Here is a 57,671-nt window from a genome sequence, read left to right on the forward strand (position 1 = left end):
GTCTGCATTTCGGACAATAGAGGGGGAATTTTTTTAATTCAGTATCTTCCCTTATCTTTAATCGTGTTTTATTTCCACATACAGGACACAATATCCACTTGTAGTTTATAATAACTATCTCCTCCTTTACACTTTAATTCAAATCTTTATTAAAAAATATTTCATCTTATTTAACAAGAAACCATATTTATATAACAACATAAAATACACTAAGTTATTTTATTGAACATATATCGTACTTTATCTATCCGACTATTTGGACGACGGGGCTGGCAAACAGGTTCACCGGTAGTAACATGGTACCCTTTTAACTCTGTTAAACAAACACTACGTCCATTTGTAAAGAAAGTTAAATCACTACGATATTCTTGAATACACCGAGCAGGGATTTCTCCACTAAGAATGACCTCATTATTTTTCAATTGAGTGTCTACGATGTTCGCACAATATTTAGGAGCATCGTTGTATGCTCGTGAAAGATATTCCTGTGGCGCATAAATTTTAAAACTAAGATATGGCTCTAACAATTCTGTTCCAGCTTTTTTTAAGACTTGTTCCAATACAATAGGAGCAAGCATCCGAAAATCTGCTGGGGTACTAACAGGGCTATAGTATAAGCCATACTTAAAACAGATTTTACAGTCCGTCACATTCCAACCATACAATCCTTGTTCACAGCCATAGCGTATCCCCTCCATAACTGCATTTTGAAACGATTGATTTAAGTATCCAAGAGAAACCGAGCTCTCATACTGTACTCCGCTCCCTAATGGAAGCTGTGCTACAGATAGACCAATGGAAGCCCAGAAAGGATTCGGTGGAACTTCGATGTGAATGGTATACTCTGCTTTTTTTAACGGTCTTTCCATATAAATGACTGTAGGCTCTTTTATTTCTATCTCCACATGATACTTTTCTTGCAGCAGAGCACAAGTCACTTCCATTTGTACTTTCCCTAAGAAAGAAAGTATGATTTCATGTGTCGCAGAATCCACATAATATCGCAGAAGCGGGTCACTGTCGGAGATTTCTAAAAGTGCATCAAGTAACATTTCCCTTTGTTGAGGTTTGCTCGGTTCAACAGTCGTTTGCAGCAGAGGGAGGGGATTTTCAATTCTCTCTCTCTGTGGCAATAGCTTTGTATCTCCAAGAACACTATTTAACTTCAAAAACTCATTCTGCAAAATAACAATTTCCCCGGAATAAGCCTTATCGATTTTACATAATTCACCATTTATTGAAGTATACATTTCTGTAATTTTTATTTTTTCCTTTTCCGATATTCTAACCGAATCTCGCAAATGCAGTACGCCACTATAAAGACGTATATATGCAAGACGCTGTCTTTTTTCCGAATACTCAATTTTGAAAACTTTTCCGCAAAGTTCAGACTGACCTCGATGTGTTGATGAATAAAATTTATTCGTAATCACTTCTATAAGGTTATCAATCCCTATATTGTTTTTTGCACTTCCGTGATAAACAGGGAACAGGGAACAATTATGAAATCTTATGCTTTCCTCTTGTTCGAGTTCTAATGCTTCCAATAATTTCCCAGACGTATATTTCTCCAAAAGGTAATCATTTCCTTCTATTACCATATCCCATTGTTCAGATTCGGTAAAGTTCATTACACGCATATTAGGATGCAGTTCTACCTTCTGTTTGATTACAATTTCCGCAGAAAGTTTCTCTTTAATATCCTGATAAACCGTTGATAAATCAATTCCATTTTGGTCAATCTTATTGATAAAAAAGATTGTGGGAATACCTATTTTCCTAAGTGCATGAAACAATATACGAGTTTGTGCTTGTACGCCATCTTTTGCAGAAATCAGTAGAATTGCCCCATCTAATACTGATAATGAACGATATACTTCTGCTAAAAAATCCATATGTCCTGGCGTGTCTATGATGTTTATCTTAGTATTTTTCCACTGAAAAGAGGTTATCGCCGTCTGAATTGTAATTCCTCTCTGACGTTCTAAAAGCGTATTATCCGTTTTCGTTGTACCTCTGTCCACGCTTCCTAATTCTGTAATCGCTCCACTGTTATATAATAAGCTTTCTGTTAAGGTAGTTTTTCCCGCATCAACATGAGCTAAAACTCCAATATTAATAATTTTCATGTGATTTTCCTCCATTCAAAAGCCCAAAAGGGCATAAAAATCCCAGTGATAAATACTCTTATCACTGGGATTTTTATGCATAACCATAGGCATACAAAGCATACAGATATTCTCCGGATACTTTAGAATCACATGATAAAGGTATTCTTAAACTGGGTACAAAAAACTAAGCCCTCCTAAAAAAGGACATCCAATTATTTGTTCCCACTATCAAATTGACAGTTTATTTAAGAATACCTTGCCGCATATTTATTAACTCCTTTTAAATAGATACTTAAATAATAGCACGTAAGAGCATATTTGTAAAGGAATCTCCAATTTTTTATCAAAGAGAGTACGTGATTACAAAATAGCTGTAATAATGTACCAATATTTGTTATTCTATAATCTTCCAATTACTCCCGTTCTTTTCAAGTACCAAATCAAATTGAGATACCTGCGTTGCTTTGGTCTGCTGGTCGATATACTCCACTGTCAGCGATACCGTGACTTGATTATCCTTACGATTGTGAATAGGATTTACCAGTTCTTGAAAGATGTACTCTTTTCCGATTGGTTTTAATATCCCGTCATTCACATAGTAGGAAAGTTCACTGGCTGTCGCTGTAGGATAGAGCTTGAAGAACGTCGTTAAAAACTCATTGATTTCATTGGTTGTAATGGAATCAACCGTCCCCTCACTTTCAATGGCTTTTGATTTATAACTTGATTTCTTAGGTATGTTGGTAATGGTCGGATTCTTAACCAGTACCATATTTCCAGAACCATCTACATAGACACTCACTATATAAGCAGAGTGGACGGTCTTTGTATTTTCTCCCTCTGTAATGAGCTGGTCTACACTGTAGGTTACATTAAACTCATTGTCGCCAGTTGGCTCTACCGTCCATATCTGAAATCCTCTTACAGAAGACGATACAGGAATATCTTTGCGTACTGTATCAACATTGAGAGCTTGAAGTTCATCTGTCAGATAGCCTTTTAGACTTTCCATTCGATTATCAATGGACTTATCGGATTGCTCCCATGAATAGTAGACTTTCGCAAAGTTCTCTACAAAATTTTCTACATGATGAGTATCAACGTATTCCTTTTCTATGATAGTTGTTTCGTGAATAGTATGAGTATCTATAGCTGTAAAGTGCTTGAATATCGCAAAGCTGAAACTAAGCCCTAAAAGTACCCACAAGGCAATCACAACCTTTTTATGAGGATTGACCTTATAGTAGACACGAGGTTTCTTTTCCTTTGGTATCTGTTTTTCTTTATTCTGATTTTTTCTAAATTTCATCATTAAATCTTCCTTTCTCATTGTTTGATTCGTCCTGCTCCCACTAAATGCTGTTGCCAGTAGGGGCTTGTTAAGTCGGCATAACCGATTGGGTCGCCTGCATGAAACATACGGTTATTGCCAAGGTATATCCCAACATGAGTAATATAAGAGCCAGCGTTATAGGTAGAATGAAAGAAAACCAAATCGCCAGCTTGTGCTTCCGATAGTGGGATATGCTGGGTCACATCATATTGCTGTTGTGCGGTTCGTGGTAAGTTAATTCCAGCTTTTCCATACGTCCATTGTGTCAGTCCGCTACAATCAAAAGAAGTAGTCGGGGAAGCTCCACCGTAAACGTATCGCCAGCCCTCATATTTCAGTGCTTCGTCCATGATGGCTTGTACCGTATCATCATCAAACTCTGTTGTGACAAGATACTGCGTTACCAGTTGCACATAAAACATATTGCCATAGTTGTATCGCCAGCCCCCATTGATAGGTATGGCTATGGGATTGGGGTAAGACACTTTTTCGCCACCTGAATACTCTTTTGAGAAACTTTGAGCCAGTTCAAAGGTATATTTATTTCCACGATTAGCCACATACCCTAAGAAACCACCACCATAATTGTAGGACTGGATAACCGATTCTAAATCTACACTGAGCCTTTCGCTACTGGCTAATAATTCACTGAAATACTTCACACCTTGCTTAATGGATTCTTCTGTACTCAATGAATTAGGTGGAAGACCGAGGGATTCCGAGGACTGCATAACATCTTCCGCAGTACCGCCCGATTCCACCTGTATAATCGCAAGAAGTATGTTGACATATTCTTCAACGCCATATTCTTTGGCATATTTTTCTACCATAGGCTTATGAGCCAGCACTTCTGCGGAAACATTCACACCTCCATAATGAATATTGGAAATTCCGCTGTCCTGTTCATCTGAAAATAAAATGGCAACAAACAGAAGCAGTGAGAAGACCATCAAGAATAATCCAGAACCACCAATCACTAAAGTTTTCAACTTCATGGTTTCTTACCGACTTTCTTAATGGTGGCGGTTTTGATTGGTGGTCTACTTCTTGTATTTTGTAGTGGTACTCTTTGAACAGTAGACGGACGTTCTTTTGTGATTGGACGTTGTGAAGTTCTATCTGCTGTAGTGGTTGAAGTTGCTGGCTTTTGAACGGTTTTTTCTTGAACGGTATTGCCTTGGCGTTCCACTTTTGGACTTGAAAAATCGGACTTAACTGCTGGACGCTCTTGTTTGGCTTGTTGAGATTCCTTATATGAAGTCTGAATATTAGACTGTTTTGAGGTCTGTTCATCATGATATTGTTCTTGTCTTGTAGTCGGTCTTTCATGAACAGAAGAAGCAGGCTGTTTTTTCTGTTTGACCTGTTCCATTTCAGAGCGACGCTTCGCAATGGTTTTTCGCCTTTGTTCCTGCTGTTCCTTGCGTCCACTGGCTCTGTCCGCTTTGGTTTGAGAAATACTACTGGTTAAATCACGGACATTCTCTTTTACTTTGGATTTTCCTTGATATACTGCATATCTTGCATTGGTCGGCAAATCTTTAACCTGTTCTTTCAAACCACTAGCAGTGTCTACCATTCTGTCTTTGGTATCAGCTACTGTACCGATGGTTTGACCGATACGTTTTCCAAGTGTTGATTTTTCCTTTCCGTCTGGTCGGGAGTGATCTGCTTGTGTCCTTGCAGAACTCCCCGAACCCGACTGTCCTTTTTTACCTGTAACAATGGCAGACCCAGCCCCTAGAGTAGTCATGGAACGTCCAAGTTTCCGCTGTAGACGGTGCATGTGAGCGTGCATAAGCATACGAGGTTTTCTCATCACACGACTTCCCACACTTTGAGAATCGTTACTCTGTAGAGAAAACATACTCATTAAATCGCCCAGCTTGAAGTAGATTCCTGCAAAGGTCACAATCTGTAGAAAAGCAATCAAAAAGAACGGATAACCAGCCGATAAGGTATAGAGCATGGTTGAAATACTAAATGCTGTCGTAATAATCAATGTGATTCCAGCTCGTGTCAAAATGGTATTAAAGAGCTTTGTTATGGCTCCTTTTGACATACCATCAAATGATGGAATCATGCTTAAAATAAAGCTCACAGGCAGAAACATAGCATAGATGATAAAAAGTACCTGCGAGAAAATCATGATTCCTGTTAATAGGAATACAAATATGGAAATCCCAATATTGAAGACAAATAGGAAGAAGACTGTACCTAAACGGTTAATGGTCTTTGTAATGGTTAGATTGGTATTGCTTCTGTCTTCAATTTCTTCCGCAACAATTTTTTCTCTGTCTTCGCCATTGTTGGAATCTGGGCTGGTGGTGAGCAGGCTTTCCACACGGTCAATACCGATACTTTCAATGTCTGAACTGTTGTATTGAAGCAGTAGCCACGGTTGCTGAACCTGTATGGAAAACAGGCTATCTCTGATTAAGTCCACGCTGTCCTTGCCTTGACTATCGGAATGGGGCATGACAATCTTCGTGCCAAGTGATAAACTGGCATTACTGATGTCTGATGAAAAGTCATTGATTTTTTTAATGTAGTCGGGAGCGTAGGCAATAAAGGAAGCCGATAGGATAAACACCAGCACAAAATTCATAATGGCATGAATTGCCTTTGTGGTTTCTCTCTTTATCAGTCCCGTATAGGCAACATAAACCCCAAGAACCAAAATCAAGAGTAAGAGGAATCCAACATAGAAACCCTCTGTTGAAAATCCGTTTGCACTCACACCAGCTAAGGTCTGCATATTCTTACCAATGGAATCTGCTGTAGCGGAAATGAAGTCTAAGGAATAGGCTTCCTGTACTAAGTAACCTGTCGCATTGGAAACATACAAACTGATTGTCCAAATAAAATTGGTAATGGCATATAGTCCATACATGACCTGTTTTCCAATCCCGTCCGACCAGTTCCACGGAAGCCAGCCCCAGCTATTATCCACATAAAAATCCAGTTGATAGTTTTCAAGTGGGTATCGGCTGTATTCATTTGCCACATTGACCGTATCATCTACCAAGCCCGCAGCTTGAACCACCGTTCCCAGCATGGCTAAAAGAAAAATGGCAATCACAAGTGTGAAAGCCACTGTCATTGCCACTTTACCTAGACGTTTCAGCGTCCAGTTTGATTTTATTCTGTTTACTATTGATGGTTTCACATTTACACCTCTTTTCGCACAGGTGGTCTGGTATCAAAGGCATGGAGCAGTTCTTCAAATACAGGGTGGAACTGTATCACACCGACACGACCATATAAATCACTGATAAGGCATTGCCCGTTTTCCAAATCACGCAATCGCTTCTGATTGTTTTCGTCCTCTGGGTCTACACCAAAAAAGGCTAAGGTCTTTTTAATCTCGTTAAGGTCAGTGGAACGAAATGCAAATTTTAAGCCGAGGTTATTTTTCAGTTTTTCATCTAAGAGGTCGTCTGTATTTTGGGTCACGAAATATACCCCAGCGTTCATAGCACGACCAGCCCGAACCAGCTTCATAGATAGTGTTTTTCCTTGTGCTACCTGTAAAAAGCTCCATGCTTCGTCTAAATCTACAATCTTGAAAATGCTTCGGTCTGTATGGATAAAGTCTAAAGCAAAGGTACTAATGACAATCAGCATAGCAACGGATAAAAGCTCCATAGTGGTATATTCCTCAAAGGAAGTTTCCTTGTCGGGAAGTACCAAGTCCGCAACCTGTATAATGTTCAGTTGTTTTTCTAAGCTGATAGACTGCTCCACATAACCATTACTGAATAATAAATGTGCAAAGTCATAGTCTGTAAAACTTTCGATATGGTCGGCTATACTGGTACTTAGTGGCGTATTCTCAACCCGTAATTCCTCAATCACTTTCATCAACCCTCGTACTTCACTATTGGTTACTGCACGAATGGCTTTTCTAAGGATTGGGAAGCGTTCCCCATCACGAGAGGAAATCCCCGTAAGGAATGTCAGAATATCAATAGCCAGTGATTCAGAATCTTTGGGATTTTTCATAATCACATAAGGGTCAAGTAAGCCTTTGTTTTTCTCATCAGAAGTCAGAGTGACGATATTGATTTCATGGGAAATCTCTGGCAAGGTTTCTTTCCATCTGCCACGTTCTGCTTTTGGGTCTACAATCACTGCTTGTGCCCCATAAAGCACCGCATAATAGACGATAAGGTTATTCGCAAAGGATTTACCACCACCCAGCGAACCAACAAAAGCCGACGCTAACGCATTGGTTACTGAACCCTTAACCCCTTGACTGGCAAGAGCAGGTTTCAGATAGACATTGCGTCCAGTATCTAAGCTGTAGCCAACATAAATCCCCTCATTTTCCCCCAGCATTTGAGTAGCACCAAAACCTAAACCAGCGAGGAAATCAGAGGTCACGTATTGAATATAATCATTCATATAACGCTTGCTGGCAGGTAAAAATTCTTCATGTAAGCCGAGCATATCCCCAAATGGTCGTACCAGTTTTACGCTTAAATCGTCATAAAAATCTTTCACTTCATTACAACGACGTTTGAGTTCGTCAAGATCATTTGCTGATACCCTTACCACATAAGACAGCTTGTACATAGATTCCTTGCTTTGGTCTAAATTGGTTTCCAGCTCATTCACACTTTCCAGAGCTTCCGCCACATTGGAGCTGGTTTCATTATCACTTTGCCAAGCGTGGTTATCCAAGTCTTTCAGTTCTTTCTTTTTATTGCGGACAGTAGATAGGGCTTTACGATTCGCTACAATTTCCACATTCATTGACGTATCAATCGGGAATGTAAATTGCTGTTGCTGGTAGTAGAAGATTTCAGAGGACGGGAAGTCCAGTTCTCCGACAATGCTGTTAATGGTAAAGTAAGCTACATAGACGGTTTCATCTTCCTGCTGGATTTTCAAATATCGCTGTTTTTCTTCCACCAAACAGCGAGTAGGCTTAATCAAGTCATAGTATTTAATCAGCGTTTCATTATCCAGCTTTTTCTTTGATAGATGGTACTCATACTCTTCATAGGCAGTGCCTGTCTGTCCGTAAAGGTGTTCAATCAGATAGCCGAAGTCGTCCTTATCTAACCTGCGGATTTTGAAACGACGAGAGATTTTATTTTCTAAGAGCTTTTCCATCTTCTGAAAACGCAGGATTTCATCATTACTCATACTAACAAAATCGCCCATCAGCTTATGGTTCACATCATAGACAAAATCAGACAAAGCATTTTTTGCTTCAACGGTAAGACTTTTCATAGAAAACTCCTGATCGTTGAGAAGCAACTTAAAGCCGATAAAGAAACGGTAGTTCACTTGATTTTCGCCAATCATGGATATTAAAGCGTCTGTCTGTTGGTCGATTTTGTCATAGGCAACCGCTTTGAGCTTGCCAGTGACTTCATTTTTGGAACGCTCTTGTGCAGAACGTATGCTGGATTCTGTACTGATTTGTAAAGCATGAATTTTGCCATCACGATTTTGTGCGATAAGCTGTCTGAAAGAATCATGCACTTGTATTTTCTGTTCTGGACTTAGAAATGAGTAATTGTAAGGAACAAGCTCATAGTAAGCATAACATTCCCCGTCTTTATTCCAGACGAGATTGTTTTCAATGTATTTAATTGGATATGCCATAAAATTCACTCCTAACTGCTGTAATGGCTTCTTGTGGCTGGTTTCTGCCAAGCGTTACTTTTTTTCCTGCATAGGTCAGCTTTGGTCGCAGTGCATAAGCAATGACAGACTTCAAAAATCCATAAGGCTTTTTACCATCAAAAGTTTTTGTAGACATAAACCATGTGAAAGCCACAGGAATCCCAAAGTATTTGAGAAATGCTCCCTCTATCATGGAAAGAGGGGGCAAGTTGCCAAGTATCATCACTGCAAAGAGTGACACGACAAACCATGTCATTTGCGTAAAGGTTATGGGAAACGGAAGTCTAAAATCATTGATAGAATACAGTACCTTTTCCACAGACCAGATACTGGTATAGCTTCGTATTTTCTTCATGTAATCAATCCTTTCATAAAAAATAGGGGTAGCTGATTGAGCCACCCCGTAAAATAGAAAATCTGCCAGTAGTAATGTACCGACAGATTTAATAGACGATTTCAAAAATCCCATGATTGGTTGAGATAAACGTTCCTGAAAGGTCTAAATCCCGACCATAGGCTTGATAATCAATATAGTTTTGAAGACTAGCTGGTACTTCGCCTAAAGCACCCGTTTCTTCAATGTAGTAGCGTGCCACGTCATACATATCATCACAATCGGAATGAATGATAATATCCTCTTGATGTTCGCTTAGTTCTTCAATGCTTGAAAAATGAGTGAGCAGAGCAGATAGCTCCGATTGTAATTCTTCGGGTAATTCCGATACCATTTCCCATAGTCGATTGAGTTCGCCAATGGAAGTGTATTCGTCAACCGTAAAGGGTAACTCGTAGTCATGAATGGCGTATTCCTCATATTCATCATTCAAGCCGATTTTCTCTTTGACTTCCTCAAAGTCAATGGGAAAGGTAAACCACGCACCGACCAATTCGCCCTCATTGTATTTGCCTAAATTCGCAATATAGACTTGCATATCGTCCATATATTCACGTCCTTTCTTTGTAGAGATTCAAAAATCCCTACCGCACTTCGTTTGGTGTACCATTCCTTTGCGGAACATAAGAAAACCACTTATATTCCACAAAAGAACGGTTTTATTTAAGCACCAATAATGCGATTGAATAGCTCTAGTAAAATGTCTTTTACTCCAGCAGCGTTGAAGACTAAGCCAACCGCAATAATCGCAATAATTAAAAAGCCAATCAGTTTGCTAAACTCACGCTTGAAGCCAAGATACAAGCCAATCACAACGATTGCTAAAAGCACCAGTGATTGAGCGTTTGATAGAAACCAGTTATAAAGGTTTTGTCCAAAATTCATAAAAATGTTCTCCTCTCTATATTCAATGAATTTGTATTTGAGTTATTTTTTTGTTGTTATCACGTCCTGTTCTTTTACTGACTGTTGCTTCAAAATCTGCTTGTGTCGGTCTGTCAGTTTCGCATGGTCGAGAATGTCTTTTACAACCTGCGTCTGGTTGATTTCATCAAGTTTAATCGCAACCTTTAAGGTCGGGGCAACTTGATGAGATAGCCAGTTCAGCGTCCTTTGGAAGGAGTAAGGCTCTGGTTTTGTGGTTAGTTTTAATCGTTCACGATTGTTCCCAATAAACCAAGCCCATTCTTCATTCAGTTTCCAATCAGAACGAGGTTTGGAATCGTCTTTATCTACAAAACGGATATACCGATTGATAATTTTAAAGGCGGTATGCTCTGGATTGTCATAGACGAGTAAATCACGGACTGCATAATAGGCACGCTCATTTTTCAATCGAATCTCAAAACGGTTTTTTACTTCTGCGTCTTCAATGGGAATATCATTTTTCTTGTACTGCTCGTAGTCCTTTTCATAGATACAGAAATAAACTTCACTTTGTAATGAACCGATATAGAGGGTGTTTCCCATACATTCCTTTTCCTCTTTGCGTACCAGTTCGCCACTGCGATAGCTTTTAAAACTGCGGAAGACGGAGATACATTCTTCCTGTTGGCACTTTTCAGTGAGTACAGGGATATTCAAAATCCCTGTCTTATCGTTAATGGCAAGGTCAAGGCGTTTCATCACACCGCCAGCCACCAAAACGTCCATAAAGAACTCATACCAGCTTCTTTGTTGTGCCAGAAGATAGCTTTCAAATTGTCTGCACCCACGACCTTTCAATTCCACCAGAACTCCTTTGTCCAGTTCATGGGAGCAAAGGACGAATATGTCGCCTAAAGCATAATGCTCTGAATAAGAATAGAAACCATAGTCCTCATGAAGAAAATAGGACAGTTTCAGTTGTAAGATGTTTTCGACCACCTGCTGTACGTCTGTTGTCGGAAAGCGAATCCTTACATAATCAAACAGCATTTCAAGGGGAGCGTCGGGATTGAAGCGTTCCAGAGCTTCCCAAAGGGACTGCTGTAAATCCTCTGATGGCTTGACTTTTCCTGTTTCAATATCGCTTAGATACTGCCTTGTAATACCAGTCGCAACAGCTAAACGGTTTTGAGATAGTCCATAAGCCAAGCGTTTTTCTTTTAAATGCTGTAACCAAGTTTGTTCATTCAGTAAAAATCCCTCCAATCAAAAAGGCGTATGTCAACTTTTAAAGCCCATTTGACATACGCTGAAATTTTGTAAATCCCTTGTAACCAAAGGATTTTCTAATGTTTTTTTGACTGTTTCCTGTCGATTTGTACCCCCCTGTTAGATACGGGGGGTTGAATGGTTGGCGTGGCTGCCGCCACACCAACCGGCAAACCGTCCGCACGGCAAGGCTTACGCTTCGCACGCCTTTTGTGCGTCCTGCCTGCCGTCTGTGAGTTTCCGTATCTCCTCTAAAAAATCATGTCCTTTGGGAACAAGGGGCGTATAAAATTCAGATATGACGCTTGTTCCCACATCAACATAGCCATGCCCTTTGATTTGTTTTGAGAAGAAATCCTTTTGCACATCACTTCCAAACATCATGCCGTATCCCATTTCAGACATACGACCTAAAGCTACTCTGAAATGAAACTGGTCACGGATTCCGTCGCCAAGGTATTTTGCGTCCGGTCTTTGACAGGCTAATATTAGGAAAAATCCTGCCTGACGACCTAACATGACAATCTGCTTTAATTTATTTAAGACGGCAGTATTCTCCTTTGTTCCCAGCATTTCCATAAAAGCGACATATTCATCAAAAATCAGGAAATGAGCCGGAAGCCCCAAGTAGGAATAATTTTCGCCTGTTTTATAGTTTTCCATTTCTTTCATGGCGAGGCTTCGCTTCACCATTTCTTCATAGAATCTGTCAATGCAGGAAAGGATATCTTCCTTTTGAAAATACACCTCTTTCATAACAGAGCCTAAGTCGGCAAGATCGGCATTTTTCGGGTCAAGGATATACAGCTTTGCATTTGTACGGAGCAGGGCTTCAATCAGTGTCAGGATAAAATAGGTTTTACCGCCGCCTGTACCACCGGCAATTAACATATGAGGGAGCTTGTCATATTCCCACCATATATTTTTCATAAGGCGTAGCTTTCCGCTTTTTGCCTGTACCTCGTCAATGGAAATACGATTGGCAATCATGTCATAAAGCAGGGTATATTCCACATAGGAATCTTTCAGCTCCTTTTCGGTCAGCTCACAATATAAGCCGCTCTCCAGCTTTTTCTCCAAATGCAGGAGCTGTTCCTGATACTTGCCCAGCGTAATTTCTACACGTATCTGAATCAGACCGTTTTTCATGCGGTAATAGACTTTCGGGAAGTAGCTTATCTTTTCTCTTGTCCGGCTGGAAGAATCTTTAAAAATCCCCTCTGATTTTACCTGCTTTGCTTCATACCATTTGTTTTCCAGTATCATTCTGGCTAATTTCTGACGATGATAGAGCTGTTTTATCCAGTCATAGCGATAGCGTTTAATCACCAAAACAAGCAGCAGGCAGATAACACCGGAGCTAATACAGCTTATGGAAAGATAGGGAACATTGATTTCACCTGCTTTTGGTAAATGAAAATCCTGCCAGTTTATCTCTGAGATTGTCTTTGCATGAAACAGGGCAACAACAAGAATAAAAACCGGCAGGAATATTGATACGGCTGTATGAAAGACCAAATCCTTATCGCTTGGTCGAATCCGTTTACCGGAAAGAAGCCACTGTTTCATGTGCCTGTTTCTCCTTTCGATTTGCGTTCTTTACCTTACTTTTCAGATATGGGTTCTTTTTTAGGAGCTTCCCTCTTGAAATTTCCTGAATCCTTCGCCGGCACAATATCATCTGCCTTGATATACCAGTCCACCTCTGCTCCCTGAAAGGTTGCGGTCGCTACCGTATCGGCTACCGGATTGATAAGCTCTACATGTGCGTTATAGTCAAATTCTTTCAGCGGAACGCTTGCAGGAATGCTCACCTGAATCATTCGTCCCTGTCCTTTGGATTTGAGGTCATAGGTACGCTCCTTAATTTCTTCCGAAAGCGTGCCATCTTCCTTTTGAATGCGTACCTCACGGCGAAGTGCGGAGAATTTCAACTCTCCAAATGTCGCTTCCTTTTCTAAGACGATACCGTTTGCTAATCTCATTTCTTTTCCTCGCTTTCTATGCCTTTATCATGTCGTCGGCTTCCAGAATGTAATTGGTAAATCCTCGTGTGCCGATTTTATATCCCTCTGCTCTGATACGGGGATGGATGAGTTTTACTTTTTCCTCAAAGGCAAAGTTCTTTTCGCCTGCTTCTGCCGGAAGTATCACGATAATATCGTCTGCTCTCTGCACATCGGAATAGAGGTTGTAGCTTCTTGATAAGACCGTAAGCTGTCCGTTGATTCTTCTTTGTATGACTTTATCCTCACCGGCAAATTCTAAGTTTCCAAAAGTCTTTTCCATGTTGGGAATAACAAATTTTAGTTCCATATTTTTTCGTCCTTTCTGTGATCTATTGATTTTTATGTTTTCAGCGTATCTTTCGTAGGAGAACGACATTTCCTTTCCAAAGTTTTTCTTTCCATCATTATCACGACCTTTCAAATTAAATACAAAAATAGACACCTCATTGTTGAAGTGTCTACCTTTATGAATATTCAATTTGTGCTGGAGGTATCTATTAAATCTTCACCTTTCAAGGAAAATCGTCGTACCAAAGCTCATTCATACGTAGTAAATCAGTAGTAATTTAATTGGTTTTATCCTTGATAAGGTGCAGTGTCTCCAGTGTTTATGCAGATAATTGGGATTTTATGATGTTTTTTGTTAAAAAATTGTGAAATAACGTGTATTTATGGTATAATTGATTGTATTCAATAAATTTTAAGGAGAAATGACAGAATGTCTGTATCATTTGAAAGCAAAGAAACAAATCGCGGAGTTTTGACATTTACAATCAGTCAAGAACAAATCAAGCCAGAATTGGATCGCGTGTTTAACTCAGTTAAGAAAACTCTGAATGTGCCAGGTTTCCGTAAAGGTCATCTTCCTCGTCCGGTGTTTAACCAAAAATTTGGGGAAGAAGCTCTTTACCAAGACACACTGAACGCCCTTCTCCCAGCTGCTTATGAAGCTGCAGTTAAAGAAGCAGAAATTGAAGTTGTTGCCCAACCACAATTTGATGTGGCGTCTATGGAAAAAGGTCAAGATTGGACTATTACCGCTGAAGTGGTTACAAAACCTGAAGTAAAATTAGGTGAATATAAAAATTTAGAAGTGTCTGTTGATGTCTCTAAAGAAGTATCTGACGCAGATGTAGACGCAAGAATTGAACGTGAGCGCAACAATTTAGCAGAGCTTGTATTGAAAGAAGACAAAGCTGCTAATGGCGACACAGTTGTGATTGACTTTGTTGGAACAGTTGACGGCGTTGAATTTGACGGCGGTAAAGGAGATAACTTCTCACTTGAACTTGGAAGCGGTCAATTCATTCCAGGTTTTGAGGATCAATTAGTTGGACATGCTGCTGGTGAAACAGTAGAAGTAAACGTGACATTCCCAGAAGACTATCAAGCAACAGACCTTGCAGGTAAAGATGCTAAATTTGTGACTACGATTCACGAAGTCAAAGAAAAAGAAGTTCCAGAACTAGATGATGAACTAGCGAAAGACATTGATGAAGATGTTGAAACACTTGACGAATTAAAAGAAAAATACCGCAAAGAATTAGCTGAATCAAAAGAAATTGCTTTTGATGACGCAGTCGAATCTGCAGCGCTTGATCTTGCAGTAGAAAATGCAGAAATCGTTGAGTTGCCAGAAGAAATGGTTCACGAAGAAGTTCACCGCTCTGTAAATGAATTCCTTGGAAACATGCAACGTCAAGGTATTTCACCAGATATGTATTTCCAAATTACTGGTACAACGCAAGAAGATCTTCACAAGCAACATGAAGCTGATGCTGAAAAACGTACTAAGACAAACCTTGTGATTGAAGCTGTTGCGAAAGCAGAAGGATTTGAAGCAAGTGATGAAGATATTGAAGCAGAAATTGCTTCTCTTGCCGCTGATTACAATATGGAAGTAGAACGCGTTCGTCAACTTCTTTCAGCAGATATGTTGAAACATGATATTGTGATTAAAAAAGCCGTTGAATTGATTACAAGTACTGCAAAAGTAAAATAATCGAGCGATAACATAAGGCAAGTTCAGTCAGAGAATTGGCTGAATTGCCTTTTTGCTTCTTTTTATATAAAAGCGGAAGTCATTTTGGTAAAAATGGTGATTTTCTTGAATAGAGGATAAAATTCTTTTGACGAAAGAAGATTTTTATCGTACAATAAAAAGTAGCGAAAAATTCAATAAATTAAATATTTGAGAGCCAACAGGGCAGAAGCCCTCAGACTTAAAAGGAGATCGACTTTGGAATTAGAAGTATTTGCTGGACAAGAAAAAAGTGAACTTTCTATGATTGAAGTAGCGCGTGCTATCTTAGAAACGCGTGGTCGTCATCATGAAATGTACTTTAATGATCTTGTCAATGAAATTCAAAATTACCTTGCAAAATCAAATAGTGATATTCGTGAAGCCTTGCCACTTTTTTATACAGAGCTAAATGTAGACGGCAGTTTCATTCCTCTTGGAGATAACAAATGGGGCTTGCGTTCATGGTATGCGATTGACGAGGTGGATGAAGAAATTATCACACTTGAAGAAGACGATGAAGAAACTCCGAAGAAACGAAAGAAAAAACGTGTGAACGCCTTTATGGACGGAGATGAAGATGCTATTGATTACAATGACGATGATCCAGAAGATGAAGACTCATACGAAGCAGACCCTGCCCTTAATTATGGCGAGGACAATCCGGACGACGAGAAGAGTGAAGTTGAAGCGTATGATGCTGAAATCAATGAAATTGCACCTGATGATTTAGGTGAAGAAGTCGAACTCAATGAAGAGGACGAAGATTATTCTGACGATGAAGTAGATGGAGAAGATGAAGAATAGTCAAATTTAATGATGTATTCTTATTTTCTTATTTGACAAAAGTTTTATTCTGCGATATTATAATATCGGGCACTTCTTTTAAGAAGTCGAAGCTCCCTAGCTCTAGGGAGCTATTTTTGTTTTGCTATTCATGAAACACGTCTTAAAAAGCAATGGACGTTGTATTTTAGATAAGGAGTATTTATGGCAACAAAATATATTTTTGTTACAGGTGGTGTAGTTAGTTCGATCGGTAAAGGGATTGTGGCAGCAAGTCTTGGTCGTCTCTTGAAAAACCGTGGTCTTAAGGTAACCATTCAAAAGTTTGACCCATATATCAATATCGACCCAGGAACGATGAGTCCTTACCAACACGGGGAAGTGTTTGTGACGGACGACGGTGCAGAGACAGACTTGGATCTGGGGCACTATGAACGCTTTATTGACATTAACCTAAATAAATATTCAAATGTCACAACGGGTAAGATTTATAGTGAAGTTCTTCGCAAAGAACGTAAAGGTGAGTATCTTGGAGCAACTGTCCAGGTCATTCCACACATTACAGACGCTTTAAAAGAAAAGATTAAACGTGCTGCAACGACAACAGACTCTGATGTGATTATTACAGAAGTGGGAGGGACTGTTGGAGATATCGAAAGCTTGCCATTCTTAGAAGCGCTTCGTCAAATGAAGGCAGATGTCGGAGCAGACAATGTGATGTATATTCACACGACCTTGCTTCCTTATCTGAAAGCAGCTGGGGAAATGAAAACCAAACCAACTCAACACTCTGTAAAAGAATTGCGTGGTCTGGGTATTCAACCGAATATGCTGGTCATTCGCACTGAAAAGCCAGCAGGTCAAAATATTAAAAATAAATTAGCGCAATTTTGTGACGTGGCACCAGAAGCAGTGATTGAGTCGTTAGATGTGGAACATTTGTATCAAATTCCGCTGAATTTGCAAGCACAAAACATGGACCAAATCGTTTGTGATCACTTGAAGTTGGACGTGCCAGAAGCGGATATGACAGATTGGTCTGCTATGGTTGATAAAGTCATGAACTTGAAGAAACAAGTGAAAATTGCGCTTGTTGGGAAATATGTGGAGTTGCCAGATGCGTATATCTCTGTTGTAGAAGCTCTCAAGCACTCTGGTTATGCCAATGATGCAGAAATCAAGCTGAATTGGGTCAATGCGAATGATGTCACAACGGAAAATGTCGCCGAATTGTTGAAAGATGCAGACGGTATTATTGTGCCAGGTGGATTTGGTCATCGCGGAACCGAAGGAAAGATTGCGACCATTCAATATGCGCGTGAAAATGATGTGCCAATGCTTGGAATTTGCCTTGGTATGCAGTTGACTTGTGTTGAGTTTGCTCGCCATGTGTTAGGATTTGAAGATGCTAATTCTTCAGAATTAAATCCTGATACGAAACATCCTGTTATTGATTTGATGCGTGATCAGATTGATGTAGAAGACATGGGAGGAACGCTTCGCTTAGGACTGTATCCATCTAAGTTGAAACGTGGTTCCAAAGCCGCTGCAGCTTATGACAATCAAGAAGTTGTGCAGCGTCGTCACCGCCACCGTTATGAATTTAACAATGAATTCCGTCAACAATTTGAAAACGCAGGATTTGTCTTCTCAGGAGTTTCACCTGATAATCGTCTGGTAGAAATTGTAGAAATTCCAGAAAATAAATTCTTTGTGGCGTGTCAATACCACCCAGAATTATCCAGCCGCCCTAATCGTCCAGAAGGACTTTATACGGCTTTTGTCACAGCTGCGGTTGAAAATAGTGAAAAATAATAGAATGGGACAGGCTTCCATGATTGGTATCACAATCTGGAGCCTATTCCAGTCTTTTTAATATCTTTTATAAATAGAAAGTCTTATCAGTATAACAAATTGGTGCAAGATTTTAAATGAAATCTACAACTAGATTGTCATAAAGAGCAGTGGTTTAGCAATAAAATAAGACTTTTTGCAAAGGATTTAATAGTTAATCAATTCTCTAAATTATTATCCGGAGGTAGATCATGATGAAGTTTATACTTGATGAAAGTCTCGTAGCGCTTGGAATTAAAAATGTGGTAATTGGCATTGCCAAAAATGTAGATCCACATGCGCCTTTATCCGCTTCATTTTTGGAAAAGCAAAAAGAAATGGAAAAGTGGGCCTTGAAATGCAATGTGGATGAAGTGTCTGATGATGCAGTCATTCAAGGCTACAAAGATTTGTTGCAAAGTGTTGGACGTAGTGTCAAGAAGAATCCTCCTACCGTTTTGGCGCTTATTCGGAATATTCGACATCGTGGTTCTATTCCACATATTAACAGTATTATTGATATTTACAATGTCGAATCTTTGCATTCTTTACTAGCTATTGGTGGACATGATTTGGATAAAATAGAGGAGCAGATAGAGTTTACTGTTAGCCAAAATGAAGACGTTTTTCTGCCGATTTTATCTACGGAAAAACACGTTTCACAGACTGATTATGTTTATCGTGATCAAAAAGGAATTTTAGCATGGCTAGATGTTCGTGACGGAGAAAACTATAAATTTGATGACGAGACAAAAAATGCCATTTTTATCATTCAAGGGAATGCTCACACATCTGTTGAAATGCGTTTAGAAGCACTGAAGCGCATTGAGAACGATTTAGCAGAATGTATGCCGAATCTGGATTTTGAAACGTATGTCATTCACCCAGAGAGGAAATAACCTAAAAAGCAATGTATCCATCAATAGGATACGAGAAGTGAGTCCGTTGTTTGAAAGCATTTCGGCTCACAACAACGTTTTTTGTTGAAAGATTTGTTTGAAAATTCTTTACTTTTTGTTAAGTTATAGTATAATTAGAATATATCATACTTTTCGGAGGTAACTATGAAAAAAAGTAAAATCATCGCAGTTGCGGGGCTAGCTCTTTTAACGTCTGGTCTTTTAGCTGCTTGCTCGGGTTCGAAATCGAACTCAGCTGAAACAAAATTTGGTTATGTGTATTCTAGTGATCCAGAAACTTTGGATTATGTAACATCAGGAAAAGCAACCACTAGCGATCTTGTGACAAATGGAGTTGACGGATTGTTAGAAAATGACAAATATGGAAATCTTGTACCATCAATGGCTAAGTCATGGACTGTATCAAAAGATGGTTTAACCTATACTTATAAACTTCGTAAGGGTGCCAAATGGTACACATCAGAAGGGGAAGAATACGCAGAAGTTAAAGCGCAAGACTTTGTAACTGGTTTGAAACATGCTGCCGATAAAAAATCTGAGGCGCTTTATTTGGTTCAAAACTCAATTAAAGGTTTAGATGCTTACGTGAATGGTCAAACAAAAGACTTTTCAACGGTAGGTGTGAAAGCAGTTGATGATTATACTGTTCAGTATACATTGAACAAGCCAGAACCATATTGGAATTCTAAGACAACCTCTGCCATTATGTGGCCAATCAATGCAGAATTTTTGAAATCTAAAGGAAATAAATTTGGCCAATCAACAGACCCTAACTCAATCCTTTATAATGGACCATTCTTGATGAAAGCTATCACAGCAAAATCTGCGGTAGAATATGTTAAAAACAAACATTATTGGGATAAAGATAAAGTAAAAGTTGATAGCATTAAACTTGCTTACTATGATGGTCAAGACCAGGACTCATTGGCTCGTAATTTCAAAGATGGGGCATACTCATACGCACGCCTCTTCCCAACAAGTTCAAACTTTGCAACTTTTGAAAAACAATTCAAGGACAATATCTATACAGCAGAAGCAGGCTCTGGAACGGCTGCTTTAGCCCTTAATATTGACCGTCAATCTTACAACCACACGGCTAAGAAAACAGATGAAGAAAAAAATTCAACGAAAAAGGCATTGTTGAACAAAGACTTCCGTCAAGCTTTGAACTTTGCACTTGACCGCGAATCTTATGCAGCACAAGTAAATGGTAAAGATGGTGCTGCCACAGCAATCCGTAATATGTTTGTACCATCTAATTTTGTTCAAGTTGGTGAAAAATCATTTAGTGATGTTGTAGAAGAAAAATTAGCAAGCTATGGCGATGACTGGAAGGGTGTCAAACTAGCTGATTCACAAAACGGCTTGTACAATCCAACAAAAGCAAAAGAAAAATTTGCAAAAGCAAAAGCAGCTTTGCAAGCTCAAGGTGTACAGTTCCCAATCCACTTAGATGTTCCTACTGTAGAAACTTCTAAGAGCTACGTTGCTCGGATGCAGTCTTTAAAACAATCTGTTGAAAAAGTACTTGGTAAAGAAAATGTTGTCATGGACTTGAACATGATGTCAGAAGATGACTTTAACAACGTCACTTACTATGCTCCAAATGCAGCTGGAGAAGACTGGGATATCTCAGGCGCTGTTGGTTGGAATCCCGACTATCAAGATCCATCTACTTATCTTGACATTTTGAAATCAACAGCTTCTGATAATACGAAGACATGGTTTGGATTTGACTCTGGTAGTGAAAATGCTGGTGCTAAAGCAGTCGGCTTGGACGAATATAATAAATTAGTCGATGAAGCAGGTGCAGAAACAACAGACATTGCAAAACGTTATGAAAAATATGCAGCAGCACAAGCTTGGTTAACAGACAGTTCACTTGTCTTACCAACAATGGCTTCAACAGGTGCCGGAACTTTTGTGTCACGCATTCAACCGTTCTCAGGTGCATTTGCGCAAACAGGTAGTAAAGGTAGCTCAACCTACTTCAAATACATTAAAGTCGGTAACGATACTGTCACTAAGAAAGACTATGAAGCAGCTAAGAAGAAATGGCAAAAAGAAAAAGCCGAGTCTAATAAAAAAGCTCAAGATGAATTAGCTGATCATGTAAAATAATACATTTATAAAAGCAGGTAAAACTCACTTAAAAGTGGGTTTCATCTGCTTTTTTCTATCTATAAAATTGTAAGATTAATATAATCCCTTTGATACTAGGTCTAAAAAAATATGTCATAAAATTTAGAAAATTCTATTTACTTTTTATATTTTGTTTGCTAGAATGTATAAAAATAATGATTTTGGGAGGAATATTCATGAAGAAAAGTAAAATCATTACCCTTGCAGCGCTAGCCTTGCTTGCAACAGGAGCTCTAGCAGCTTGTTCTAGCTCTAAAACAAGCTCGGGGAACAAAACATTCTCATATATTTATGAGCAAGATCCAGATAACCTGAACTATTTGACAACTGGGAAAGCAGCTACTGCAAATCTTACCAGTAATGTCATTGACGGACTCTTGGAAAATGACCGTTACGGAAATCTAGTTCCTTCTGTAGCGAAGGATTGGACAGTCTCCAAGGATGGCTTGACTTATACTTATACACTTCGTAAGGGTGCCAAATGGTACACATCAGAGGGCGAAGAGTATGCAGAAGTTAAGGCACAAGACTTTGTGACAGGCTTAAAATATGCTGCGGATAATAAATCTGATGCTATTTACTTGGTGCAAGATTCTGTTAAAGGCTTGGATGCTTACATGAAGGGTGAAAATAAAGATTTCTCTTCTGTCGGTATCAAAGCAGTTGATGATTACACGGTTCAATACACGCTTAATCGACCAGAAAGCTTTTGGAATTCTAAAACAACAATGGGCGTTCTAGCACCAGTTAATGCAGAATTTTTGAAATCAAAAGGCAATAAATTTGCACAAGCAACAGACCCATCTAGTCTTCTTTATAATGGTCCATACTTGCTGAAATCTATCACAGCGAAATCGTCTGTTGAATTTGCTAAAAATCCAAACTACTGGGATAAGAAGAATGTGCACATTGACAACATCAAGTTGTCCTACTATGATGGTCAAGACCAAGACAAACTTGCTAAAGGATTTAGTGATGGCTCATTTACCAATGCTAAAGTATTTCCAACTAGCCCAAGTTATGCTTCTGTCAGCAAGAAATACAAAAACAACATCGTTTATACTCCACAAGATGCAACGACTTACTTAGTAGCTACAAATATTGATCGTCAATCTTACAATCACACTTCAAAGACAACAGATGCTCAAAAAACTTCTACTAAGAAAGCTTTGCTAAACAAGGATTTCCGTCAAGCGATTACCTTTGCATTTGACCGCACTGCTTATGCATCACAGGTGAATGGTAAAGACGGTGCGACGAAGATACTCCGTAATCTTTTTGTACCGCCAACGTTTGTTCAAACAGATGACAAAAGCTTTGGAGAATTAGTCAAAGAAAAATTAGTTGGTTATAATGAAAGTTGGAAAGATGTCAACTTAAATGATGCGCAAGATGGTCTTTACAATCCAACTAAAGCTAAAGAAAAATTAGCGAAAGCGAAAGCAGCGCTTCAAGCAGACGGCGTTCAATTCCCAATCCACATTGATATGCCAGTTGACCAAACAGCGACTAATAAAGTTCAACGTGTGCAATCATTGAAACAATCTATTGAAAAAAATCTTGGTAAAGAAAATGTTGTGATTGATATTCAACAAATGTCTAAAGACGACGTGAATAATATCACTTACTTTGCTGAATCTGCAGCAGCAGAAGATTGGGACCTTTCTGATAATGTTGGTTGGAGTCCAGACTTCCAAGACCCATCTACTTATCTTGATGTCATCAAACCTTCAAGTGGTGAAAACACTAAGACTTATCTAGGATTTGATGCAGGTACGAATAACGCTGCAGCAGCACAAGTTGGTATGAACGAATATGAAAAGTTGTTGAATGAAGCTGAAAAAGAAACCACTAATACGAATGCACGCTATGAAAAATATGCTGCAGCCCAAGCTTGGTTGACTGATAATGCTTTGGTTATTCCGACAACAACCTTGACTGGTCGTCCAATTCTTTCTCGTACAGTGCCATTTACTAATCCATTTGCTTGGTCAGGAAACAAAGGGAATAGTGAAATCATTCTATATAAATATCTTGAACTCCAAGATGAGCCTGTGACTCAAAATCAATACAAGAAAGCAATGGAAAAATGGAATAAAAAGCGCACAGAATCTAATAAAAAGGCTCAAGAAGAACTTGCAGATCATGTTAAATAATTGAAAAAAATTAGATAAAATTTAACAGAAAAACAAAAAAAGTTCAATTATGATAAAAATATTCTGACAATTGATTTTACAATTAACCAGAATTGTGATATAATTTTAAACAATCAGTTTAAAAATTGAAGGTATTCTAAAATTGAAAATAGGTATTTGTCGTGACGCGTGGCATTTCTCTATCAGTTCCTTCGGTCTTGGCTGACAGGTTATGTTTAATAACTTAACCATAGTTATTAAAGTGGAATATCTGATGTGACTCATGCTGAATCATTAAAATACAAAAAGAATTAGCAGATCATGTAAAATAAACTTCTCATCAGAACTTTCTCTAACAGGAGGGAAAGTTCTTTTGGGATTTTAAAGGAAACGGTAAATGAAGAAATATATTTTTATGCGTATCTTACGCTCTTTAGTATCTATTTTCATGGTAACAACGCTGACTTACACCATTATCTATACCATGGTGCCTAGGAAGTTGATTTTCAAACAGGACCCAAACTATAACAAAATAGCGACAACTCCTGATAAAAAAGCCAATTACGAAAATACGATTTTTGAGCGTATGGGTTACATTGACTACTATGATACGAAGGAATTACAAGAAAAAGCTAGTAAAGAGAATTCCTCTGTAACAGTAGAACCTACTAATGCAAATAAAAAAATCTATGAAGCTTACATCAAAAAGCTGGGACGCGGTTGGAAATTGCAGCAATTTAAAGAAAGCAAGCAATTTTATGCAACTCGTGAAGTTCCAGTCTATGAACGCGTTCTTGGTTTCTATGGTAATTTGATTCAAATTGACCATACAGGTGCTGTGAAAGATGCTTCTAATCCGAATTTGAAGCGTTATATTCGCATTGAAAATGATCCTGCTATTGGTTGGTCTGTTGTTGGTTCTGGAACAAGACATAAATATTTATTATATTTCAATAGTCAGTTTCCATTTATTCACCAAAATTTTGTAAGATTAAATCTAGGAACTTCTTATCCGACCTATGCTAATCTTCCTGTTTTACAGGTTATTTCACAAGGGCAAGGTCAAACGAAGACATCAGAAGTTCAATTTCCAACAGGAAAGAAAACATCATCTGTTAATATTTATACGCGTACATATAAGTCTCCAAAACAAGCCGATGCACGCGATGTTGCTAATTACGGAAAAGATGATCCTTATACGGCGACAGAGAGCAATTATCAATATCCATCTATGATTGTGAGTTCTTCTATTGTTGGGTTGATTGGTTTGGCCTTGTCATACTTAATCGCCGTTCCACTTGGATCTTATATGGCTCGCTTTAAGAATACATTGTTTGATAGTATTTCAACCGGTGCTTTGACTTTCTTAATGTCACTGCCAACTATTGCCTTGGTTTATATCATTCGCTTGATTGGTTCAGCGATTGGCTTGCCTGATTCATTCCCTATTTTGGGAGCAGGTGATTGGCGCTCTTATGTGTTGCCGGCAGTCATTCTTGGACTCTTGAGTGCGCCTTGGACAGCCGTTTGGATTCGCCGTTATATGATTGACTTGCAATCACAAGATTTTGTTCGTTTTGCACGTGCAAAAGGTCTTTCTGAAAAAGAAATTTCTAATAAACATATTTTCAAAAATGCCATGGTGCCACTTGTATCCAGCATTCCAAACTCAGTTATTGGGGTTATTACAGGTGCAACTTTGACTGAAACAGTCTTCGCTTTCCCTGGTATGGGTAAGATGTTGATTGACTCTGTTAAAGCTTCAAACAATTCTATGGTCGTTGGTCTTGTCTTTATCTTTACTTGTCTTTCTATCTTCGCTCTTTTATTGGGTGATATTCTGATGACAGTGCTTGACCCACGTATTAAATTAACATCAAAAGGAGGTAAATAATGGCTACAATTGATAAGACTAAGTTCCAATTTGTCAAACGCGATGATTTTGCCTCTGAAACAATTGATGCTCCAGCCTATTCTTACTGGAAATCAGTTATGCGTCAGTTCCTAAAAAAGAAATCAACAGTTATCATGTTGGGAATTTTGGTCGCTATTATTTTGATGAGTTTCATTTATCCGATTTTCTCAGATTTTGACTTTAACGATGTCAGCAAGGTGAATGATTTCGGTGCGCGTTATATTAAACCAAACGGTCAATATTGGTTTGGTACAGATAGCAACGGGAAATCTCTTTTTGACGGAGTATGGTTTGGAGCTCGTAACTCCATCCTCATTTCTGTCATTGCAACCGTGATTAACTTAGTTATTGGTATTGTGATTGGTGGTATCTGGGGAATTTCAAAAACCGTTGACCGTATCATGATGGAAGTGTACAATATCATTTCTAACATCCCATCTCTCTTGATTGTCATTGTCTTGACTTATTCAATTGGTGCTGGTTTCTGGAACTTGATTTTTGCTATGACCATCACAGGTTGGGTTGGGATTGCTTATACGATTCGTATCCAAATCATGCGTTATCGCGACTTGGAATATAACCTTGCCAGCCGAACTTTGGGTACGCCAACACTGAAAATCATCGTGAAAAACATCATGCCACAATTGGTTTCTGTTATTGTGACCACGGCTTCGCAACTGCTTCCAAGTTTCATTTCTTATGAAGCGTTTCTATCGTTCTTTGGTTTAGGGCTTCCTGTCACAGTACCAAGTTTGGGACGGTTAATTTCAGATTATTCACAAAATGTGACAACAAATGCGTATCTTTTCTGGATTCCATTGACAACCTTGATTTTGGTTTCTCTTTCATTGTTCGTTGTCGGTCAAAACTTAGCGGACGCTAGTGATCCACGTACACATAGATAGGAGTAAATATGACACAAGAAAAAAATGTAATATTGACTGCTCGCGATATTGTCGTGGAATTTGACGTTCGTGATAAAGTCTTAACAGCCATTCGTGGTGTTTCGCTTGACCTTATTGAAGGTGAGGTTCTTGCACTTGTAGGAGAATCTGGTTCTGGTAAGTCTGTTTTGACAAAGACATTTACAGGAATGTTAGAGGAAAATGGTCGAGTTGCTCAAGGAACGATTGATTACCGTGGACAAGATTTGACAAAATTGAAGTCTAATAAAGATTGGGAACCTATACGCGGTGTTAAAATTGCAACAATCTTCCAAGATCCGATGACGAGTTTGGACCCTATTAACACAATTGGTAGCCAAATTACAGAAGTAATTATCAAGCACCAAAAGAAAACGCCAAAAGAAGCAAAAGAAATGGCTGTTGACTATATGAATAAGGTCGGCATTCCTGATGCTGAAAAGCGTTTTAATGAATACCCATTCCAATATTCAGGGGGAATGCGTCAACGGATTGTTATTGCCATTGCACTTGCTTGTCGTCCAGATATTCTAATCTGTGATGAGCCTACGACAGCGCTGGATGTTACCATTCAAGCGCAAATCATTGATTTGTTGAAATCATTGCAACAAGAGTATCAATTCACCACTATTTTTATCACCCACGATCTTGGAGTGGTAGCAAGTATTGCAGATAAGGTTGCGGTTATGTATGCTGGTGAAATCGTTGAATACGGAACAGTAGAAGAAGTCTTTTACGATCCACGTCATCCTTACACTTGGAGTTTGTTATCTAGTCTGCCTCAGTTGGCAGATGATAAGGGTGAGTTGTATTCAATTCCTGGAACGCCGCCATCTCTCTATTCACATTTACAAGGAGATGCATTTGCTCTCCGCTCAGACTATGCGATGGAAATTGATTTTGAGGAAAAACCGCCTCAAATCTATGTGTCAGATACGCATTGGGCAAAAACATGGTTGCTTCATGAAAATGCTCCAAAAGTGAATAAACCTGCTGTTATTGATGATTTGCACGAAAAAATTAGCTTAAAAATGGGCTTTGCCCATTTAGACGCCTAGGAGGAAGGAAATGCCTGAAAAATTAGTAGAAGTTAAAGATTTGGAAATTTCCTTCGGTGAGGGAAGCAAGAAATTTGTTGCTGTTAAAAATGCTAATTTCTTTATCAATAAAGGAGAAACGTTTTCACTTGTAGGAGAATCTGGTTCTGGTAAAACGACAATTGGTCGTGCGATTATTGGTTTAAATGATACGAGTCATGGAGAGATTTTCTTTGAAGGGAAAAAAATCAATGGCAAAAAATCAAAAGAAGAAGAGTCAGAAATCATTCGTAAAATTCAAATGATTTTCCAAGACCCTGCTGCTAGTTTGAATGAACGTGCGACAGTTGATTATATCATTTCGGAAGGCTTGTATAATTTCCATTTATTTAAAGATGAAGAAGAACGCAAGAAAAAAGTGAAAGATATTATTCATGAAGTTGGATTGTTATCAGAGCATTTAACACGTTACCCGCATGAATTTTCTGGTGGTCAACGTCAGCGGATTGGGATTGCCCGTGCGCTTGTTATGGAACCAGATTTTGTCATTGCAGATGAGCCGATTTCAGCGCTTGACGTCTCTGTGCGCGCGCAAGTTTTGAATCTTCTTAAGAAATTCCAAAAAGATCTAGGCTTGACTTATCTTTTCATTGCCCATGATTTATCAGTTGTACGTTTTATCTCAGACCGTATTGCTGTTATTTATAAGGGTGTGATTGTAGAAGTGGCTGAAACAGAAGAACTCTTCAATAATCCAATCCATCCTTATACGCAGTCATTGCTATCTGCTGTCCCAATTCCAGACCCAATATTGGAGCGGAAGAAAGTATTGAAGGTTTATGATGCTGCTCAACATGATTATTCAGTAGATAAGCCAGAAATGGTTGAAATTCGTCCTGGACACTTTGTGTGGGCTAATAAAGCAGAAGTTGAAAAATATAAAAAAGAATTATAACATCATTCTTTGACTTTGAGAGAATTTTAAAAATCACTTTAGAAGTTATCTAGAGTGATTTTTGAATTCATGTTATCTTTTTCTGGACGATTCCATTTTAAACTGTGCTATACTAGTTGTAATAGAAAAGAGGAGTAATGGGATGTATCAATTGATTGCGTTTGATATGGATGGAACACTTTTGACTAGTAAAAAAACAATTGCCAAAAGCAGCGTTGAAGCGATTGGGAGAGCTCAAGATGCTGGTAAACAAGTTGTACTTTCAACAGGACGCTCTTTGTCAGAACTGCTTCCTTATGGAGATGATTTGCGCTGGATTCGCTATGCTATTCTTGCAAGTGGTGCATTGATTTATGATTTGGAGGCTAAATGCGTTTTAGCTAAGCAAACCTTGCCTGCTATAGCAGTGGATAAGGTGAAGGCGATAGCAGAAGTTCAAGATTTGATGCTGGTTTGTATGATTGACGGACAAGGCTATCTTCAAAAATCACATTTTGAGAATATTGCTAACTATTATATGGAAATTTATACTGAACTTTATGATAAAACAGCTATCTTGGTGGATAATATTTACGATTTGTTAGCTAAGGAGAGAGAGCATTTTGACAAAATCAATATTTATCACTTTACGGCAAGGGATCGAGATCAATCGTATGAGGTGTTGTTATCTGAGGATATTGCCATGATAAAATCAGAAGTAAGTGGTCTTGAACTAACAGCGCAAGGAGTTGAAAAGGGGCAGGGTTTAGCTCACCTTGCTCAAAAATTAAATCTTCCTATGGAGCAAATCATTGTTGTTGGGGATGCTGACAATGATGAAAGCATGATTCGCGAAGCAGGTTTTGGTGTCGCTATGGGAAATGCCAATGAGAATATCAAAGGTTTGGCAGATATTATTGTGGCAGATAACGACCACGGTGGCTGTGCGCAGGCTATTGATGATGTGCTTCTGGCAGATAAAATATAAGAACAACGAATAAACACTAAACCCCACTTAAGATTTCTCAATACTTAAGTGGGGGTTTAACTATCTCACAGTATTAAATACTCTTGCCTGAAGAGAGGTGGACGGGAAGAAAGTAGCCGGTTGTCACAACTTCTTCACCAGCAATTTTTCGAAGCAACAAATCTACCAGTAAACAAGCTATATCTTTCAATGGTTGCTGTATAGTGGCTAGTTGGGGATAGTAGCTTTCTACAAAATAAGTTCCGTCGTAACCGATGACTTTTAGATCCTCTGGAATTTTGATTTCCAATTCTTGAGCGACTTTCATGATTAAAATGGCTGTCAGATCATCTGAAGCAAAAATGGCATCAGGTTTTCTATGTTTTAAAATATTTTTGATTTCCATTTCTTTGCGAATAGGAGAGAAGTCACTTGATACATTGATAATTGGTGCATCAGGTAGAATGGAAGCAAAACCTGCATGGCGGAGACCTGTCGGGGAGTTTGAATTATCATTTCCGGTAATCATAATGATATTTTGGGCACCGGATTTGACCAAGGTTTCTGCAGCCAAGACACCACCAGCATAGTTGTCCGAAGATACAACAGGAATGGAAGGGGATAAGTTGCGGTCAAAAGAGATAATGGGAGCTGTTACACGGTCATAATCAGAGATGCCTAAGTTGTGACTGCCTGAGATAATGCCATCCACTTGATTGGCTTCTAGCATCTCCAGATACTCTTTTTCCTTACTTGAATTGTGCTCGCTATTGCAGATGATTGTCTTGTAGCCTCTTTTGAATAACTCATGTTCTAATTTGTCAATGAGTTCGGCATAAAAGATGTGACTGATATTTGGGAAAATCAATCCAATCAGTTTAGCGGATTTTCCTTGTAAGCTACGAGCGAGATTATTGGGCTTGTATCCCAACTCGCGCATGGCCTCATTGACTTTTGTAATCGTTTTTTCTGAGAGGTAGCCTTTTTTGTTAATTACACGGGATACAGTGGTTGGGCTGACTCCAGCAATTTTTGCAACATCAGTTAACTTCGCGACCATAATCTAATTCATAGTAAGTTCCAGTTGGATTTCCCTCGCTGATAAAAATACCGTTTTGGTTTTCATGAGGGAAAACGCGACCTGAAAATACTTTTTCTCCTTTGTTAATAAAAATTTCAAAAACTGACTTATCAATGAAGATAGTAGCAGTTGTAGCTTGGTTTTCAATCGTACAACTACGAACAGTACCAAATTCAAGAGCGTATTGCTCACCGGCTTGACTACGGTCAACTGTTACTTGACCATTTTTGATGTCAAAGCAAATGCGTAACCCCTTATGCTCTTGATCTGCAAAGAGGACGATTTCAGCTTGTGAATCAGCTGTAAATTCTAGTTCTAATTCATAGCAGTTCGTTGTCTGCGCTTGATTAGCAAATGTTTGGCTATTATCTGTGCGCAAGGATGTGATAGCTGGGACAGGGTATTGATAGAGTTTACCGTCTTTTAGGGTTAATTCTTTGACCAAAGAGAATGTTCCTTGGTGGTCGAAACGGTCGGATGGATAGGCACTATCTGGTAATCCTAGCCAGCTGACAGCTAAGGCACGTCCGTCAGGAGCATTGAAAGCTTGAGTGGCGTAGCATTCAAATCCATAATCTAAATTTTGCAGAGGACTAGGTTCAACAATTGTTGCTTTCTTTGTGTCAAACGATTGACCTATTTTATACATATTTGGATAAATATTGTCATAAGGAGTGACTTCTTTTGATAAACCTTGAGGACAGTAGAGCAAAATTGGCTTATCATCAATAAAGACAAGATTTGGACATTCCATCATGTAGGCGGTGTTGTCATTTTCAAAGTCTAAATTACCGACTTCTACCCAGTTTGTATAATCGTGGTCAATCGCTTTATAAAGCTTGATATAGCCTTTTTTGTCAAGTTTTTGTTCCCCAACAATGGCGTAAAATTGTCCGTGGTAGTTAAAAATCTGAGGATCACGAAAATGATCTGTAGTATCCTTAGGTTGTTCAATCAAGACTTTGTTTAGTTTTTGAATATGTCCGTCTTTGTCCAGCAAAGCACCGATTTGGTAAGGGTGACGAACCCAATTCTCATCACGGACATTTCCAGTATAGAATAGGAAAAGTTTGTCATCAAACTGCATGGCCGATCCAGAGTAAGCACCGTGACTGTCTAATGGGGTGTCTGGCAGAATACGAACACCGGTTTCTGTGAAGTGTACGAGGTCATCACTTTCCAGTTGTACCCAAGACTTGAGCCCATGAGTTGCACCAAACGGAAAATTTTGATAGAAGACAATCCATTTTCCGTCAAAATAGGAAAAACCATTTGGGTCATTCAGCAGTCCCGTATCAGGCTCTACGTGGTAGGTAGCACGCCAAGGTGATGTAGCGATTTTATTTTTTATCTGTTGGATTTCGTTTTCAGTCCATTGTTCATAGCGTTTGTAACGTTGTTTAGTAGTCCAAGCCAATCTTTTGTCCTCCTAGATAGTTTTCTTACTTATATAGTAAACGTTTTCTCTTAAAAAATCAACTTTTTAATAGAAAAAAATAAAATTTCTGCAAAACGCTTGACATATTTTGAAATCATGTTAAAATAATAGTCGTAGGAGCGATTAAATCGCTTTCATAAAAGCTAATTATTTTCAATAAGGAGATGCAAATGGAAAATAAGGACATTGCAAAAGCAGTCATTGAGGCCATTGGCGGACGTGACAATGTAAGTAGTGTTGCTCACTGTGCGACCCGTCTGCGTGTCATGGTCAAAGATGAAGCTAAGATTGATAAAGACAGAGTTGAGAATCTTGAAAAGGTTCAGGGAGCTTTCTTTAACTCAGGCCAATACCAAATTATCTTTGGTACTGGTACAGTGAATAAAATCTATGATGAAGTGGTAGCGCTTGGTTTGCCTACATCTTCAACTGGTGAGCAAAAAGCAGAAGCAGCTAAAAAGGGAAATTGGTTCCAACGTGCCGTTCGTACATTTGGTGACGTATTTGTGCCAATCCTGCCAGCAATCGTAGCAACAGGTCTCTTCATGGGGATTCGTGGTGCGATTAATAATGATACGATTCTTGGGTTATTTGGAACAACTTCAAAAGCCTTTGCTGCGTCAGACTTCTATACTTACACAGTTGTGTTGACAGATACAGCATTTGCCTTCTTCCCAGCTTTGATTTCTTGGTCAGCTTTCCGTGTATTCGGTGGGAATCCAGTGATCGGTATTGTACTTGGTTTGATGTTGGTAAATACCGCTCTTCCAAATGCTTGGGATGTAGCTTCTGGTGCTGCAAAGCCAATCATGTTCTTTGGTTTCATTCCAGTAGTTGGTTATCAAAACTCAGTATTGCCAGCCTTCTTCATTGGACTACTTGGTGCGAAACTTGAAAAATGGTTGCATAAGAAAATTCCAGATGTGCTTGATTTGCTTGTTGTGCCATTCTTGACCTTCCTTGTGATGTCAGTTCTTGGACTCTTTGTCATTGGTCCAATCTTCCACTCACTTGAAAATGTCATTCTTGCTGCGACAAAAGCTATTCTTGCCTTACCGTTTGGCTTAGCTGGTCTCATCCTTGGTGGTGTGCATCAGCTTATCGTGGTAACTGGTGTTCACCATATCTTCAACTTACTAGAAGCACAATTGATTGCAAATGAAGGAAAAGATGCCTTTAATGCGATCATCACAGCTGCTATGACTGCCCAAGCGGGTGCAACTCTTGCAGTTGGTGTAAAAACAAAATCTAAAAAACTAAAAGCTCTTGCATTCCCGGCTGCTCTCTCTGCAGGTCTTGGAATTACTGAACCAGCTATTTTCGGGGTGAACTTACGTTATGGTAAACCATTTGTACTTGGTCTTGTTGCCGGTGCTGCTGGTGGTTGGTTAGCTTCTATTCTTGGACTTGCTGGTACTGGATTTGGTATTACTATTATCCCAGGTACGCTTCTCTATCTGAATGGTCAAGTTCTTCAATATATCTTTATGGTACTTGTAACTACTGGTCTTGGATTTGGTTTGACTTACGCATTTGGTTACAAAGATGCTGAAGAAGAAGTGACTGAAGCAAAAGAAGTAGTAGAAGCTAATGAAGCAGCTGCGCCAGTCCTTTCTGATGAAACAATCGTTTCTCCAATCGTTGGTCAAATGTTTGACTTGAAAGATGTCAATGACCCAGTGTTCTCAAGTGGTGCTATGGGACAAGGAATCGCAGTGAAACCTAGTGAAGGTGTTGTGTATGCTCCTGCGGATGCAGAAGTGACAATCGCATTTGCAACTGGTCACGCTTACGGTTTGAAAACGGCAAAAGGTGCTGAAATCTTGATTCACGTAGGTATTGACACAGTTTCTATGAACGGTGACGGATTTGATCAAAAAGTTGCTCAAGGTGATAAGGTGAAAGCTGGCGATGTTCTTGGTACATTTGACGCTGCGAAAATTGCAGCCGCTGGTCTTGATGACACAACTATGGTGATTGTTACCAACACAGCTGATTATGCTTCTGTTACTCCTGTTGCAGAGGGTACAGTAGCGAAAGGCGATGCTGTGATTGAGCTAAAAGCCTAACCGTATAATGTGATAAGAGGCTGAGCAAAAGGGTTCAGCTTCTTCACTTTTGGTTAACAAAACACATTAACACAGCGGTTGATTGTTTTCTTTGCTCGCTTCACGTCTCAAAGTTGTCAATCAACTGTGCGGGGTGGGAAATGAACTCTTTCCAGTTCTTTCCCACTCCCTTTTCTTTGAAAAAGAGAAGAGAAAGTAAGATTTTTACTCAGAAGTCATACGAATATATGCTATAATGAATAAAGAAGAGAAGAAAACAAAATAAAAAGAGGTTTTGAAATGACAAAATTGTATGGAAGCCTAGAAGCTGGTGGTACAAAATTTGTGTGTGCAGTTGGGAATGAAAAATTTGAAGTGGTTGAGAAAACACAATTTCCAACGACCACACCGATTGAAACGTTGGATAAGACGATTGCATTTTTCTCTCGTTTTGAGAATTTAGCCGGTCTTGCAGTTGGTTCTTTTGGACCGATTGATATTGACCCTAATTCAAAAACCTATGGTTTTATCACGACGACACCTAAACCACATTGGGCAAATGTTGATATTGTGGGAGCTTTGCGGCGTGCTTTAAATGTGCCGATTTACTTTACGACAGATGTCAATAGCTCTGCTTATGGTGAAGTGGTGGCGCGAAATAATGCAGGCGGACGAATTGAAAATTTGGTCTATTATACTATTGGAACGGGAATCGGTGCTGGCGCCATTCAACGTGGTGAATTTGTTGGTGGAACGGGTCATCCAGAAATGGGGCATTACTACGTTGCAAAACACCCAATGGATGTAGAAAAAGAATTTAATGGGGTGTGTCCTTTCCATAATGGCTGTTTAGAAGGGCTGGCTGCTGGACCTAGTTTAGAGGCTCGGACAGGCATTCGAGGTGAAAATATTGAACTAAACAGTTCTGTTTGGGATATTCAAGCCTACTACATTGCGCAAGCAGCAATTCAAGCAACGGTGACATTCCGCCCTGATGTAATTGTCTTTGGTGGAGGTGTTATGGCGCAACAGCACATGTTGGATCGTGTTCGTGAAAAGTTCACAGTTTTGTTGAATGGTTATTTGCCTGTTCCAGATGTGCGTGATTACATTGTGACGCCAGCAGTTGCAGGAAATGGGTCAGCAACACTTGGAAACTTTGTCTTAGCTAAAAAAGTCAGCGAAAAAGCCAAAGGATAATTGAGTAATTGAGAGCAAGTGAGTGAATATTGAATAAGCTTGCTCTTTTTTGATATAAGGAAGAAAATGATTAAACCAATTGTAAAAGATATGTTATTTTTGCAACAGAAAGCACAACCAGCAAGTAAAGAGGATGTCGGAATTGGGCAGGATTTGTTTGATACCTTAAGAGCGAACCAAGATAAGTGTGTCGGAATGGCAGCCAATATGATTGGAGTGCAGAAGCAGCTCATTATTTTTATGTATGGTATGGTGCCTGTTATCATGTTCAATCCTATTTTGAAAGGGAAGTCATCTCCTTACCAAGCGGAAGAATCCTGTTTGTCACTTGTGGGGAGTCGCTTGACAACTCGTTATAAGGAAATTACAGTTGAATATTTGGATCAACATTGGCAAAAACAAACGCTGACTTTGAAAGATTTTCCTGCACAAATCTGCCAGCATGAATTGGATCATTTGGAGGGGATTTTGATTTAATGACCTGAAAACTCAGCTTTTATAGTGCTGGGTTTTTGATTGGTCAAGAAAATAGTTCTCATAGGAACTTTTTTCTTGACATTCGTTTGAATTATAGTAAAATAGTTCTCATGGAAACCAATTGGTTCTCTAGAGAACTATTTGAAAGGAAGTCAAAATGGAAAAACCATTATTGGAATTCAAGCGATTTGGGCGAAAAACGCATCTAATGATTCAAAAAATTGCCAAAGAGCGAGGAATTGAATTTATGGCGGGTCCGCAGGGGCAAGTATTGCATTTTGTGAATCACCGCGAAGACTGTGATAAGATGACCTTTATTAAAGATATTGAGCAGGAGTTGGGCATTACTAAGTCCGTTGCCAGTAATTTAATGAAGCGAATGGTGAAGAATGGCTTGATTTATCTGGAAGTAAGTGAGACCGATAAACGCGCTAAGATTATTCGTTTAACGCCGGAATCAAAGGAGCGCATGAATAAAATTCGTGATTTTTTTGATGAAATGGATCGTTGCCTATTGACAGATATTTCAGGAGAAGATTTGGTTACTTTTTTTCAAGTGATGGGGAAATTTTACCAGAATATTGAAAAATTAGAAAAAGGAGAAACGAATGGTTAAATTGTTTAAACGTTTAACTGTCAAAGAAGTAGGGATGATTGTCATCAGTATCTTGTTTACTTGTTTAACAGTTTATTTGGAATTAGAGGTTCCAACTTATATTTCAAAAATTACGGAACTCCTACAGATGAGGGGGACAGTAGTTTCTGATTTGTGGGATCCAGGTTTGAAAATGATTGGGCTGTCTTTTGCGAGCTTTCTTAGTGCTGTGACAGTTGGCTTTATTGCGGCTAGGTTGGCGGCTAGCTTTACAACGAGTTTGCGGTCAGATATTTTCAATCGTGTACTGGATTATTCAGACGCTGAGATTAAGCGATTCTCTATTCCGAGTCTTTTGACGCGGACAACCAACGATCTTACGCAAATTCAGCTCATGATTACCATGGGCTTGCAAGTTGTGACGCGTGGGCCAATCATGGCGATTTGGGCGATTACGAAAATCATTGGGAAATCAGAATACTGGCTCTGGGCAGTTATTGTTGCAGTTATTGTGAATATGATTATGACGACAGTTTTGATGACGTTGGCCTTTCCAAAGCAATCTGTTATTCAACGGTTGACTGATAAGTTAAATAGTATTACGCGTGAAAGTCTAACAGGGATTCGTGTTGTTCGAGCTTACAATGCTGAAGACTATCAAGATGATAAATTTGCAGGGGCAAATGCTGAAGTGACTCGGTTGAATCTCTTTGTTAGTCGGCTCATGGCTATTTTAAATCCAATTATGATGGGGATTTCGAGTGGTTTGACCTTGGCAATATACTGGATTGGTGCTTACTTGATTCAAGATGCAGTTTTACCAGGACGTTTGCCAATCTTTAGCGACATGGTTGTCTTTATGTCTTATGCTATGCAGGTCGTAATGGGCTTCATGCTCATGGCTGCTCTGTTTATCGTTCTTCCTCGTACCTTGGTGTCTGCCGGACGGATCAATGAAGTGCTTGATTTATATTCAACGATTGAGTCTCCAACAGAGCCAAAAATAGCGAAAGATGTCAAAGGGGAAGTGGTATTTGACAATGTTTCTTTCCGCTATACTAAAAACTCTGAGGCTGTCATTGAACATGTTAGCTTTACAGCTAAAGCGGGCGAAACGGTAGCTTTCATCGGATCAACTGGTTCTGGGAAATCAACCCTAATTAGTTTAATTCCTCGTTTCTATGATGTGACAGAAGGAAAAATTTTAGTAGATGGCGTAAACGTCAAAGATTATCAGTTGGAAGATTTGCATAATAAAATTGGCTACATTCCACAAAAAGCTGTTCTTTTCTCTGGTGATATCAAGAGTAATTTAGATTTTGGACAAAGCAATGAAAGTCCATTGGATAATGAAAAAATGTGGTCTGCGTTGGACTTGGCACAAGCGAAATCATTTGTTGAAGAAAAAGAAGGTGGTCTGCACTCAGAGGTCGCACAAAGCGGAACCAATTTCTCTGGTGGTCAAAAGCAGCGGCTGGCGATTGCGCGTGCACTTGCTAGGAAACCTGAAATTCTGATTTTTGACGATTCATTTTCAGCACTGGACTATAAGACAGACCGTATTTTGCGAGAAGAATTGGCGAAAAAAGTGAAGGATACAACTAGATTGATTGTGGCGCAACGGATTTCAACGATTATGGATGCCGATCAGATTTTGGTACTGGATAAAGGAAAAGTAGTCGGTCAGGGTACTCATAAAGAATTGCTGGCAACGAACGCAGTTTATCAAGAAATTGCTTATTCACAATTATCGAAGGAGGAATTGGAAAATGGAAAATAAAAAATCGTCTTTATTTAGCCAAGTGAAACCTTATCTCAAAGGTTTTCAGCTTCCATTGCTCATTGCATTTGTGGGAGCGGCAGTGTCTAGTATTATTACAGTTTATGGACCGGACAAATTAAAAGAAATTACCAACCTTATCACAGAGGGGATGCGAAGTCAGATTGATTTGAAATCAATCTCCAACATTGCTCTTTTCTTAGCGATTTTGTACGCAGCAGGTGCTTTGTTAAATTACGTTCAATCTTTTATCATTTCATCTGTTATTCAGCATTTTTCCAAGCGCTTGCGGACAGCTATTGCTGAAAAAATCAATAAATTGCCTCTATGCTATTTTGACAGCCATTCCCAAGGGGACACTCTTTCACGGGTCACAAATGACGTGGATACTGTCGGACAATCTTTGAACCAAAGTTTAGGAACGGTGATTTCATCAAGTTTGCTTCTCGTTGCGGTTCTCTTTATGATGTTTTACAATAATGTGGTCTTGTCCTTTGTAACGATTGGTTCAGTCTTGATTGGCTTTGCCTTTGTTGCTTTGATTATGGGAAAATCTCAACGATTCTTCCGAGCGCAACAAGAAAATCTTGCCAGCGTCAATGGCTATGTGGAAGAAATGTACTCTGGGCATAATGTCATTGTCAGCTACAATGCCACAGACGAATCCAAAGTAGCCTTTCAAACACTTAATACTAACCTTTACAACAGTATGTGGAAATCACAATTCATTTCAGGGATTATGATGCCGCTTATGATGTTTGTAGGGAACTTCGGTTACGTTATGGTTGTTTTGGTTGGAGCGAGCATGGCCTTGAATGGCGATGTCACTATGGGAACGATTGTTGCCTTTATGGTATATGTACGGATTTTCTCTCAACCGTTGTCACAAATTGCACAAGGGATTACTACTCTTCAACAAGCTAGTGCTGCTATGGGGCGTGTATTTGAGTTTTTAGCAGAGCCGGAAATGGAAAATGATGAGCACAAGTCTCAACAGCTCACAATTTTAAAGGGTGATGTTACCTTTGATAATGTATTCTTTGGCTACAATCCGGATCGAACAATTATTCATGATTTTTCTGCCAATGCAAAAGCAGGGCAAAAAATTGCCATTGTCGGCCCGACCGGTGCTGGGAAGACGACCATTGTCAACTTGCTCATGAAATTTTATGAGATTGATAAGGGTCGCATTACAATTGACGGTGTTGATACAAAGCGAATGAAACGTTCTGAGGTACACGATGCCTTCTCCATGGTTCTTCAAGACACTTGGCTATTTGAGGGAACGATTAAGGAAAATTTGATTTACAATCAGAAAAATATTTCTGACGAAGCAGTTGTGGCAGCTGCCAAAGCTGTTGGGGTTCATCACTTCATCAAAACTTTGCCAAAAGGATATGATACGGTGCTGGACGATACTGTGAGCCTCTCTGTTGGGCAAAAGCAATTGCTGACCATTGCGCGTGCCCTTCTTAAAGATGCTCCATTACTTATCTTGGACGAAGCGACTTCATCTGTTGATACACGGACGGAAGAGCTGATTCAAAAAGCGATGGATAAACTAATGGAAGGACGGACTTCCTTTGTCATTGCTCACCGTTTGTCAACGATTCGTAATGCTGATTTAATTTTGGTTATGCGAGATGGCAATATCATTGAACAAGGCAATCATGAACAATTGATGGAACAAAACGGCTTCTATGCTGATCTTTACAATAGTCAATTCGATGAAGACGCAGAGTATGTGTAAGTTGAATTGCAATAGAAACTCTTTTTAGTCAAAACTCGACTGGAAAGAGTTTTTTTGTTGTTAGATTTCTGGCAAAAGTATAATCTTTATATAAAAAAGACTAGACATTATGCGGAAGCTGTGTTATACTAATATCAATGATAGGTAATTCGTTAATAAAAATTACCTCATATATAAAATTTTAAGGAGAATTTTTATGGCAAAAGCATTAATTATCTGTGCAGCAGGAATGTCTTCCTCTCTTATGGCAAAAAAGACAACTGAATACCTTCAAGGTCAAGGACAAGACATTACCGTTGAAGCAATTGGAGCAACAGAAGGAAATAAAGTGATTGAATCTGCAGCATTTGATCTTTATTTAATTAGTCCTCAAACAAGGATGTATTTCAAACAATTTGCTGACCTCGGTGAAAAAGTTGGACGTCCAGTTGTTCAAATTCCGCCTCAAGCCTATGTTCCAATCCCAACAGGAGTCGCAGCTCTGGCTAAAGTAGTCACAGACAATCTATAAAGAGGATGTTATGAATACAGAAGAATTACAAGTAGCAGCATTTGAAATCATTCTTCATAGTGGAACTGCGCGTGCAACAGTACACGAAGCATTTGCAGCGATGCGACTTGGTCACTACGATGAAGCTTCTCAAAAATTGGAAGCCGCGAATACAGAATTGGTTGAAGCACATCACGCACAGACGAAATTGTTGCAAGATTACGCAAGTGGCGTTGAGATTAAGATTGAGATCATCATGGTTCATGCACAGGATCATTTGATGACAACAATGACATTACGTGAAGTGGCATTAGAGATGCTTGAATTATATAAAAAGTTAGAAGAAAAATGATTTATTTATAAACCTCCTAAGAATAAACTTATAGTGTTTGTGTGAATTAGTTACATGTTATAGGTTTATTTTTTGTTTTTAAGATAACTCAAACTCCCCAAGGTATCGGAACCCTTGGGGAGTTTTGTCATATTTAATCTTCAAAACCGTTTTTGTCAGACAACTCTTTAAAGAAATAACCTGATTTTTTAATCGTTCGTTTGCCTTTCTTATCAAGGTCAACGGCAATGAGACCATAGCGATTTTTATAGGCATTGCACCAAGACCAATTGTCCATGCAGGTCCAGAGATGATAACCAAGGCAGTTAGCTCCTTCTTTAATCGCTTGATGAAGGTAACGGAGATGATCTTTGATAAAATCAATACGGTAATCGTCCTCGATTTGACCATTGGTATTGATATAACGCTCCTCACCTTCAACGCCCATCCCATTTTCTGAGACATAGCAAGGAATATTACCGTAGTTATCACGAATGTTAATCATAATATCGTAAATCCCTTTTTCATAGATTTCCCAACCGCGATAAGGGTTCATTTTTTTATTTGGCATATCGTAGTAGTCAAAGAAATCATCTGGCATAGGATTCTGTGGGGCTTTGTCAGCAGGATTTTCTTTTTCTTTAACCCGACGTGGCTGGTAATAATTGACACCAAGTAAATCAATGGTATTTTCTTTAATGGTCTGTAAATCCTCACTTGTGTGTTCTGGCACCATGTCTAATCTCTTGATAAGAGCAATTAAGTCAGCTGGGTATTCGCCCTTGATAGCAGGATCTAGGAAAGAGCGGTTAAAGAAAGCATCTGCAATTTGAGCAGCTTTGACGTCTTCAGGATTATTCTCATCACGCGGATAGCTTGGGGTTAAGTTGAGGATAATCCCAATTTTACCATCTTGCTTTTCGTGATAGGCTTTGACAGCTAAGCTGCTGGCGAGCATTTCGTGAAAAGCCACCTGTACAGCGTGTTTCATGTTGACTTCATTTGGATAGTGGAAATTGTAGAGGTAACCACCTTCGACAGGGACAATAGGTTCATTATGAGTGAACCAGTATTTGACGCGATCACCAAATAGGTTAAAGCAGGTTTTTGCAAAGTTTACATAAGCATCAACCGTTTCCCGATTGAGCCAACCGCCTTTTTCTTGCAGTGCCATTGGCATATCAAAATGATACAGGTTGATAAATGGCTCAATACCATTTGCAATCAGTTCATCGATGAATGAGTTGTAAAAATCCACAGCTTTTGGATTAACAGCACCAACGCCTTCAGGAATTAAGCGACTCCATTGGATAGAAGTGCGGAAAGAATTATGCCCTGTTGCTTTCATCAATTGCACATCTTCTTTGTAATACTGATAATTGTAGGAAGCTTTATCTGGTCCAATGTGATTGAAGAATTTTTCAGGTTCTTTGCTGTACCAATAGTCCCAGATATTCTCTCCCTTTCTATCGCCTTCAAATCGGCCTTCTGTTTGCGGACCGCTGGAAGCAGTTCCCCAAAAAAATCCCTTTGGAAATGTTAGAAATGTCATATATTTTCTCCTTTTAAAAAATTCTCTATAATATAATTCTATACTTTTTATAAAAAAAATCAATCTTTTATATAAAAAATATAGACATTTAATAAAAAATATAGTATAGTTAGAGTATCAAAAAAAGAAAAAGAGGGAAGATTGATGAACAAGTTTCTAGATCAAATCGGTGATAAGTTGTTGCCATTGGCAAACAAACTCGCTTCCAATCGTTATTTGGCTGTTTTACGGGATGCTTTTATGCTCTCCTTTCCATTAACGATGTTTGGCTCAATCGTAGTAGTATTTAACAATTTGCCATTTTTTAATGACGCAACGAAAGCTACTTTGTCTAATCTGTTTGGCAGTGGACAAAATGCAACGATGTCAATTATGACAATTTTTGTAACGTTTGGTATTGGTTATTATTTATCAAAATCTTATGATGTAGAGGGAATCTTTGGAGGAGCCGTTTCCTTTTCTAGTTTTCTTCTCTTGACACCTTTTTATACCATGTCAGAAAAAGGTGAAAAAATTTCAGGCGTCTTGAGTTTAGACCGTTTAGGGGCAAAGGGGATGTTTCTTGGCATGTTGGTTGCATTTTTGGCAGCGGAAATCTACTGCTGGGCAACGAAAAAAGGTTGGCAGATTAAAATGCCAGACAGCGTTCCGCCTGCAGTAGCCAAGTCGTTTGCAGCTTTGATTCCTGCCGTATTGACTCTTTCCATATTCTTGTTTGTCAATGCTGGTTTGACAGGATTTTTCAATGCCAATCTTCATGATATTATTTATAAGGTTATTCAAACACCGTTGGTTGGTTTGGGAAGCAGTATCTGGGCAACTTTAGTTGCAATCTTCTTTGTTCAATTTTTATGGTTCTTTGGACTTCATGGACAAATTCTTGTTAATTCTGTCATGGATCCAATTTGGAATACATTGATGTTGGATAACTTAGAGGCTTATCAGGCTGGCAAGCATTTGCCACACATTATTTCCAAATCATTTATGGAAACATTTACTGTTGGTTTAGGTGGTTCTGGGATGACGCTAGCTGTAGTTATCATTATGGCTTTTATTCTGAAAAAGAAAATGTATAAGGACGTTGGACGACTTGCTCTTGGAGCGGGGCTATTCAATGTCAATGAACCAGTTATCTTTGGCTTGCCAATCGTTTTGAATGCGACTATTCTGATTCCATGGGTTTTAGCACCGATTGTTGTGACTGCGTTTAACTATATTGTGATGGCAGTAGGAATTGTTCCAGCTCCAACAGGAGTGGCAGTTCCTTGGACGGTGCCCGTATTCTTTAGCGGAATGCTAGCAACCAATTCCATTTTAGGTGGTGTCCTTCAGTTAGTGGATATGGTGATTGTTGGATTTATCTGGTATCCATTCCTTCGTATGCTGGACAAACAACCTGATTCTGTATTATAATGAGATGAATGACAGATTTGCAGGAGCTATCATATGCCTAAATACGAAGAAATAGCAAATATACTTCGAGATAGAATCGCAAATGGAGTCTACCCAGTAGACTCCATGTTGCCTATTCAGTCTGAATTATCAAAAGAATTTGGCGTCAGCCGAATGACTATAAAAAAAGCTGTTGAGATTCTAACCATTGAGGGATTGATTTTTTCTAAACAAGGAAATGGGACGAGAGTGTTGAATTCCTCTTTTTGGGATAAAGAAAATTCAAAATTTCGTTTGAATAACTACAATGGCTTGAGTCAAGATTTAAAAAATGATGACCGAACATTGACGAGTCAAATTATTCAGTTTGCAGTTGAATTTCCGCAGGCTGAGATTGCGGAACGTCTGCAGTTGGAAACGACGGCACCGGTTTATAAAATTGTGCGGTTGCGTCTGCTGGATGAGAAACCTTATGTGTTGGAGCACACTTATATGCCGTGTGATTTGGTGCCAGGATTGGATGAGAGTATTTTACTTCAGTCTATCTATGCTTATTTATGGGATGAATTAAACTTAAAATTTGCTGGAAGTTATCGCCATATCACAGCTGAAAAGCCAGATGAATATGACCAAAACTATTTGGCTTGCCAAGAGACAGATCCGATTTTGCAGGTGGAGCAAGTTGTTTATCTGGAAACTGGACGTCCGATTGAGTATTCGAAAAGCCGCAATCGCTTTGACACGAGAGGGTATTCTCTTTTAGATGTTAAAAATATTTAAGTCATTATTTGTACAATGAAAAGGAGGAAATGATGTCAGAACCATTATTTTTACAATCTGTTATGCAGGAAAAAATTTGGGGCGGAACGAAGCTGCGAGATGAATTTGGCTATGAAATTCCTAGTGATAAAGTAGGCGAATACTGGGCGATTTCGGCTCACCCGCATGGCGTATCAACGATTAAAAACGGTCGCTTTGCTGGTATGGGCTTGGATCAGCTCTATGCAGAACACCGAGAGTTATTTGGTAACAGCAGCGAGCCTGTTTTTCCGCTTTTGACCAAAATTTTGGATGCCAATGATTGGCTCAGTGTTCAGGTTCATCCAGATGACCACTATGCTATGGAGCATGAAGGGGAGTTAGGAAAAACGGAGTGCTGGTATGTGATTTCTGCAGATGAAGGAGCAGAAATTATCTACGGGCACAATGCCAAGTCACGAGAAGAATTGCGTCAGCAGATTGAAAAGAAAGAATGGGACAAGCTCTTAACCAAGGTGCCAGTCAAGGATGGAGACTTCTTCTATGTCCCAAGCGGTACTATGCACGCCATTGGATCGGGTATTTTGATTTTAGAAACGCAACAGTCTAGCGACACTACCTATCGTGTCTACGACTTTGACCGAAAAGATACTAAAGGCAATCTGCGTGAGTTGCATTTGGAAAAATCCATTGATGTGCTCAATATCGGTGCGCCGGCCAATAGCCGTCCAGTCACGGTGAAAGCAGATGATTTGATGTCAACGCTTTTAGTAGCTAGTGATTTCTTTGCTGTTTACAAATGGAAAGTATCAGGAAAAGTGGATATCGAGAAAACAGCTGCTTATTTGCTAGTAAGTGTGCTAGCAGGGCAAGGTGTGCTGACCGTAGATGGAGAAACGTATCCAATCGCAAAAGGAGACCATTTTATCCTACCAAGCGATGTGGAAGAGTGGACTTTCGAGGGGAAAAACCTTGAAATGATTGTTAGTCATCCGTAATAGCTTTTATAGAACATCAGAGGTTGAGGAAATTCCTTGACCTCTTTTATCATGAGGCGAAGCATTATGGCATAGTTCTCTACTGTTCTACAGATTTTTAAAGGTATCTATGAAACAATTCTAAATGTATAATCCTTATATTTTTGCAGGAATTGTCAGTTATATTAAAAAATGATGTCATTTTCAGAAAACGTTGATAGTATTTCAAAAAAGCGTTATAATGGCTGATATTGAAAAATTTAGGAGAAAAAGATGTTTTCCAAGTTGAAGAATATTTTTATTGGTCGACCTTTGAAATCAAGCGATGAGGGAGAAGAAGGGAACTTATTAACAAAACTGCAAGCTCTGGCTATGTTGTCAAGCGATGCTCTATCTTCGATTGCCTACGGTCCTGAACAAGTTGTTTTGGTTTTGGTATCCGTATCTGCTGGCGCAATTTGGTGGTCGTTACCAATTGGTATTGTGGTGCTGATTTTGCTGGCCAGTTTAACCATTTCATATCGTCAGGTGATTCATGCTTACCCACAAGGCGGTGGGGCTTATATGGTTACAACGGAAAATCTTTCACCAAAAGCTGGTCTAGTTTCAGGTGGTAGTTTGCTAGTTGATTATATGCTGACAGTAGCGGTATCTGTTTCTTCTGGAGCGGATGCGATTACGTCAGCAATTCCTGCTTTGCATCCGTACAATTTGCACATTTCGATTGTTTTAGTGCTGATTTTAATGTTAATGAATTTACGTGGTTTGCGGGAATCGGCGGTTTCGCTGATGATTCCAGTTTATTTGTTCATCGCAAGTACTGTTTTCTTAATTGGCTTTGGTTTATTGCAATTATTACTGGGGAATTTATCCTACCATGCAACAGCTCCGATTGGAAAATCTATTTCAGGTGTCAGTTTGGTTCTTCTGCTTCGTGCATTTACGAGTGGTTCGGCTTCTCTGACAGGTGTGGAAGCTATTTCAAATTCTGTACCATTTTTCAAAACACCCAAAGCTGAAAATGCAGCGAAAACCTTGGCAATTATGGCAGCCATTTTAGGTTTCATGTTTGCTGGTATTACTTTTTTAAACTACTGGATTGGCATCGTTCCGGTAAAAGGCGTTACAACGCTCGCTCAAATGGCGCAAGCTATTTTGGGAAATTCACCTGTTGGACGACTTCTATTTTATATTTTCCAATTATCAACAGCTCTCATCCTTGCTGTAGCAGCTAATACAGGCTTTTCAGCCTTTCCTATGTTGTCCTACAATATGGCAAAAAATAAATATATGCCACACATGTATATGGAAAAAGGAGCACGCCTTGGTTATTCAAATGGGATTCTGACTTTAGCTATCGGTGCTATTCTTCTTTTGCTAATTTTTAATGGGAATACTGAACGGCTCATTCCACTTTATACCATTGGTGTATTTGTGCCTTTTGCTCTTTCTCAAACGGGAATGGTCGTGCATTGGCGCAAGCAGTATGGAAAACATTTCTTGAAATATTCAGTAGCAAATATTTTAGGCGCTGCTATTTGTTACACCATTGTAGCGATTTTGCTACTTTTTCGTTTGCGAGATATTTGGCCATTCTTTCCGATTATCATCGTTTTATTATGGATTTTCTTGAGTATTAAAAATCATTACAATAAAGTGGCGAAACAGCTACGTTTGAATGAAGAAATTGAACGCGTAGACTATGCAGGAAATCTGGTTTTGGTGCTTGTCGGGAATGTCACACGAGTTAGCGTTGGTGCGATGAATTATGCCCGTAGTATCGGTGATGAAGTGATTGCTATGCACGTATCTACCAAAGAAACACAAGAAAAAGACGAAGAAGTAGCTAGTGAATTTAAACAATATTTTCCAGATATTCAATTTGTAAATGTGGAAACAAGCTACCGTAATATCATCAGACCAACCATACAGTATGTGACAAAAATCGCTCGTGGTGCGCAGAAGAAAGGTTATACCGTAACAGTGCTAGTACCACAATTCATTCCAAATCATAGTTGGCAAAACATGCTACATAATCAAATGAGCTTGAAATTGAAATATTTCCTCAGATGGCATGAAAATGTCGTTGTAGCCAGCTATTCTTATCACTTAAAAGAGTAAGAACATAAACCGGCAGTTTTGAATGGAACTGCCGGTTTTATCCTTTTATTTTCTTGAAAGATATAGTGAAAAATGCTATAATGAAAAGAACATTTTAAAATAAGAATTATTACAAGTAAGGAAAGAAATGGCGAATATTTTAAGAAAAATTATCGAAAATGATAAAGGTGAATTAAGAAGATTAGAAAAAATGGCAAAGAAAGTCATGGCGTATGAAGATGAAATGGCTGCTTTGTCAGATGAAGCTTTGAAAGCAAAGACGGATGAATTTAAGCAACGGTATCAAAATGGCGAGTCATTAGATGACTTGCTTTATGAAGCTTTTGCGGTTGTTCGTGAAGGTGCAAAGCGTGTGTTAGGACTTTTCCCTTACCCAGTACAGATTATGGGTGGGATTGTCTTACACCATGGAGATGTGCCAGAAATGCGTACAGGGGAAGGAAAAACTTTGACTGCGACCATGCCGGTTTATCTGAACGCCTTGTCTGGAGAAGGGGTTCACGTTGTTACAGTAAATGAATATCTGACAGAGCGTGACGCAACGGAAATGGGGGAACTGTACTCTTGGCTGGGGCTTTCTGTTGGTATCAACCTTGCTGCAAAGTCATCCGCAGAGAAAAAAGAAGCCTATGAATGTGATATCACGTATTCAACCAATGCAGAGATTGGTTTTGACTATTTGCGTGATAATATGGTGGTGCGTGCTGAAAACATGGTGCAGCGTCCGCTAAACTACGCTTTGGTCGATGAGGTGGACTCCATTTTGATTGACGAAGCTCGTACGCCTTTGATTGTGTCAGGACCAACTTCGTCTGATACGAACCAACTTTATCACATGGCAGATAGTTTTGTGAAGTCTCTTAATAAAGATGACTACATCATTGATGTGCAGTCTAAAACCATTGGACTTTCTGACTCTGGGATTGATAAAGCAGAAAGCTACTTCAGGTTAGAAAACTTGTATGATATTGAAAATGTAGCGCTGACTCACTTTATTGACAATGCCCTTCGTGCAAACTATATCATGCTGTTAGATATTGACTATGTGGTGAGTGAAGAGCAAGAAATTTTGATTGTGGACCAATTTACAGGCCGTACAATGGAAGGTCGCCGGTATTCAGACGGACTTCACCAAGCAATTGAAGCCAAAGAAGGTGTGCCAATTCAGGATGAAACGAAGACTTCGGCTTCTATCACTTATCAAAATCTATTCCGTATGTACAAGAAATTGTCAGGAATGACAGGGACAGCTAAGACAGAAGAGGAAGAATTCCGCGAAACCTATAATATTCGGGTCATTCCGATTCCGACAAATCGTCCAGTAGCTCGTATTGACCATCCAGATCTTCTTTATCCAAGTATTGAGTCTAAATTTAAAGCGGTTGTTGAGGACGTGAAAGCTCGTCATGAAAAAGGGCAACCTGTACTTGTGGGGACGGTTGCTGTTGAAACGAGTGATTATATTTCTAAAAAATTAGTCGAGGCTGGAGTTCCTCATGAAGTATTGAATGCGAAAAATCACTATAAAGAAGCGCAAATCATTATGAATGCTGGTCAGCGAGGTGCTGTAACGATTGCAACCAATATGGCTGGTCGTGGTACGGATATTAAACTTGGTGAAGGCGTTCGCGAGTTAGGTGGGCTTTGTGTCATTGGTACAGAACGTCATGAAAGTCGTCGTATCGATAATCAGCTTCGTGGTCGTTCCGGACGTCAGGGAGATCCAGGGGAGTCGCAATTTTATCTGTCACTTGAAGATGAGCTTATGCGTCGCTTTGGATCGGAACGGATTAAAGCTGTTTTGGATCGCATGAACCTCAGCGAAGAAGAGTCTGTCATCAAATCTCGTATGCTGACGCGTCAAGTAGAAGGAGCTCAAAAGCGTGTTGAAGGGAACAACTATGATACACGTAAACAAGTCCTTCAATATGATGATGTTATGCGTGAGCAACGTGAAATTATCTATGCGCAGCGTTATGATGTCATTACGGCTGATCGTGATTTGGCACCGGAAATTCACGCCATGATGAAGCGAACGATCAACCGTTTTGTGGATGGCAACAGTCGTGCAGAGCAAGATGAAAAATTAGAAGCAATTGTTAATTTTGCAAAATACAATCTTGTTCCAGAAGAATCTATTGAAATCGCAGATTTAGAAGGCTTGTCTGATGAAGATATCAAGGCTGATTTATACAAACGTGCCTTGGAGGTTTACGATAGTCAAGTGGCGAAACTTCGCAATGAGGATTCCGTCAGAGAATTCCAAAAAGTTCTGATTTTGCGCGTCGTGGATAGCAAATGGACTGATCACATTGATGCTTTGGATCAACTTCGGAACGCAGTTGGACTTCGTGGTTATGCTCAAAATAACCCAGTCGTTGAATATCAAGCTGAAAGTTTCCGTATGTTTAATGATATGATTGGTTCGATCGAATTTGATGTGACGCGTTTGATGATGAAGGCTCAAATTCACGAGCAAGAACGTCCACGTACGGAGCATCATATCAGCACAACAGCGACACGCAATATTTCAGCACAACAATCTGGCTTACCGAGCGATATCGATTTGACAAAAGTGAAGCGCAATGACTTGTGTCCATGTGGTTCTGGTAAGAAATTTAAAAATTGTCATGGACGCCACAGATAAGTAGTGTAAAGAGGGGGAGATTATGACATTTAAGGCAACTAGCGAGCCAATTGATGTAGCAAAGGTTCGTAATTTATCAAAGTTAGAAGGAGAGGCTTTAGCTAAAAAAAAGGCACGAGATCGTGAGTTAAATGCCATTATCCGTGGAGAAGATGACCGCATTCTGTTGGTCATTGGTCCGTGTTCTTCTGATAATGAAGCGGCTGTCCTAGAATATGCAAAGCGCCTATCTGCCCTCCAAGAAGAGGTGAAAGACCGTATTTTCATGGTTATGCGCGTGTATACAGCTAAGCCTCGCACCAATGGCGATGGTTATAAAGGATTGATTCATCAACCGAATGCTAAGGCTGCTCCAAGCTTAATTAATGGGATTAAGGCTGTTCGGAATTTACATTATCGTGTCATTACGGAGACGGGAATGACGACAGCTGATGAAATGCTCTATCCAGAAAATCTTCCGTTGGTAGATGATTTGATTTCTTACATGGCTGTTGGAGCGCGTTCTGTGGAAGATCAGCAACACCGTTTTGTCGCTAGTGGGGCTGATGTTGCGACCGGTTTGAAAAATCCTACGTCTGGCAATCTCAATGTCATGTTTAACGGGATTTACGCAGCGCAAAACAAGCAAAGTTTCTTGTTTGCTGGTAAGGAAGTAGAAACTTCAGGAAATCCTTTGGCACACGCTATTCTGCGTGGTGGGCTTGACGAGTATGGAAAAAACATTCCAAACTATTACTATGATAATTTGCTGGATACGATTGACCAATATGAAAAAATGAGTTTGGAAAATCCTTTCATCATCATCGATACCAATCATGATAACTCTGGTAAGCAGTATTTAGAGCAGGTGCGGATTGTCCGTCAAACTTTAATTAACCGTGATTGGAATGAGAAAATCAAAAAAGTTGTACGCGGCTTTATGATTGAGTCTTACTTAGAAGATGGCCGTCAAAATGAGCCTGAAGTGTTTGGAAAATCCATCACAGACCCTTGTTTGGGTTGGGATAATACAGTCAGATTAGTCAAGGAAATTTATACTACCCTATCTAAAAACGAAAAATAAAAAGGTTGAGAGTGAATCTCTAAAATCTGATAACATCAGCGCATTGAGTTTTATTTTAGAAAGTAATGAGTCTGGAACATTTGTCCCAGCCTCTTTTTAAAAAGATGATTAAAGGACACGGAATTGATATAGAAGAAATTTCTTCTATTCAAAAAGTTTATGAAAAAAATGCTCGCTTCGCCAAGAAAGTTTTGACTGTTGCAGAATTTGCACGGTTTGAAGAACTTTCTGGTAGGCGAAAAATGGAATATTTGGCAGGACGTTGGTCTGCTAAAGAGGCTTTTTCTAAAGCATGGGGGACTGGAATTGGTTGTGTCACTTTTCAGGATTTAGAAATTTTAAACAACGAAAAGGGAGCGCCTATTTTTACTAAGTCGCCTTTTTCTGGCAAGGTCTGGGTGTCGCTCAGCCATGCAGGTAATATTGTTACAGCTAGTGTTATTTTGGAGGAACATCATGAAAACGAGTAATCATCGACCTACTAAGGTTATTGTTGATTTAGCTGCTATCCGCTTTAATATTAAACAAATTACAGCGCATATTCCAGACAATGTAGAAAAATGGGCTGTTGTCAAGGCCGATGCCTATGGTCACGGTGCAGTTGCTGTTACGCAATCTATTGAGTCAATTGTGGATGGTTTTTGTGTTTCTAATATTGATGAAGCTGTAGAGTTGAGAGAGGCTGGTATTTCAAAAAAAATTCTGGTATTAGGAGTGTCAGATGTTTCTGCCATTTCATTGGCAATTGAGCGCAAAGTGACCTGTACGGTAGCTAGTTTGGAATGGCTAGATTTACTCTTGCAATCAAATATAGATGTAGCTGGACTGATTGTTCATATAAAAATTGATTCTGGAATGGGGCGGATTGGTTTTCGAGATAGTCAAGAAGCTCAAGAAGCTATTCATCGCTTGACGCAAGCAGGCGCTCAGGTAGAAGGGATTTTCACCCATTTTGCGACAGCTGATGAAGCAGATACGCATAAATTTGAAGCACAGCTGGCACGTTTTAAAGAAATTTTAGGGCAATTAGAAACCGTTCCACCGATTGTTCACGCTAGTAATTCTGCAACGACTCTTTGGCATGCAGATACTGTGATGAATGCGGTGCGTCTGGGTGATATTATCTATGGTCTCAATCCTAGCGGTCGTACCTTGCAGCTTCCTTATGACATGAAGCCGGCTCTTTCTCTAGTTTCGGAATTGGTTCATGTCAAGCAATTAGAAGCAGGAGCAGATGTGGGGTACGGAGCTACTTATACAAGTGATAGTCTACAGTATATTGGAACGATTCCACTGGGCTATGCAGACGGTTGGACGCGAGATATGCAAGGCTTTAATGTTTTGATTGATGGACAGCCTTGTCCCATTGTTGGGCGCGTGTCTATGGATCAGATTACTGTTCGTTTACCTCGGTCTTATCCTATTGGAACGCCAGTTGTCCTTATCGGTGAAAGTGGAAATGAGGCTATTTCTGCAACAGATGTGGCAGAAAAACGGGGAACAATTAACTATGAGGTGGTTTGCTTAATTAGTGACCGTGTTCCTAGAGTTTACAAAGAATGAGCTAAAATGTAAAAGCAGTCGGAAACAACCCAAAGAGTTATTGGAGGGTGTCTGTTTTAGTCTGCTTTTATAAATTCTTGAGAAACAGAACTGAAAGAGGAATTATGAATTTACACCAACCTTTAACGGTTCTGCCGGGTGTGGGACCGAAATCTGCTGAAAAGTTCAGTAAGCTGGGAATTGAAAGCCTGCAGGATTTGCTGCTCTATTTTCCATTTCGCTATGAAGATTTTAAAAGTAAGAATGTGATAGAACTGGAAGATGGTGAAAAGGCAGTTGTTTCAGGAGTTGTCGTTACGCCAGCTAATGTGCAATATTATGGCTATAAGCGCAATCGCCTGCGTTTTACCATAAAACAGGATGAAGTGGTACTTGCAATCAACTTCTTTAACCAACCTTATCTAGCAGACAAGGTAGAGGTTGGCTCAACCATTGCTATTTTCGGCAAATGGGATAAGGCAAAGGCTAGTTTGACTGGGATGAAAATTCTGGCGCAAGTAGAAGATGATTTGCAGCCAGTTTATCGAGTAGCTCAAGGGATTAGTCAAGCCAGTTTGGTCAAGGTCATTAAGACAGCCTTTGACCAGGGGTTGGAATTGCTCTTGGAGGAAAATTTGCCCCAAGTGTTGTTAGAACGCTATCAGTTGCTAGGACGGAATCAGGCTGTGCGAGCCATGCATTTTCCAAAAAACTTAACAGAGTACAAACAAGCTTTGCGTCGGATCAAGTTTGAAGAGCTTTTTTACTTTCAAATGCAATTGCAAGTTCTCAAACATGAAACAAAAGATGTTAGTCAGGGCTTAATTATTCCTTGGCGGGCAGATTTGCTAGAAAAGAAAAAAGCTACTCTACCTTTTGAGTTAACGGCTGCTCAAGAGCGCAGTCTAAACGAGATTTTACAGGATATGCAAGCGCCCACTCACATGAATCGACTGTTGCAAGGAGATGTCGGCAGCGGAAAGACAGTGGTTGCAGGTTTAGCTATGTATGCTACTTATACAGCTGGTTTGCAGTCTGCTCTCATGGTGCCAACGGAAATCTTGGCAGAGCAGCACTTTGATAGCTTGAGCCAACTTTTTCCTGAACTGCGGATAATTCTGTTGACAGGAGGAATGAAGCCGACAGAACGCAGACAAGCACTAGAAGCGATTGAGGCTGGTCAGGTAGAAATGATTGTCGGTACTCATGCTTTGATTCAAGAAAGTGTGACATATCATCAGCTTGGTCTGGTGATTATTGATGAACAGCACCGCTTTGGAGTGGGACAGAGACGAATTTTGCGGGAAAAAGGAAATAATCCTGATGTGCTCATGATGACTGCAACACCGATTCCGAGGACACTTGCGATCACTGCCTTTGGCGATATGGATGTGTCGGTTATTGATCAAATGCCAGCGGGGCGTAAGCCGATTATCACTCGCTGGGTCAAGCACGAGCAGCTGAATGTGGTTCTCAATTGGTTGGAGAAAGAGCTGCAACGAGGTGCTCAGGTCTATGTCATCTCTCCTTTGATTGAGGAGTCGGAAGCGCTGGATCTGAAAAATGCTATTGCTTTGGAAGAGGAATTAAAGGCTTATTTCGGTGACAAAGCACAAGTAGCTCTGCTACATGGTAAAATGAAGAGCGAAGAAAAAGATACTATTATGCAGGATTTTAAGAAAGGAAAAATTGACATTCTGGTTTCCACGACTGTTATTGAAGTCGGTGTCAATGTCCCCAATGCTACGGTCATGCTAATCATGGATGCGGACCGATTTGGGCTCAGCCAGCTTCATCAGTTACGTGGTCGAGTAGGACGTGGAGATAAACAGTCTTATGCGGTTCTCGTGGCTAATCCTAAGACAGAATCCGGCAAGAAACGTATGAAAATCATGACGGAAACGACTAACGGTTTCGTCTTGGCTGAGGAAGATTTGAAAATGCGTGGTTCTGGTGAAATCTTCGGCACTCGTCAGTCCGGTTTGCCGGAATTTCAGGTGGCAGATATTGTAGAGGATTATCCAATTTTAGAGGAGGCCAGAAAAGTCGCCAGTCAAATTGTGTCCACTCCTGATTGGCGAACGAATGCAGGCTGGCATATTGTGGCGCTTCATTTGGAAAAACAAGATTATTTGGATTGATTTTAGTTTATCATCATATATAAACCAAAAAACTTCACCATTTGGATGAAGTTTTTTAAATTAAGTTTTCTGAAAGAAATCTATAAGCCTGCTTTAAGTTTTTCGGGCTATACTAAATTCATCAAAAAGAAAGAGGTAAGTCCAATGACAGTAAACATTAAAGTACATTATAACAAAACATTCAAAAAATCAGGAAAGGAATCAGAAATATATGGCAAATAACTAAAAACAAAAGAGCTAAAAACTTTTTTTCATAAATCTCCTAAACATAAAATATCCTAAGAAGCTTCGAAATATCGGAGCTTCTTATCTATGTAAAATTAACCTTCAATATAGTTTCTTAAGGCTTGTCCTCGCAGCCCAGCATTCAGAGCAATCAAGAGTTTGATACGAGCTTTAGGTGCATTGAGTTCTTTGACAAACATAATGCCTGATTCGTGTAACTTCACGCCGCCCCCTTCATAAGCATAAACTGGCTCTGCAATCCCGTTAAAGCAACGTGATACAAGTGCAATTGGAAGACCGAAAGCAGTCATGTGACTGAGCTTTTGGGCAACTTCTTGTGGAAGATTCCCAGCACCAAAGGCTTCAACGATGAGACCGTTTATCTTTTCCAAGTCTAGCATATCAAGCAGTTCAGTTTTCATTCCAGCATAGGCTGGGATAATCGGTACTAACCCAGAAATTTTATCTAAATGAAAACGAACGCGTGGTTCAGCTGTTTTGAAATAGAGGATTTCTTGCTTCATAATCAATCCGAGTGGTCCATGAGTTGGCGTTTGAAAAGTGCTGACATTGGTTGTATGCGTTTTGGTCACGTATTTGGCAGCATGGATTTCATCATTCATAACCACCAGAACGCCTTTTCCGCGTGCTTTGTCATCACTTGCTACACGAAGTGCAGATAAGTAATTGTAGACTCCGTCACTTCCTAGTTCGTTGGAGCTTCGCATGGCACCGGTCAAGACGACAGGGATATCTGGAAGTTCCATGGTATCCAAAAAATAAGCTGTTTCTTCCAGAGTGTCCGTTCCATGAGTAATGACAACCCCGTCAAAATGTTTCCCGTCTGTCTTGGTTTTTTGATACAATTGTAGCATGTGCTGCGGTGTTATATGAGGGCTAGGAATATTGAAAACATCCAGAGCCGTCACTTGAATGCCTTCTAGAGGAACTGCAACATGGTTCATGGGATTGTGTTCGTTTGTGATGACTTTTCCAGTAGTATCCGCCTGCATGGAAATAGTACCGCCAGTATGTAAAACTAGAATTCTTTTGGTCATAAGTGAGCTTCTCCTGAATCTATGCTATAATTATTGTATCATAAAAGAAAGAGATGAGAAATGAATGGAAATTAAAGCAGTCTTTTTTGATATTGATGGGACGTTAGTAAATGATAGTCGAACGGTCTTGAAATCCACAGAACAAGCAATTCATAGTTTAAAACAGCAAGGTATTTTAGTTGGTTTAGCGACAGGTCGGGGTCCATTTTTTGTCCAATCTTTTATGGAGCAGTTGGATTTGGACTTTGCAGTAACCTATAATGGACAATATATTTTTTCAAAAGATAAAGTCATTTCTGCGAAGCCAATTGATAAAACCAGTTTGCGTCACCTGATTCAGTATGCTCGCCAGCATAAAATAGAAATCTCGTTTGGAACAAAATCAGGAGTGATTGGCTCTAAAATCATGAGCTTTGGCATGAGCAAGTTTTCTCAATGGACCAGTCGTTTTGTTCCGAAGAAGATGGCATACTTGGTAAATAAAAGTTTCAACAATGTGGTTAGCAAGGCACTTCCTCAACAGCAGGATGATTTATTGAAATCCATTCAAGAGCCGATTTATCAAGTACTGATGCTGGCAACACCAAAAGAAACACAAGCTATCGAAGCGGATTTTCCAGATTTAAAGTTTACTCGTAGCAGTCCTTTCGCAGCTGATATCGTCAATCAAGGAATGTCAAAGTTAGAAGGAATTAAGCTGGTCGGAAAAGAATACGGTTTTGACATCAATCAAGTCATGGCTTTTGGTGATTCTGATAATGATGTTGAGATGTTAGCGGGCGTTGGTATGTCTATTGCCATGGGAAATGGAACCAGTCGAGTGAAAGAAGTTGCAAAACACACGACCAGCAGCAATAGTCAGGACGGGATTCATAAAGCTTTGGAACACTTTGGCATTTTAGCGAGTGAAAAAGTCTTTATCAGTAGTGACCACCATTTTAATAAGGTCAAAGAATTTCATGGGACAATGGACGAATGCACACAGGAAGAACCCATTCTGTGGACACCAGAAGGTGCTCGTCACCGTGCAGGCTTCAAGGTAGAAGAACTAGTGGAATTTTTACGAGCAGCCAGTCCTTCTGAAGAGGTCTTTGAGCAGTCTGTTCAATCTTTGCACGAAGCTGTGAACAAAGCTGCTGAAAAAGTCAAAAAGAAGAGCAAAGCAGAGATGTCTCTCGTTGGGCAAGTAGATGCACTGATTGATATGTTGTATTTTACCTATGGCAGTTTTGTGTTAATGGGAGTGGATCCGGAATACTTGTTTGAGATTGTCCACCGAGCCAATATGGGTAAACTCTTCCCAGATGGCAAAGCGCACTTTGACCCAGTTACTCATAAAATTTTAAAACCAGATGATTGGGAAAAAAATTATGCACCGGAACCTGCTATCAAAAAAGAGCTTGAACGTCAAATTCAAGCCTATCAACGAAATTGTGAAAAAAATGAAGAATAAAAAAGAGGAGAGACTGGTTTATGCCAATCTCTCTTTATCTTTGTATTATAATGTTTTTTCTTTATCACGGACAACAAGCAAGTCAACTTTTGCGTGACGCAAGATGTATTCAGATGAAGAGCCAACCAGTAACCGTTCAAAGGCGTTAAGCCCAGTAGCACCAACCATGATGAGGTCAACTTTTTGTTCTTCTGGAATATCTGTTGCAAGAAGGGTTTTTGGATTTCCCATTTCAACAATTGTGACAACATTTGCCACGCCGGCTTCTTTGGCTTTTTCAGCATATTGATCCATGAGTTTTTTTGCGTCTTCTTGT

General features: G+C 39.5%; 47 protein-coding genes and 2 pseudogenes (2 of these 49 running past the window's edge). 29 read left to right on the plus strand and 20 right to left on the minus strand.

Features of this window, described 5'->3' with window-relative positions:
* The 15 genes and pseudogenes from HMPREF2634_RS09655 to HMPREF2634_RS02695 form a co-directional block, all read right to left on the minus strand.
* On the minus strand, nt 1-91 hold the 5' portion of the coding sequence (locus HMPREF2634_RS09655; protein WP_000336323.1) for a cysteine-rich KTR domain-containing protein. The gene continues 77 nt to the left of window position 1, outside the view; the window shows 91 of its 168 coding nt (coding positions 1-91); the start codon lies at nt 89-91; its stop codon lies beyond the left edge, outside the window.
* A gap of 118 nt (nt 92-209) precedes the next feature.
* Entirely contained in the window at nt 210-2,129 is a 1,920-nt protein-coding gene (gene tet(M), locus HMPREF2634_RS02640) for a tetracycline resistance ribosomal protection protein Tet(M) (RefSeq protein ID WP_019418832.1), read from the minus strand.
* Nucleotides 2,130-2,144: 15 nt separating this feature from the next.
* A pseudogene (locus tag HMPREF2634_RS10310) lies at nt 2,145-2,192 on the minus strand (hypothetical protein); the annotation flags it as partial.
* 313 nt (nt 2,193-2,505) lie between these two features.
* The gene (locus tag HMPREF2634_RS02645) at nt 2,506-3,441 is read right to left on the minus strand and encodes a conjugal transfer protein (RefSeq protein WP_070836257.1); all 936 of its coding nucleotides are present in this window, start codon (nt 3,439-3,441) and stop codon (nt 2,506-2,508) included.
* On the minus strand, nt 3,438-4,439 hold the full coding sequence (locus tag HMPREF2634_RS02650) for a bifunctional lytic transglycosylase/C40 family peptidase (RefSeq protein ID WP_000769868.1): 1,002 nt from the start codon (nt 4,437-4,439) through the stop codon (nt 3,438-3,440). Before HMPREF2634_RS02650 ends, HMPREF2634_RS02645 begins: the two co-directional genes overlap by 4 nt.
* Nucleotides 4,436-6,613: a CD3337/EF1877 family mobilome membrane protein gene (locus HMPREF2634_RS02655; protein WP_070836259.1), complete on the minus strand. Its 2,178-nt coding sequence runs from the start codon at nt 6,611-6,613 to the stop codon at nt 4,436-4,438. The genes HMPREF2634_RS02650 and HMPREF2634_RS02655 overlap by 4 nt, the downstream gene beginning before the upstream one ends.
* Nucleotides 6,614-6,615: 2 nt before the next feature.
* Nucleotides 6,616-9,063: a conjugal transfer ATPase TcpF gene (locus HMPREF2634_RS02660; protein WP_000331160.1), complete on the minus strand. Its 2,448-nt coding sequence runs from the start codon at nt 9,061-9,063 to the stop codon at nt 6,616-6,618.
* Entirely contained in the window at nt 9,047-9,439 is a 393-nt protein-coding gene (locus tag HMPREF2634_RS02665) for a conjugal transfer protein (protein WP_000723888.1), read from the minus strand. Before HMPREF2634_RS02665 ends, HMPREF2634_RS02660 begins: the two co-directional genes overlap by 17 nt.
* An 88-nt stretch (nt 9,440-9,527) precedes the next feature.
* Nucleotides 9,528-10,025: an antirestriction protein ArdA gene (locus tag HMPREF2634_RS02670; RefSeq protein WP_000342539.1), complete on the minus strand. Its 498-nt coding sequence runs from the start codon at nt 10,023-10,025 to the stop codon at nt 9,528-9,530.
* A gap of 116 nt (nt 10,026-10,141) precedes the next feature.
* The gene (locus HMPREF2634_RS02675) at nt 10,142-10,363 is read right to left on the minus strand and encodes a hypothetical protein (protein ID WP_001009056.1); all 222 of its coding nucleotides are present in this window, start codon (nt 10,361-10,363) and stop codon (nt 10,142-10,144) included.
* A 42-nt stretch (nt 10,364-10,405) separates the two neighbouring features.
* Nucleotides 10,406-11,611: a MobT family relaxase gene (gene mobT / locus HMPREF2634_RS02680; RefSeq protein ID WP_000398284.1), complete on the minus strand. Its 1,206-nt coding sequence runs from the start codon at nt 11,609-11,611 to the stop codon at nt 10,406-10,408.
* Between the two features lie 22 nt (nt 11,612-11,633).
* Nucleotides 11,634-11,787 (minus strand): annotated as a pseudogene (locus tag HMPREF2634_RS09665) (conjugal transfer protein).
* A gap of 19 nt (nt 11,788-11,806) precedes the next feature.
* Nucleotides 11,807-13,183, minus strand: coding sequence for an FtsK/SpoIIIE domain-containing protein (locus tag HMPREF2634_RS02685; RefSeq protein WP_022525061.1), 1,377 nt, complete (start codon nt 13,181-13,183; stop codon nt 11,807-11,809).
* A 35-nt stretch (nt 13,184-13,218) separates the two neighbouring features.
* Nucleotides 13,219-13,599, minus strand: a complete 381-nt coding sequence (locus HMPREF2634_RS02690; RefSeq protein WP_006906982.1) for a YdcP family protein — start codon at nt 13,597-13,599, stop codon at nt 13,219-13,221.
* A 16-nt stretch (nt 13,600-13,615) separates the two neighbouring features.
* Nucleotides 13,616-13,930 carry a YdcP family protein gene (locus HMPREF2634_RS02695; protein ID WP_037593289.1) on the minus strand — a complete coding sequence of 105 codons (315 nt, stop codon included), beginning with the start codon at nt 13,928-13,930 and terminating at the stop codon, nt 13,616-13,618.
* A 411-nt stretch (nt 13,931-14,341) separates the two neighbouring features.
* Here HMPREF2634_RS02695 and tig point away from each other — a divergent pair, with 411 nt between their 5' ends.
* The 11 genes from tig to HMPREF2634_RS02750 all read left to right on the plus strand — a co-directional run bounded on the left by tig (nt 14,342) and on the right by HMPREF2634_RS02750 (nt 29,256).
* Nucleotides 14,342-15,625, plus strand: coding sequence for a trigger factor (tig, locus tag HMPREF2634_RS02700; RefSeq protein ID WP_003026190.1), 1,284 nt, complete (start codon nt 14,342-14,344; stop codon nt 15,623-15,625).
* A gap of 237 nt (nt 15,626-15,862) precedes the next feature.
* Entirely contained in the window at nt 15,863-16,450 is a 588-nt protein-coding gene (gene rpoE, locus HMPREF2634_RS02705; RefSeq protein WP_003026189.1) for a DNA-directed RNA polymerase subunit delta, read from the plus strand.
* A gap of 183 nt (nt 16,451-16,633) precedes the next feature.
* Nucleotides 16,634-18,244 (plus strand): CTP synthase, encoded by a 1,611-nt coding sequence (locus tag HMPREF2634_RS02710; protein ID WP_021002032.1) that lies wholly within the window; start codon nt 16,634-16,636, stop codon nt 18,242-18,244.
* Between the two features lie 233 nt (nt 18,245-18,477).
* A complete protein-coding gene (locus HMPREF2634_RS02715) occupies nt 18,478-19,161 on the plus strand; it encodes a B3/B4 domain-containing protein (RefSeq protein WP_106079118.1) in 684 nt (227 codons plus the stop codon).
* Between the two features lie 165 nt (nt 19,162-19,326).
* Entirely contained in the window at nt 19,327-21,303 is a 1,977-nt protein-coding gene (locus HMPREF2634_RS02720; RefSeq protein ID WP_021002030.1) for a peptide ABC transporter substrate-binding protein, read from the plus strand.
* A 197-nt stretch (nt 21,304-21,500) separates the two neighbouring features.
* Nucleotides 21,501-23,480 carry a peptide ABC transporter substrate-binding protein gene (locus HMPREF2634_RS02725; RefSeq protein WP_021002029.1) on the plus strand — a complete coding sequence of 660 codons (1,980 nt, stop codon included), beginning with the start codon at nt 21,501-21,503 and terminating at the stop codon, nt 23,478-23,480.
* Nucleotides 23,481-23,856: 376 nt separating this feature from the next.
* A complete protein-coding gene (locus HMPREF2634_RS02730) occupies nt 23,857-25,353 on the plus strand; it encodes an ABC transporter permease (protein ID WP_003026183.1) in 1,497 nt (498 codons plus the stop codon).
* The gene (gene oppC, locus HMPREF2634_RS02735; RefSeq protein ID WP_003026180.1) at nt 25,353-26,279 is read left to right on the plus strand and encodes an oligopeptide ABC transporter permease OppC; all 927 of its coding nucleotides are present in this window, start codon (nt 25,353-25,355) and stop codon (nt 26,277-26,279) included. Before HMPREF2634_RS02730 ends, oppC begins: the two co-directional genes overlap by 1 nt.
* An 8-nt stretch (nt 26,280-26,287) precedes the next feature.
* A complete protein-coding gene (locus HMPREF2634_RS02740; protein ID WP_021002028.1) occupies nt 26,288-27,355 on the plus strand; it encodes an ABC transporter ATP-binding protein in 1,068 nt (355 codons plus the stop codon).
* A 10-nt stretch (nt 27,356-27,365) separates the two neighbouring features.
* Nucleotides 27,366-28,289 (plus strand): ATP-binding cassette domain-containing protein, encoded by a 924-nt coding sequence (locus HMPREF2634_RS02745; protein WP_003031730.1) that lies wholly within the window; start codon nt 27,366-27,368, stop codon nt 28,287-28,289.
* A 142-nt stretch (nt 28,290-28,431) separates the two neighbouring features.
* Nucleotides 28,432-29,256, plus strand: a complete 825-nt coding sequence (locus HMPREF2634_RS02750; protein WP_070836261.1) for a Cof-type HAD-IIB family hydrolase — start codon at nt 28,432-28,434, stop codon at nt 29,254-29,256.
* Between the two features lie 73 nt (nt 29,257-29,329).
* Here the strand turns inward: HMPREF2634_RS02750 and HMPREF2634_RS02755 are convergent, their stop codons facing one another.
* Together HMPREF2634_RS02755 and HMPREF2634_RS02760 are read right to left on the minus strand one after the other, a co-directional pair.
* The gene (locus HMPREF2634_RS02755; protein WP_003026172.1) at nt 29,330-30,295 is read right to left on the minus strand and encodes a LacI family DNA-binding transcriptional regulator; all 966 of its coding nucleotides are present in this window, start codon (nt 30,293-30,295) and stop codon (nt 29,330-29,332) included.
* Nucleotides 30,276-31,733, minus strand: coding sequence for a sucrose-6-phosphate hydrolase (locus HMPREF2634_RS02760; protein ID WP_070836263.1), 1,458 nt, complete (start codon nt 31,731-31,733; stop codon nt 30,276-30,278). The genes HMPREF2634_RS02755 and HMPREF2634_RS02760 overlap by 20 nt, the downstream gene beginning before the upstream one ends.
* 191 nt (nt 31,734-31,924) lie before the next feature.
* Between HMPREF2634_RS02760 and HMPREF2634_RS02765 the strand changes: the two genes are divergently transcribed.
* The 8 genes from HMPREF2634_RS02765 to HMPREF2634_RS02800 all read left to right on the plus strand — a co-directional run bounded on the left by HMPREF2634_RS02765 (nt 31,925) and on the right by HMPREF2634_RS02800 (nt 40,446).
* Nucleotides 31,925-33,823 carry a sucrose-specific PTS transporter subunit IIBC gene (locus tag HMPREF2634_RS02765; protein ID WP_021002025.1) on the plus strand — a complete coding sequence of 633 codons (1,899 nt, stop codon included), beginning with the start codon at nt 31,925-31,927 and terminating at the stop codon, nt 33,821-33,823.
* A gap of 279 nt (nt 33,824-34,102) precedes the next feature.
* Nucleotides 34,103-35,002 (plus strand): fructokinase ScrK, encoded by a 900-nt coding sequence (scrK, locus tag HMPREF2634_RS02770; RefSeq protein WP_070836265.1) that lies wholly within the window; start codon nt 34,103-34,105, stop codon nt 35,000-35,002.
* Nucleotides 35,003-35,068: 66 nt separating this feature from the next.
* A complete protein-coding gene (locus tag HMPREF2634_RS02775; protein WP_021002023.1) occupies nt 35,069-35,479 on the plus strand; it encodes a peptide deformylase in 411 nt (136 codons plus the stop codon).
* Between the two features lie 157 nt (nt 35,480-35,636).
* The gene (locus HMPREF2634_RS02780) at nt 35,637-36,095 is read left to right on the plus strand and encodes a MarR family winged helix-turn-helix transcriptional regulator (protein ID WP_070836267.1); all 459 of its coding nucleotides are present in this window, start codon (nt 35,637-35,639) and stop codon (nt 36,093-36,095) included.
* Nucleotides 36,088-37,854: an ABC transporter ATP-binding protein gene (locus HMPREF2634_RS02785; RefSeq protein ID WP_021002022.1), complete on the plus strand. Its 1,767-nt coding sequence runs from the start codon at nt 36,088-36,090 to the stop codon at nt 37,852-37,854. The genes HMPREF2634_RS02780 and HMPREF2634_RS02785 overlap by 8 nt, the downstream gene beginning before the upstream one ends.
* On the plus strand, nt 37,844-39,604 hold the full coding sequence (locus HMPREF2634_RS02790; protein ID WP_021002021.1) for an ABC transporter ATP-binding protein: 1,761 nt from the start codon (nt 37,844-37,846) through the stop codon (nt 39,602-39,604). The genes HMPREF2634_RS02785 and HMPREF2634_RS02790 overlap by 11 nt, the downstream gene beginning before the upstream one ends.
* A 196-nt stretch (nt 39,605-39,800) precedes the next feature.
* Nucleotides 39,801-40,115, plus strand: a complete 315-nt coding sequence (locus tag HMPREF2634_RS02795) for a PTS cellobiose transporter subunit IIB (protein ID WP_021002020.1) — start codon at nt 39,801-39,803, stop codon at nt 40,113-40,115.
* 10 nt (nt 40,116-40,125) lie between these two features.
* Entirely contained in the window at nt 40,126-40,446 is a 321-nt protein-coding gene (locus HMPREF2634_RS02800; protein WP_021002019.1) for a PTS cellobiose transporter subunit IIA, read from the plus strand.
* A gap of 133 nt (nt 40,447-40,579) precedes the next feature.
* Here the strand turns inward: HMPREF2634_RS02800 and HMPREF2634_RS02805 are convergent, their stop codons facing one another.
* Nucleotides 40,580-41,977 (minus strand): glycoside hydrolase family 1 protein, encoded by a 1,398-nt coding sequence (locus HMPREF2634_RS02805; protein ID WP_021002018.1) that lies wholly within the window; start codon nt 41,975-41,977, stop codon nt 40,580-40,582.
* A gap of 144 nt (nt 41,978-42,121) precedes the next feature.
* Here HMPREF2634_RS02805 and celB point away from each other — a divergent pair, with 144 nt between their 5' ends.
* The 9 genes from celB (at nt 42,122) to recG (ending at nt 54,619) form a co-directional block, all read left to right on the plus strand.
* Entirely contained in the window at nt 42,122-43,390 is a 1,269-nt protein-coding gene (celB, locus tag HMPREF2634_RS02810; RefSeq protein ID WP_021002017.1) for a PTS cellobiose transporter subunit IIC, read from the plus strand.
* 33 nt (nt 43,391-43,423) lie between these two features.
* On the plus strand, nt 43,424-44,149 hold the full coding sequence (locus HMPREF2634_RS02815; protein WP_021002016.1) for a GntR family transcriptional regulator: 726 nt from the start codon (nt 43,424-43,426) through the stop codon (nt 44,147-44,149).
* 32 nt (nt 44,150-44,181) lie between these two features.
* Entirely contained in the window at nt 44,182-45,126 is a 945-nt protein-coding gene (gene manA / locus HMPREF2634_RS02820) for a mannose-6-phosphate isomerase, class I (protein WP_021002015.1), read from the plus strand.
* Nucleotides 45,127-45,378: 252 nt separating this feature from the next.
* Nucleotides 45,379-47,226 (plus strand): APC family permease, encoded by a 1,848-nt coding sequence (locus tag HMPREF2634_RS02825; protein WP_021002014.1) that lies wholly within the window; start codon nt 45,379-45,381, stop codon nt 47,224-47,226.
* A 127-nt stretch (nt 47,227-47,353) separates the two neighbouring features.
* The gene (gene secA / locus HMPREF2634_RS02830) at nt 47,354-49,873 is read left to right on the plus strand and encodes a preprotein translocase subunit SecA (protein WP_070836269.1); all 2,520 of its coding nucleotides are present in this window, start codon (nt 47,354-47,356) and stop codon (nt 49,871-49,873) included.
* Nucleotides 49,874-49,895: 22 nt separating this feature from the next.
* Nucleotides 49,896-50,936 carry a 3-deoxy-7-phosphoheptulonate synthase gene (locus HMPREF2634_RS02835; protein WP_021002012.1) on the plus strand — a complete coding sequence of 347 codons (1,041 nt, stop codon included), beginning with the start codon at nt 49,896-49,898 and terminating at the stop codon, nt 50,934-50,936.
* A gap of 104 nt (nt 50,937-51,040) precedes the next feature.
* Nucleotides 51,041-51,406 (plus strand): holo-ACP synthase, encoded by a 366-nt coding sequence (gene acpS / locus HMPREF2634_RS02840; RefSeq protein WP_003026132.1) that lies wholly within the window; start codon nt 51,041-51,043, stop codon nt 51,404-51,406.
* Nucleotides 51,393-52,499, plus strand: coding sequence for an alanine racemase (gene alr, locus HMPREF2634_RS02845; RefSeq protein WP_041784037.1), 1,107 nt, complete (start codon nt 51,393-51,395; stop codon nt 52,497-52,499). Before acpS ends, alr begins: the two co-directional genes overlap by 14 nt.
* A gap of 104 nt (nt 52,500-52,603) precedes the next feature.
* A complete protein-coding gene (gene recG, locus HMPREF2634_RS02850; RefSeq protein WP_021002009.1) occupies nt 52,604-54,619 on the plus strand; it encodes an ATP-dependent DNA helicase RecG in 2,016 nt (671 codons plus the stop codon).
* 320 nt (nt 54,620-54,939) lie between these two features.
* On the opposite strand, the gene HMPREF2634_RS02855 is transcribed toward recG, so the two are convergent.
* Nucleotides 54,940-55,902, minus strand: coding sequence for an asparaginase (locus HMPREF2634_RS02855; protein ID WP_021002008.1), 963 nt, complete (start codon nt 55,900-55,902; stop codon nt 54,940-54,942).
* A 64-nt stretch (nt 55,903-55,966) separates the two neighbouring features.
* Here HMPREF2634_RS02855 and HMPREF2634_RS02860 point away from each other — a divergent pair, with 64 nt between their 5' ends.
* A complete protein-coding gene (locus HMPREF2634_RS02860; RefSeq protein WP_021002007.1) occupies nt 55,967-57,355 on the plus strand; it encodes a Cof-type HAD-IIB family hydrolase in 1,389 nt (462 codons plus the stop codon).
* 45 nt (nt 57,356-57,400) lie between these two features.
* Here the strand turns inward: HMPREF2634_RS02860 and HMPREF2634_RS02865 are convergent, their stop codons facing one another.
* A protein-coding gene (locus HMPREF2634_RS02865; protein ID WP_020999785.1) for a universal stress protein crosses the window boundary here: on the minus strand, nt 57,401-57,671 show its 3' portion. 182 nt of this gene lie beyond the right edge of the window; only the last 271 of its 453 coding nucleotides appear in the window; the start codon falls outside the window, past its right edge; the stop codon is at nt 57,401-57,403.

Source organism: Streptococcus sp. HMSC034B03, assembly GCF_001838575.1.
Classification (GTDB): Bacteria; Bacillota; Bacilli; order Lactobacillales; family Streptococcaceae; genus Streptococcus; species Streptococcus anginosus.

Excerpts from the sequence above, each read along its gene's own strand:
- HMPREF2634_RS02645 (WP_070836257.1), bottom strand. The coding sequence starts at position 3,441 with ATGAGAAAGGAAGATTTAATGATGAAATTTAGAAAAAATCAGAATAAA.
- HMPREF2634_RS02650 (WP_000769868.1), bottom strand. The coding sequence starts at position 4,439 with ATGAAGTTGAAAACTTTAGTGATTGGTGGTTCTGGATTATTCTTGATG.
- HMPREF2634_RS02660 (WP_000331160.1), bottom strand. The coding sequence starts at position 9,063 with ATGGCATATCCAATTAAATACATTGAAAACAATCTCGTCTGGAATAAA.
- HMPREF2634_RS02665 (WP_000723888.1), bottom strand. The coding sequence starts at position 9,439 with ATGAAGAAAATACGAAGCTATACCAGTATCTGGTCTGTGGAAAAGGTA.
- HMPREF2634_RS02670 (WP_000342539.1), bottom strand. The coding sequence starts at position 10,025 with ATGGACGATATGCAAGTCTATATTGCGAATTTAGGCAAATACAATGAG.
- HMPREF2634_RS02675 (WP_001009056.1), bottom strand. The coding sequence starts at position 10,363 with ATGAATTTTGGACAAAACCTTTATAACTGGTTTCTATCAAACGCTCAA.
- HMPREF2634_RS02685 (WP_022525061.1), bottom strand. The coding sequence starts at position 13,183 with ATGAAACAGTGGCTTCTTTCCGGTAAACGGATTCGACCAAGCGATAAG.
- HMPREF2634_RS02690 (WP_006906982.1), bottom strand. The coding sequence starts at position 13,599 with ATGAGATTAGCAAACGGTATCGTCTTAGAAAAGGAAGCGACATTTGGA.
- HMPREF2634_RS02695 (WP_037593289.1), bottom strand. The coding sequence starts at position 13,930 with ATGGAACTAAAATTTGTTATTCCCAACATGGAAAAGACTTTTGGAAAC.
- tig (WP_003026190.1), top strand. The coding sequence starts at position 14,342 with ATGTCTGTATCATTTGAAAGCAAAGAAACAAATCGCGGAGTTTTGACA.
- HMPREF2634_RS02710 (WP_021002032.1), top strand. The coding sequence starts at position 16,634 with ATGGCAACAAAATATATTTTTGTTACAGGTGGTGTAGTTAGTTCGATC.
- HMPREF2634_RS02715 (WP_106079118.1), top strand. The coding sequence starts at position 18,478 with ATGAAGTTTATACTTGATGAAAGTCTCGTAGCGCTTGGAATTAAAAAT.
- HMPREF2634_RS02720 (WP_021002030.1), top strand. The coding sequence starts at position 19,327 with ATGAAAAAAAGTAAAATCATCGCAGTTGCGGGGCTAGCTCTTTTAACG.
- HMPREF2634_RS02725 (WP_021002029.1), top strand. The coding sequence starts at position 21,501 with ATGAAGAAAAGTAAAATCATTACCCTTGCAGCGCTAGCCTTGCTTGCA.
- HMPREF2634_RS02730 (WP_003026183.1), top strand. The coding sequence starts at position 23,857 with ATGAAGAAATATATTTTTATGCGTATCTTACGCTCTTTAGTATCTATT.
- oppC (WP_003026180.1), top strand. The coding sequence starts at position 25,353 with ATGGCTACAATTGATAAGACTAAGTTCCAATTTGTCAAACGCGATGAT.
- HMPREF2634_RS02740 (WP_021002028.1), top strand. The coding sequence starts at position 26,288 with ATGACACAAGAAAAAAATGTAATATTGACTGCTCGCGATATTGTCGTG.
- HMPREF2634_RS02745 (WP_003031730.1), top strand. The coding sequence starts at position 27,366 with ATGCCTGAAAAATTAGTAGAAGTTAAAGATTTGGAAATTTCCTTCGGT.
- HMPREF2634_RS02750 (WP_070836261.1), top strand. The coding sequence starts at position 28,432 with ATGTATCAATTGATTGCGTTTGATATGGATGGAACACTTTTGACTAGT.
- HMPREF2634_RS02755 (WP_003026172.1), bottom strand. The coding sequence starts at position 30,295 with ATGGTCGCGAAGTTAACTGATGTTGCAAAAATTGCTGGAGTCAGCCCA.
- HMPREF2634_RS02765 (WP_021002025.1), top strand. The coding sequence starts at position 31,925 with ATGGAAAATAAGGACATTGCAAAAGCAGTCATTGAGGCCATTGGCGGA.
- scrK (WP_070836265.1), top strand. The coding sequence starts at position 34,103 with ATGACAAAATTGTATGGAAGCCTAGAAGCTGGTGGTACAAAATTTGTG.
- HMPREF2634_RS02775 (WP_021002023.1), top strand. The coding sequence starts at position 35,069 with ATGATTAAACCAATTGTAAAAGATATGTTATTTTTGCAACAGAAAGCA.
- HMPREF2634_RS02780 (WP_070836267.1), top strand. The coding sequence starts at position 35,637 with ATGGAAAAACCATTATTGGAATTCAAGCGATTTGGGCGAAAAACGCAT.
- HMPREF2634_RS02785 (WP_021002022.1), top strand. The coding sequence starts at position 36,088 with ATGGTTAAATTGTTTAAACGTTTAACTGTCAAAGAAGTAGGGATGATT.
- HMPREF2634_RS02790 (WP_021002021.1), top strand. The coding sequence starts at position 37,844 with ATGGAAAATAAAAAATCGTCTTTATTTAGCCAAGTGAAACCTTATCTC.
- HMPREF2634_RS02795 (WP_021002020.1), top strand. The coding sequence starts at position 39,801 with ATGGCAAAAGCATTAATTATCTGTGCAGCAGGAATGTCTTCCTCTCTT.
- HMPREF2634_RS02800 (WP_021002019.1), top strand. The coding sequence starts at position 40,126 with ATGAATACAGAAGAATTACAAGTAGCAGCATTTGAAATCATTCTTCAT.
- HMPREF2634_RS02805 (WP_021002018.1), bottom strand. The coding sequence starts at position 41,977 with ATGACATTTCTAACATTTCCAAAGGGATTTTTTTGGGGAACTGCTTCC.
- celB (WP_021002017.1), top strand. The coding sequence starts at position 42,122 with ATGAACAAGTTTCTAGATCAAATCGGTGATAAGTTGTTGCCATTGGCA.
- HMPREF2634_RS02815 (WP_021002016.1), top strand. The coding sequence starts at position 43,424 with ATGCCTAAATACGAAGAAATAGCAAATATACTTCGAGATAGAATCGCA.
- manA (WP_021002015.1), top strand. The coding sequence starts at position 44,182 with ATGTCAGAACCATTATTTTTACAATCTGTTATGCAGGAAAAAATTTGG.
- HMPREF2634_RS02825 (WP_021002014.1), top strand. The coding sequence starts at position 45,379 with ATGTTTTCCAAGTTGAAGAATATTTTTATTGGTCGACCTTTGAAATCA.
- secA (WP_070836269.1), top strand. The coding sequence starts at position 47,354 with ATGGCGAATATTTTAAGAAAAATTATCGAAAATGATAAAGGTGAATTA.
- HMPREF2634_RS02835 (WP_021002012.1), top strand. The coding sequence starts at position 49,896 with ATGACATTTAAGGCAACTAGCGAGCCAATTGATGTAGCAAAGGTTCGT.
- acpS (WP_003026132.1), top strand. The coding sequence starts at position 51,041 with ATGATTAAAGGACACGGAATTGATATAGAAGAAATTTCTTCTATTCAA.
- alr (WP_041784037.1), top strand. The coding sequence starts at position 51,393 with ATGAAAACGAGTAATCATCGACCTACTAAGGTTATTGTTGATTTAGCT.
- recG (WP_021002009.1), top strand. The coding sequence starts at position 52,604 with ATGAATTTACACCAACCTTTAACGGTTCTGCCGGGTGTGGGACCGAAA.
- HMPREF2634_RS02855 (WP_021002008.1), bottom strand. The coding sequence starts at position 55,902 with ATGACCAAAAGAATTCTAGTTTTACATACTGGCGGTACTATTTCCATG.
- HMPREF2634_RS02860 (WP_021002007.1), top strand. The coding sequence starts at position 55,967 with ATGGAAATTAAAGCAGTCTTTTTTGATATTGATGGGACGTTAGTAAAT.